The organism is Streptomyces sp. NPDC002088, from assembly GCF_040296605.1.
Classification (GTDB): Bacteria; Actinomycetota; Actinomycetes; order Streptomycetales; family Streptomycetaceae; genus Streptomyces.
Window position 1 is genome coordinate 228,018 of record NZ_JBEOXO010000010.1, and the last position, 55,367, is coordinate 283,384.

The following is a 55,367-nucleotide window of genomic DNA, read 5'->3' on the forward strand; positions in this document are numbered from 1 at the left end:
GGCTCAACCTCGACGTCTGCTCCGGTGGCGAGCTCGCCACCGCTCTCTCCGCCGGTATGCCCGCCGAGCGCATCGCCTTCCACGGCAACAACAAGTCCACCGAGGAGATCCACCGGGCCATCACGGCCGGCGTCGGACGCATCGTGCTCGACTCCTTCCAGGAGATCGTCCGCGTCGCCCACATCGCCCAGTCCCTCGGGAAGCGGCAGCGGGTGCAGATCCGTATCACCGTCGGCGTCGAGGCGCACACCCACGAGTTCATCGCCACCGCGCACGAGGACCAGAAGTTCGGCATCCCGCTCGCCGGTGGCCAGGCCGCCGAAGCCGTTCGCCGTGCCCTCCAGCTCGACGGGCTCGAGCTGATCGGGATTCACTCCCACATCGGCTCCCAGATCTTCGACATGTCGGGCTTCGAGGTCGCCGCCCACCGGGTCGTGTCGCTCCTGAAGGACATTCGCGACGAGCACGGTGTCGAGTTGCCCGAGATCGACCTCGGCGGTGGTCTCGGCATCGCCTACACCAGCAACGACGACCCCCGCGAGCCCCACGAGATCGCCAAGGCGCTGACGGAGATCGTCACCCGTGAGTGCGACGGCGCCAGGCTCCGCACGCCCCGTATCTCCGTCGAGCCGGGGCGCGCCATCGTCGGGCCCACCGCCTTCACGCTCTACGAGGTCGGCACGATCAAGCCCCTCGACGGGCTGCGTACGTACGTCTCCGTCGACGGCGGCATGTCCGACAACATCCGTACTGCGTTGTACGACGCCGAGTACAGCGTCGCCCTCGTCTCCCGGGCGAGCGACGCCGAGCCGATGCTCGCCCGTGTCGTCGGCAAGCACTGCGAGAGTGGGGACATCGTGGTCAAGGACGCGTTCCTGCCGTCCGACCTGGCGCCCGGTGACCTCATCGCCGTACCGGCGACCGGTGCCTACTGCCGCTCCATGGCCAGCAACTACAACCACGTGACCCGCCCGCCCGTCGTCGCCGTGAACGACGGCGAGGCCCGGCTCATCGTCCGCCGCGAGACGGAGGAGGATCTCCTGCGCCTCGACGTCGGGTGAGGCCCATCCCCGAGGCCCCCAGAAAGGCGGGGGCGGAAGATCTCCTGTCTTCCACCCCCGCCAAAATGAAATAGATGTCTCACGATCCGGACCAGGGATAGAAACTCCCGTCCGGTGAGTGAGACTGGTCCAACCGTAGACGGTATGAGGAAACGAGGTCGGATGATGCGTACGCGTCCGCTGAAGGTGGCGCTGCTGGGCTGTGGAGTGGTCGGCTCAGAGGTGGCGCGCATCATGACGACGCACGCCGACGACCTCGCCGCCCGGATCGGGGCGCCCGTGGAACTGGCGGGGGTGGCCGTACGGCGGCCGTCCAAGGTCCGTGAGGGAATCGACCCCGCTCTCGTCACCACCGACGCCACCGCCCTCGTCAAACGGGGCGACATCGACGTCGTGGTCGAGGTCATCGGGGGCATCGAGCCCGCCCGGAGCCTCATCGTCACCGCCTTCGAGCACGGCGCGTCCGTCGTCTCCGCCAACAAGGCCCTCCTCGCCCAGGACGGCGCCGCCCTGCACGCCGCGGCGGACGATCACGACAAGGACCTCTACTACGAGGCCGCCGTCGCCGGTGCCATCCCGCTGATCCGGCCGCTGCGCGAGTCCCTCGCCGGCGACAAGGTCAACCGGGTGCTCGGGATCGTCAACGGCACGACCAACTTCATCCTCGACAAGATGGACTCGACGGGGGCCGGCTACCAGGAGGCCCTCGACGAGGCCACCGCCCTCGGGTACGCGGAGGCCGACCCCACCGCCGACGTCGAGGCCTTCGACGCCGCCGCCAAGGCCGCCATCCTCGCCGGAATCGCCTTCCACACGCGCGTACGTCTCGACGACGTCTACCGCGAGGGCATGACCGAGGTCACCGCCGCCGACTTCGCCGCCGCCAAGCAGATCGGCTGCACCATCAAGCTGCTCGCCATCTGCGAGCGGGCGGCGGACGGCGGGTCCGTCACCGCGCGCGTGCATCCGGCGATGATCCCGCTGAGCCACCCGCTGGCCTCCGTGCGCGGTGCGTACAACGCCGTGTTCGTCGAGTCCGACGCCGCCGGGCAGCTCATGTTCTACGGCCCCGGCGCGGGCGGTGCCCCCACCGCCTCCGCCGTGCTCGGCGACCTCGTCGCCGTCTGCCGCAACCGGCTCAACGGCGCCACCGGGCCCGGCGAGTCGGCGTATGCCGCGCTGCCCGTCTCGCCCATGGGCGACGTCGTCACGCGCTACCACATCAGCCTCGATGTGGCCGACAAACCGGGTGTTCTCGCCCAGGTGGCGACCGTGTTCGCCGAGCACGGCGTGTCGATCGATACCGTTCGGCAGCAGGGACGCCAGGAAGGCGACGGCGAGGCCTCTCTCGTCGTCGTCACCCACCGCGCGTCCGACGCGTCCCTCAGCGGGACCGTCGAGGCGTTGCGCAAGCTCGACACCGTGCGGGGTGTCGCCAGCATCATGCGGGTTGAAGGAGAGTAAGCAGCAATGACCCACCAGTGGCGCGGAATCATCGAGGAGTACCGGGACCGGCTGCCGGTATCCGACACCACGCCGGTCGTGACGCTCCGCGAGGGCGGCACGCCCCTCGTGCCCGCGCAGGTGCTCTCCGAGCGCACGGGCTGCGAGGTCCACCTCAAGGTGGAGGGCGCGAACCCCACCGGGTCCTTCAAGGACCGCGGCATGACCATGGCCATCAGCAAGGCCAAGGAGGAGGGGGCGAAGGCGGTGATCTGCGCCTCCACCGGCAACACGTCCGCCTCCGCCGCCGCGTACGCCGTGCGGGCCGGCATGGTTTCGGCCGTTCTCGTTCCGCAGGGCAAGATCGCGCTCGGCAAGATGGGCCAGGCCCTCATCCACGGCGCGAAGATCCTCCAGGTCGACGGCAACTTCGACGACTGCCTCACCCTTGCCCGGGCCCTGAGCGACAACTACCCCGTGGCGCTGGTCAATTCGGTCAACCCGGTGCGTATCGAGGGGCAGAAGACCGCCGCCTTCGAGATCGTGGACATGCTCGGGGACGCCCCCGACATCCACGTCCTGCCGGTGGGCAACGCGGGCAACATCACCGCGTACTGGAAGGGGTACAGGGAGTACGCCGCCGATGGGATCGCCACGCGGACTCCCCGCATGTGGGGGTTCCAGGCGTCCGGCTCCGCCCCGATCGTGCGCGGCGAGGTCGTCAAGGACCCGTCGACCATCGCGACCGCCATCCGGATCGGCAACCCCGCGTCCTGGAAGTACGCCCTGGCGGCGCGGGACGAGTCCGGCGGCCTCATCGACGAGGTGACGGACCGTGAAATCCTGCGCGCCTACCGGCTGTTGGCCGCGCAGGAGGGTGTCTTCGTGGAGCCCGCGTCCGCCGCGTCCGTGGCCGGTCTGCTGAAGGCGGCCGAGCAGGGCAAGGTCGACCCGGGGCAGACCATCGTGTGCACGGTCACCGGCAACGGCCTCAAGGACCCCGACTGGGCCGTCGCGGGTGCCCCGCAGCCGGTCACCGTCCCGGTCGACGCGGCGACGGCGGCCGAGCGCCTCGGGCTCGCCTGACAGGCTCCACCCGGCTCGCCTGACAGGTTCCACCGACAGGGCGTAACCGGCAGGGGGTAGCCGACACCGGACAACCCCCATCGGGGGTGCACAGGGGGCTTGCAGCACGCATCGTGCGCCTCCTGTGCGCCCTATGTCGCCACAGAACCTTCCTTCGATAGGCTGTACTGAACCCGCCCGCCGCATATGCCTCCGCATATGGCACGGTGTCGCGCCGTCCACATGGCCCGAGGGTTCTCACGTACGTATCGAATGTTCGTATCGAATGCGTTCCATCGAATGTCATTCGACAATCTCGCAGCTCAAGGAGTTCATCGAGCGATGGCCGGTCCAGCGTTCCGCGCCGCCGCCGTCCGGGTGCGCGTCCCCGCCACCAGCGCCAACCTCGGCCCGGGCTTCGACGCCCTCGGCCTCGCGCTGGGGCTGTACGACGACGTGGTCGTCCGGGTGGCCGACTCCGGGCTGCACGTCGACATCGCGGGTGAGGGCAGTGAAACCCTCCCGCGCGACGAGAGTCACCTCCTCGTACGTTCCCTGCGTACCGCGTTCGACCTGCTGGGCGGACAGCCGCGCGGCCTCGAAATCGTCTGCGCCAACCGCATTCCCCATGGTCGCGGCCTCGGCTCCTCCTCGGCGGCCATCTGCGCCGGCATCGTGGCCGCCCGGGCGGTGACCATAGGCGGCGAGGCGAAGCTCGACGACGCAGCGCTGCTCGCGCTCGCCACCGAGATCGAGGGCCACCCCGACAACGTCGCGGCCTGTCTGCTGGGCGGGTTCACGCTCTCCTGGATGGAGACGGGGTCCGCGCGGGCGATCAGGATGGAGCCCGCCGATTCCATCGTTCCGGTGGTTTTCGTGCCCGGAAAGCCGGTGCTGACGGCGACCGCGCGCGGTCTGCTCCCGCGCACCGTGCCGCACGTCGACGCCGCCACCAACGCGGGCCGCGCCGCACTGCTCGTCGAGGCGCTCACCCGGCGCCCCGAGCTGCTGCTGCCCGCCACCGAGGACCGCCTCCACCAGGAGTACCGCGCCCCCGCCATGCCGGAGAGCGCGGCGCTGGTGGAGCGACTGCGTGCCGACGGTATTCCGGCGGTCATCTCCGGCGCCGGACCCACCGTCATGGCGCTGGCCGATGCGGGCACCGCCGACAAGGTCGAGCAGCTGGCCGGCACCGACTGGGCAGCGAACCGGCTGAGCCTCGATCTGCAGGGAGCGAGCGTGCTGCCGCTTGCGACCTGAGACACGGTTGCCGGATTTCGAGAGGGGGAATGTTTGTTGGATCCGGTAGTGTTAACCTCAAGTCTGCACCCGACCCCACCATGGCGAGGTGCTTCGTGTCCCCGTCCGGGACCAACATTCTTCCGGGAGCTCCCCAAGCCGCACTGTGTTCCGTACGTCGTACCTGGGCAGTACGCCGTACGCGGGTGCTGAGCGGTCCGCAGGGCACGCTCCGGAATCGGTGCGACCACGCCGCGTGACACAGACCTTCGGTGCCACGGCTCATGGAAGTGCCATCACCAGAAATTCTCTTCCGCCGCTTTGGCGGACCACCGCCCCGGCACGGTCCACACAGACGGGACCACTGCCGGACAGCACAACCGGTCGCCGAGCCAGACAGGCCGACGTCCGCTCCAGGGAAGGACCCTTCGTGAGCGACACCACCGATCTGATGGGCGCACGTGTCGAGGAGACCGCTGCCGCGCCCGCCACGGACGCCTCCGCGCCTGCCACCGGTGCCGGCTCCCGGCGGCGCCGCGGTACCGGCCTCGACGGCATGGTGCTGGCCGAGCTGCAGCAGGTCGCATCCGGCCTCGGCATCAGGGGCACCGCGCGCATGCGCAAGAGCCAGCTGATCGAGGTCATCAAGGAGGCGCAGGCGGGAGGGGGTGCCCCGGCGAAGAACGCCGAGGCAGCCACCGAGACCAAGCCGAAGCGCCGGGCCACTTCGAAGGCGCGCACGGGCGACGACGCCCCCGCCGAGAAGAAGGCCGAGGCGCCCGCCGACAAGGCCGAGAAGGCCGTTGCCCAGCAGCAGATCGAGATCCCCGGCCAGCCCGCGGCCGACGACGCCCCCGCGGAGCGCCGCCGTCGGCGTGCCACCGCCGACGCGGGCAGCCCGGCGGCGGGCAGCACCGAGACGGTTGCCGCCGAGGCCAAGAGCGAGCCGAAGGCCGAGACTCCCGCACAGCCGCAGGGCGACGCCGGTGACGGCGCCGAGGGCCGCCGCCGCGACCGCGACCGCCGTGAGCGCGGCCGCGACCGCGACCGCCGTGGCAAGGGCGACGACCAGCAGGGTGGCGGCCAGCCGCAGCGTCAGCAGGGCCAGCAGCAGGGCGGCGGCGGTCGGCAGGACCGTCAGGACCGTCAGGACCGTCAGCGTGACAACGGCCCGCAGGACGACGACGACTTCGAGGGCGGCCGCCGTGGCCGTCGCGGCCGTTACCGCGACCGCCGTGGCCGCCGTGGGCGCGACGAGATCGGCGCCGCCGAGCCGCAGCTCGCCGACGACGACGTCCTGATCCCCGTCGCGGGCATCCTGGACATCCTCGACAACTACGCCTTCATCCGGACGTCGGGCTACCTGCCCGGTCCGAACGACGTGTACGTCTCCCTCGCCCAGGTCCGCAAGAACGGCCTGCGCAAGGGCGACCACGTCACGGGCGCGGTCCGTCAGCCGAAGGAGGGCGAGCGCCGCGAGAAGTTCAACGCGCTGGTGCGCCTCGACTCCGTCAACGGCATGGCGCCCGAATCCGGGCGCGGGCGGCCGGAGTTCAACAAGCTGACGCCGCTGTACCCGCAGGACCGGCTCCGTCTGGAGACCGACCCGGGCGTGCTGACGACCCGCATCATCGACCTGGTCGCGCCGATCGGTAAGGGCCAGCGCGGTCTGATCGTGGCCCCGCCGAAGACCGGCAAGACCATGATCATGCAGGCGATCGCCAACGCGATCACGCACAACAACCCCGAGTGCCACCTGATGGTCGTCCTGGTCGACGAGCGTCCGGAAGAGGTCACCGACATGCAGCGGTCGGTCAAGGGCGAGGTCATCTCCTCGACCTTCGACCGTCCGGCCGAGGACCACACCACGGTCGCCGAGCTCGCCATCGAGCGCGCCAAGCGCCTGGTGGAGCTGGGCCACGACGTCGTCGTCCTGCTCGACTCGATCACGCGTCTGGGCCGTGCGTACAACCTCGCCGCCCCGGCCTCCGGCCGCATCCTGTCCGGTGGTGTCGACTCGACCGCGCTGTACCCGCCGAAGCGCTTCTTCGGTGCCGCGCGCAACATCGAGGACGGCGGCTCGCTGACCATCCTGGCCACCGCGCTCGTCGACACCGGCTCGCGCATGGACGAGGTCATCTTCGAGGAGTTCAAGGGCACCGGCAACGCCGAGCTCAAGCTCGACCGCAAGCTCGCCGACAAGCGCATCTTCCCGGCGGTGGACGTCGACGCGTCCGGTACCCGTAAGGAAGAGATCCTGCTCGGCAGCGACGAGCTCGCCATCACCTGGAAGCTGCGCCGCGTGCTGCACGCGCTCGACCAGCAGCAGGCGATCGAGCTGCTCCTCGACAAGATGCGGCAGACGAAGTCGAACGCCGAGTTCCTGCTGCAGATCCAGAAGACGACCCCGATGCCCGGTAACGGCGACTGAGGTCGGCACTGACAGCCACAGAAGGGCCGCTCCCGTCTCGGGGGCGGCCCTTTGTGCTGCCGTGAAGGTGTGGCCTGTGCAGGTGCTGCCGTGCAGGCGCTGCCGTGAAAGCGGGCCGTACGGCGAGATCTTTGCCACAGGGAACGCGGCCGGGGCCGGCTTCCGGCCGAGTCGGTACTGCGGCGGAAATCGCAGGTGAGCGGCGTACGCCCCGGTTTGGTGACTACGCACGGTGCAGGGAATCGCACGCTGCGGACACGGAGCGTTGTGCAACCCTTTCCCGAGTTTCCCCGTCTGACCGGACGGAGTGACGATGGAGCAATGGGGTTTCCCCTGGTCGAGCGAAGCCAAGAGCTGAGGAGCACATGTCTGCCGAGAGCACGCCGGAGCCCGTCATACCGGGTGGCCCCGGCACCAGCGGCCCCCGCCACCGGGCCAAGGGCCGCCGTCGCAAGAGCCGCGGCAAGCGCGGCAGGGGCCTGCTGATAGCGGCCTGGACCGCGGCGGGCATCGTCGTCCTGGGCGGCACCGGCGCCGGCTACCTGTACTTCAAGCTCAACGACAACCTCAAGTCCGTCGACATCAACCAGGCCCTGGGCAGCGACCGGCCGACCAGGACCGACAACGGCTCCGAGAACATCCTGGTCCTCGGCTCGGACAGCCGCTCCGGCTCCAACGAGAAGCTCGGCGGCGGCACCGACGACGGCAGCGCCCGCTCCGACACGGCGATGATCGTGCACGTCTACAAGGGCCACAAGAAGGCCAGCGTGGTCTCCATACCGCGCGACACCCTCATCGACCGCCCCGCGTGCACCGACGCCGGCGGCACCACGCACGCCGCCGCGACCGACGTGATGTTCAACTCCGCCTACTCCACCGGCGGAGCGGCCTGCGCGGTCAAGACGGTCGAGTCCATCAGCGGCGTCCGCATGGACCACTACCTCGAGGTCGACTTCAGCGGCTTCCAGAAGCTCATCAACGAGCTCGGTGGTGTCACGGTCACCACGACCAAGGACATCAACGACTCCGACAGCCATCTGAACCTCAAGGCCGGCACGCACAAGCTCACCGGCGAGCAGGCGCTCGGCCTGGTCCGCACCCGGCACGGCGTCGGCGACGGCTCCGACCTCGGCCGCATCCAACTCCAGCAGGCGTTCATCAAGGCCCTGGTCAACCAGGTCAAGGACATCGGCCTCTTCAGCAGCCCCAAGAAGCTGATCGACCTCGCCGACACCGCCACCAAGGCCGTCACCACCGACTCCGACCTGGGCTCGGTGAACTCCCTGCTCGACTTCGCAGGCGGTCTGAAGGGCATCAGCTCGTCCCATATGAGCATGGTCACGATGCCGGTGCAGTACGACCCCGCGAACCCCAACCGCGTCATCGTCGCCGAGGCCGAGTCGAAGCTGGTCTGGGACGCCCTGAAGAACGACCGGGCGATCCCGAAGGCCGCCACCGAGGGCACCGCGAGCGGCACCGCCAAGGGCGTCGTGACCTCGTCCTGAGCCGCCGGGAGGGGCGCTCGGAGGGGCTCGGGGAATAGATCGGCTCAGCCCCCGGTTTTGGGGGATGCGGCCAGTCCTGGCAGACTGGTACGTCGGCCCCGGTTCACGCTCCCGCATCCCGCGGCTGCGACCCGGCGCCCTCCCGAAACTAGGAGACACCTTGAAGCGCGACATCCACCCCGAGTACGTCGAGACGCAGGTCAGCTGCACCTGTGGCGCGTCGTTCACCACCCGTAGCACCATCGAGTCCGGCACCATCCGGGCCGAGGTCTGCTCCGAGTGCCACCCGTTCTACACGGGCAAGCAGAAGATCCTCGACACCGGTGGCCGTGTGGCCCGCTTCGAGGCCCGCTTCGGCAAGGCTGCTGCCGGCTCCAAGAAGTAGCGAGCCCCATTTCGCCGGTCCACGGCCGCACCCCTTCACCGGGGGCGCCCGGGACCGGCGTTTTTGGTCGCCCGCCTTCCCCCTCATTACGCAGTATCAGGAGCCCAAGATGTTCGAGGCCGTCGAGGAACTCGTCGGTGAGCACGCCGACCTGGAGACGAAGCTCGCCGACCCGTCGGTCCACTCCGACCAGGCCAACGCGCGCAAGCTGAACAAGCGCTACGCCGAGCTCACCCCGATCGTCGCCACGTTCCGCTCCTGGAAGCAGACCGGCGACGACATCGGGACCGCGCGCGAACTGGCCGCCGACGACCCGGAGTTCGCCGCCGAGGTCAAGGAGCTGGAGAAGCAGCGCGAGGAGCTGACGGAGAAGCTGCGGCTCCTCCTCGTCCCGCGCGACCCCAGCGACGACAAGGACGTCATCCTCGAGATCAAGGCGGGCGCGGGCGGCGACGAGTCCGCGCTGTTCGCCGGTGACCTGCTGCGCATGTACCTGCGCTACGCCGAGCGCATCGGCTGGAAGACCGAGATCATCGACGCCACCGAGTCCGAGCTCGGCGGCTACAAGGACGTCCAGGTCGCCGTGAAGACCAAGGGCGGCCAGGGCGCCACCGAGCCCGGCCAGGGCGTCTGGGCGCGGCTGAAGTACGAGGGCGGCGTGCACCGCGTGCAGCGCGTGCCGGCGACCGAGTCCCAGGGCCGTATCCACACCTCGGCGGCCGGTGTGCTGGTCACCCCGGAGGCCGAGGAGGTCGACGTGGAGATCAACCCGAACGACCTGCGCATCGACGTGTACCGGTCGTCCGGCCCCGGCGGCCAGTCCGTCAACACCACCGACTCCGCGGTGCGCATCACGCACCTGCCCACCGGAGTCGTCGCCTCCTGCCAGAACGAGAAGAGCCAGCTGCAGAACAAGGAGCAGGCGATGCGTATCCTGCGCTCCAGGCTGCTCGCGGCGGCGCAGGAGGAGGCGGAGCGGGAGGCCGCCGACGCCCGTCGCAGCCAGGTCCGCACCGTCGACCGCTCCGAGAAGATCCGCACGTACAACTTCCCGGAGAACCGGCTCTCGGACCATCGCGTCGGCTTCAAGGCGTACAACCTGGACCAGGTCCTGGACGGCGACCTCGACGCGGTGATCCAGGCCTGCCTCGACGCGGACTCGGCGGCCAAGCTCGCAGCCGCGTAAGGACGGACGTACGCACATACGAGGACGAGTACGACACGGAGGACTTGCGTGAACCTGCTGCTCGCAGAGGTGGCCCAGGCCACCCAGCGGCTGGCCGACGCCGGCGTGCCCTCGCCGCGCAACGACGCGGAGGAGCTCGCCGCGTTCGTGCACGGCGTGAAGCGGGGCGCGCTGCACTCCGTGAAGGACGCGGACTTCGACGCCCGCTACTGGGAGGTCATCGCGCGCCGTGAGCAGCGCGAGCCGCTCCAGCACATCACCGGCCGCGCCTTCTTCCGGTACCTGGAGCTCCAGGTCGGCCCCGGCGTCTTCGTGCCCCGCCCCGAGACGGAGTCCGTGGTCGGCTGGGCCATAGACGCCGTACGCGCCATGGACGTGGTCGAGCCGCTGATCGTCGACCTGTGCACCGGCTCGGGCGCCATCGCGCTCGCGCTCGCCCAGGAGGTGCCGCGCTCGCGCGTGCACGCCGTGGAGCTGTCCGAGGACGCCCTCCAGTGGACCCGTAAGAACGTGGAGGGGTCCAGGGTCGACCTGCGCCAGGGCAACGCCCTGGATGCCTTCCATGACCTCGACGGCCAGGTCGACCTCGTCATCTCCAACCCGCCGTACATCCCGCTGACCGAATGGGAGTACGTCGCTCCCGAGGCGCGGGACTACGATCCCGAACTCGCCCTGTTCTCCGGCGAGGACGGACTCGAACTCATCCGCGGCCTGGAACGCACGGCGCACCGGCTGCTGCGTCCCGGCGGCGTCGTCGTCGTCGAGCACGCCGACACCCAGGGCGGCCAGGTGCCGTGGATCTTCACCGAGGAGAAGGGCTGGGCCGACGCGGCCGACCACCCCGACCTCAACAACCGGCCGCGGTTCGCCACTGCCCGCAAGGCGCTGCCGTGAGCAGCGCACCCCAGACTTCAGTCCAGCAGTACGTGTACGAGGAGGCCCGCTAAATGGCACGGCGATACGACACCAACGACGCGACCGACCGCGTGACCGGTCTGCGCGAGGCCGCGTCCGCCGTCCGCCGTGGCGAGCTCGTGGTGCTGCCGACGGACACGGTGTACGGCATCGGCGCCGACGCGTTCTCCTCGGAGGCCGTCGCCGACCTCCTCGACGCCAAGGGCCGGGGCCGCAACATGCCCACGCCCGTCCTCATCGGCTCCCCGAACACCCTGCACGGCCTCGTCACGGACTTCTCCGAGCTGGCCTGGGAGCTGGTCGACGCCTTCTGGCCGGGCGCGCTCACGCTCGTCGCCAAGCACCAGCCGTCGCTGCAGTGGGACCTGGGGGACACCCGTGGCACCGTCGCCGTGCGCATGCCGCTGCACCCGGTTGCCATCGAGCTGCTGACGGAGGTCGGCCCGATGGCGGTCTCCTCCGCGAACCTGACCGGCCACCCGGCCCCCGAGAACTGTGACGCCGCGCAGGAGATGCTCGGCGACTCCGTCTCCGTCTACCTGGACGGCGGCCCGACCCCCGGCAACGTGCCGTCCTCGATCGTCGACGTCACCCGCGAGGTGCCGCTGCTGCTGCGCGCGGGCGCCATCTCCGCGGAGGAGCTGCGCAAGGTCGTACCCGACCTCGAGGTGGCGAATTGACGGCCCCTGACGCGGGGCGTGGCATAGGCAACGGGGAAGTGACGGGCACCTTCGGGTTCCCCCGCGACAGCTTCCGCATCCTCCACGTCAGCACCGGCAACGTGTGCCGCTCGCCCATCACCGAGCGGCTGACCCGCCATTTCGTGGTGGACCGGCTCGGCGGCCTGCTGAGCAGCGGGCTCATCGTGGAGAGCGCGGGCACCTGGGGCCACGAGGGCGCGTCCATGGAGGCCAATGCGGAGACCGTGCTGGCCGAATTCGGCGCGGACGCCTCCGGCTTCGTCGGCCGGGAGCTCCTCGACGAGCATGTCATCAGGGCCGACCTGGTCCTGACGGCGACCCGCGACCACCGCGCCCAGGTCATCTCCATGGGTCATTCGGCGGGCCTGCGCACCTTCACGCTGAAGGAGTTCACCCGCCTGGTCCGGGCGATCGACCCCGCTACGCTGCCTCCGCTGGAGGACGGCGTGGTCGACCGTGCGCGCGCCCTGGTGCGGGCGGCCGCCGCGCTACGCGGGTGGCTGCTGGCGCCGACGGCCGAGGCGGACGAGGTGTACGACCCGTACGGGGCGCCGTTGCCGTTCTTCCGGTCGATCGGGGACGAGATACACGAGGCGCTGGATCCGGTGGTGACGGCGCTCACCGGGGTGCCGGCGCGGACGTGACGGCGGCGACGCCAGGCGCCCCTGATCTTCCCGTCCTACATTGGACGTACGTCAGCGTCGACGCGTCCGGAGTTCATCATGGCGGTCACCCATACCCTCGAGGCCGATGTCCTGCGCCGGCAGGACCCCGAGCTGGCGGACATCCTGCTCGGTGAGCGGGAGCGGCAGGCGACCTCGTTGCAGCTGATCGCCGCCGAGAACTTCACCTCGCCCGCCGTGCTGGCCGCGCTCGGGTCGGCGCTCGCGAACAAGTACGCGGAGGGGTATCCGGGGGCCCGGTACCACGGCGGGTGCGAGATCGTCGACGTCGCCGAGCGGATCGCGGTGGACCGGGCGAAGGCGCTGTTCGGGGCGCAGCACGCCAACGTGCAGGCGCATTCCGGATCGTCCGCGGTGCTCGCCGCGTACGCCGTGCTGCTGCGGCCCGGTGACACCGTCCTCGCCCTCGGGCTGCCGTACGGCGGGCACCTCACGCACGGCTCGCCGGCGAACTTCTCCGGGCGCTGGTTCGACTTCGTCGGGTACGGCGTCGACGCCGAGAGCGGGCTCATCGACTACGACCAGGTGCGCACCCTGGCCCGTACGCACCGGCCGAAGGCGATCGTGTGCGGCTCCATCGCCTACCCCCGGCACCTCGACTACGCCCTCTTCCGGGACGTGGCCGACGAGGTCGGCGCCTATCTCATCGCCGACGCCGCCCATCCCATAGGGCTCGTCGCCGGGGGAGCGGCGCCCAGTCCGGTGCCGTACGCCGACATCGTGTGCGCCACCACGCACAAGGTGCTGCGCGGGCCCCGCGGCGGCATGATCCTGTGCGGCTCGGAGCTCGCCGAACGCGTGGACCGGGCGGTCTTCCCGTTCACGCAGGGCGGCGCGCAGATGCACACCATCGCCGCCAAGGCCGTCGCGTTCGGCGAGGCGTCGACTCCGGCCTTCACCGTGTACGCCCATCAGGTGGTCGCCAACGCGAGGGGCCTGGCGGCCGGGCTGGCGGCGGAGGGGATGGTCGTCACCACCGGTGGGACCGACACTCACCTCATCACCGCCGATCCGGCGCCGCTCGGCGTCGACGGACGTACCGCGCGCGGGCGGCTCGCGGCGGCCGGGATGGTCCTGGACTGCTGTGCGCTGCCGCACGGCGACGCCCGTGGCCTGCGCCTCGGCACGGCCGCGGTGACCACGCAGGGCATGGGAGCGGACGAGATGGCGCGGATCGCCAAGCTGCTCGCGGGCGTGCTGCGGGGCGAGATCGAGGGCGGCCGGGCCCGCGAGGAGGTGCGCGAGCTGACCCGGGCATTTCCGCCGTATCGCGACTGAACGGGGGTAGGCGCACATGGGTGCACAGGCACACGTGCAACCATCGTCGGTACCCGGAAGTCCCCACCCATAAGCGTCCCTCGCTAGTGTGTGGGGCTGAGATGGCCAGCGAGACCTGTGGGGAAGCCTGTGCGTGAATACCTGCTGACGCTCTGCATCACGGCCGCGGTGACGTATCTGCTGACAGGGCCGGTACGGAAGTTCGCGATCGTGGCTGGAGCGATGCCGGAGATCCGGGCCCGTGACGTGCACCGGGAACCCACTCCGCGGCTCGGCGGGATCGCCATGTTCTTCGGCCTGTGCGCGGGCCTGCTGGTCGCGGACCACCTCACGAACCTCAACGAGGTCTTCGAGAAGTCGAACGAGCCGCGGGCGCTGCTCTCCGGAGCGGCGCTGATCTGGCTGATCGGTGTCCTGGACGACAAGTTCGAGATCGACGCCCTGATCAAGCTGGGCGGCCAGATGATCGCCGCCGGCGTCATGGTCATGCAGGGTCTGACGATCCTGTGGCTGCCGGTGCCGGGCGTCGGCAACGTGGCGCTGACCCAGTGGCAGGGCACCCTGCTGACGGTGGCGCTCGTCGTCATCACCATCAACGCGGTGAACTTCGCCGACGGCCTCGACGGCCTGGCCTCCGGCATGGTGTGCATCGCGGCCACGGCGTTCTTCCTGTACGCCTACCGGATCTGGTACTCGTACGGCATCGAGGCCGCCGCCCCGGCCACGCTCTTCTCGGCGATCCTGATGGGCATGTGCATCGGCTTCCTGCCGCACAACATGCACCCGGCGCGGATCTTCATGGGCGACTCCGGCTCGATGCTCATCGGCCTGGTGCTGGCGGCGGGCGCGATCTCCATCACGGGACAGGTCGACCCCGACGCGCTGCAGCTGTACGTCCACTCCGAGAAGGCGGCCGTGCACCAGACGGTGCCCGTCTACATCCCGCTGCTGCTGCCGCTGACGATCATCGCGGTGCCGGCCGCCGACCTGGTGCTGGCGATCGTGCGGCGCACCTGGCGCGGACAGTCGCCGTTCGCCGCGGACCGCGGGCATCTGCACCACCGGCTCCTGGAGATCGGGCACTCGCACAGCCGGGCGGTGCTGATCATGTACTTCTGGTCGGCGCTGATCGCGTTCGGCGCACTCGGCTACTCCGTGAACTCGGCGTCCATGTGGATCGTCCTGGGCATCATGATCCTCAGCGCGATCGGCCTCCTGCTGCTTCTGCTGCCCCGCTTCACACCGCGGGCTCCCCGCTGGGCCGAGCACTTCGTGCCGCCGCGCTACCGGCGCCGCAAGGGCCTCGCCGCGGCGCAGGCGGAGCAGGCGGCGGCGTACGACGCGGATGCGTCCGCCGAGGAGGAACAGCGCACCCCGGTCGCGGCCGGAATGTCCGGTATGTCTGGGGTTTCAGGGGTCAACGGGGCGACCGCCATCGGCTCCCGCTCGCGCCTTCGTTGACGCCCCAAGGTAAGAATCTGACTAGAGCATTGCCAAGTCGTGGGAGTGCAAACCGCTCCAATACCAGACAAGTTGGCTGTGTTTTTGCACAAGCGCGCACTGTCACTCTCATGTGTGACAGCAAGCACACCAACCAGGTAAAGACCTCATCAAATAGTTTGTGATACGGTTCACGAGAACCCGGGATAGAGCCGAAGGACCGTAGTACGAGGGTCCATTGGCGTGAGGTCACCGACACTCGGCCCGGGACTACGCTCGTCCATGACGACACCCCTGCCCCCCTTTGAAAGCGGAGTTGCCGCCATGCCGTCCAACGACGTCCGGATCCTGGCTCAGGCTGCCGTGCCCACGGCTGCCGTCGGCGCGATTGCCGCCGTCGTCAGCGGCGTGGTCGCGGGCGGCAAGGGTGCGGTCGGGGCGATCGTCGCGACGCTGATCGTGATCCTCTTCATGGGAATCGGGCTCTACGTTCTGCAGCGCACTGCCAAATCGCTTCCGCACCTGTTCCAGGCGATGGGACTGATGCTCTACGCGGCGCAGATCCTGCTGCTGTTCATCTTCGTCGCCGCTTTCAAGCACACGACGCTGTTCAACCCCAGGGCTTTCGCGCTCACGCTCGTCGCCGGCACCCTCACCTGGATCGCCGCGCAGACGCGTGCCCACATGAAGTCCAAGATCCTCTACGTCGAACCCGATTCGACCTCCTCCTCGACCGGTTCCTCGAAGGGCGACAAGCCCGGAAACTCGGGGCACTCGTCGTGAGGGGTAGGGCCGGGATAAAGCCGCATGAGAGATCCTGCTATCGTCCGGTGCCAACTGCGGCATCGCGGGCGCGGGCATCTGAGCTGACGCCTGCTCAATCGCGAGGCGAGATGCCCCTCAGCCGCCCCCACATCCGTAACACCAGTCCCGTGCCGAACCGCGGCCCTGCGCCGCGCCGACACAACGAGGTTGCCGTACCTATGCGCCACGATGAAGGAGCCCGCGGTGAGTGCTGACCCGACGCAGACGCTCGCTTTCGACACGAGCTGCCACCTGTTCGGTGACGATGGGTGCGGCTTCCCGGCTCCGGGCCTGCACTCGTTCTTGTTCAAGCCGCTCTGGGGCGACACCGACGGCCTGTACTTCAACAAGCCGATGCTGCTGGCCCTGCTGGGCTCCATCATCGTGGTGGGCTTCTTCTGGGCCGCGTTCGCCAAGCCGAAGCTCGTCCCGGGCAAGCTCCAGATGATCGCCGAGGCGGGTTACGACTTCGTCCGCAGCGGCATCGTGTACCAGACGATCGGCAAGCGCGAGGGCGAGAAGTACGTCCCGCTCGCCGTCTCGCTGTTCTTCTTCATCTGGATGATGAACCTCTGGTCGATCGTCCCGGTCGCCTCCTTCCCGGTGACCTCGATCATCGCCTACCCCGCGGTGCTGGCGGCGATCGTCTACATCACTTGGGTCTCCCTGACGTTCAAGCGCCACGGCTTCGTCGGCTTCTTCAAGAACGTCACCGGATACGACAAGTCGCTCGGTGCGGTGCTGCCGCTGTCGATGACCATCGAGTTCTTCTCGAACCTGCTGGTCCGCCCGTTCACGCACGCCGTCCGACTGTTCGCGAACATGTTCGCCGGCCACACCCTGCTGCTGCTCTTCACGATCGCCAGCTGGTACATGCTGAACGGCATCGGTATCGCGTACTCGGCCGTCTCGTTCGTGATGGTCATCGTGATGACCGCCTTCGAGCTCTTCATCCAGGCCGTTCAGGCGTACGTCTTCGTCCTCCTGACCTGCACCTTCATCCAGGGCGCGCTCGCCGAGCACCACTGAGCAGGCCCCTCCCTCACCCAAGAGACAACCGGTGGCCAACCCCCACCGGTCACTGAAAGAGAAGGAAGAACCGGCATGTCCGCTCTCCAGACCCTCGCTGCGGTTGAAGGCAACCTCGGCTCCATCGGTTACGGCCTCGCCGCGATCGGCCCGGGCGTCGGCGTCGGCATCATCTTCGGTAACGGCACCCAGGCTCTCGCCCGCCAGCCCGAGGCGGCCGGCCTGATCCGCGCCAACCAGATCCTCGGCTTCGCGTTCTGTGAGGCGCTGGCCCTCATCGGCCTCGTCATGCCGTTCGTCTACTAAGACGAACGACAGCGACAGCCCCATTCGACGAAAGGCACTGATGTGAACCCCCTGGTTCAGCTGGCGGCCGAGGCGGAGAAGGAGAACCCCCTCATTCCGCCGTGGCCGGAGCTCGTCATCGGCCTGATCGCCTTCGTCATCGTCTTCGGCTTCCTCGCCAAGAAGCTCCTTCCGACCATCAACAAGGTCCTGGAAGAGCGTCGCGAGGCCATCGAGGGCGGTATCGAGAAGGCCGAGGCCGCACAGACCGAGGCCCAGAGCGTCCTTGAGCAGTACAAGGCCCAGCTCGCCGAGGCCCGCCACGAGGCCGCGCGGCTGCGCCAGGAGGCGCAGGAGCAGGGCGCCTCGCTCATCGCCGAGATGCGTGCGGAAGGCCAGCGGCAGCGCGAGGAGATCGTCGTCGCCGGCCACGCCCAGATCGAGGTCGACCGCAAGGCCGCCGCGACCGCGCTGCGACAGGACGTCGGCAAGCTCGCCACCGAACTGGCCGGCAAGCTCGTCGGTGAGTCCCTCGACGACCACGCCCGCCAGAGCCGTGTGATCGACCGCTTCCTCGACGAGCTCGAGGAGAAGGCCGAGGCGGCTCGATGACAGCACACGGAGCGAGCCGCGAGGCGTTCGCAGCTGCCCGTGAGCGTCTCGACGCGCTGACGGACTCCACGTCCGTGGACGCGGCCCAGCTCGCCGACGAGCTGGCCGCCGTCACCGCGCTGCTCGACCGCGAGGCGTCGCTGCGTCGGGTCCTCACCGACCCGGCGCAGGCCGGCGAGGCCAAGGCCGAGCTGGTGCAGCGGCTGCTCGGCGGCCAGGTCAGCGGCACGACCGCCGACCTGGTGGCCGGCACGGTGCGCTCCCGCTGGTCGCAGCCCCGCGACCTGGTGGACGTGCTGGAGGAGCTGGCGAACATCGCCGACCTCACCGCCGCGGAGAAGTCGGGCACGCTCGACGACGTCGAGGACGAGCTGTTCCGGTTCGGCCGGATCGTCTCCTCGAACACCGAGCTGCGCGCCGCACTGACCGACCGCACGGCCGGCCACTCGCCCAAGACCGAGCTGCTGCACCGGCTGCTCGGCGGCCGGGCGAAGCCGACCACCGAGCGTCTGGTGACGCGCCTTGTGACCGCGCCGCGGGGACGTAGCCTGGAAGCGGGACTCGAGTCCCTGTCCAAGCTCGCCGCCGAGCGCCGGGACCGCGCGGTCGCCGTCGTCACCTCGGCGGTACCGCTGAGCGATGCGCAGAAGCAGCGCCTGGGCGCCGCCCTCGCGAAGCTCTACGGCCGCAAGATGCACCTGAACCTCGACGTGGACCCCGAGGTCCTCGGCGGGCTGCGGGTACAGGTCGGCGACGAGGTCATCAACGGCTCTCTCGCGGACCGCATCGAGGACGCCGGCCGCCGACTGGCGAGCTAGCAGCCCCGCCGCAACTCAATACGCAGTACGTAAGCAATTACGGCCCTGGTTGGGCCGTGCAGAGGATTCACCTCTTTCAGGGGGGAGTCCCCATCCCCCCAAAGTGAAACTTCGGGCCCAACAAGGAGAGCAGGGAACCCAGATGGCGGAGCTCACGATCCGGCCGGAGGAGATCCGGGATGCGCTGGAGAACTTCGTCCAGTCGTACAAGCCGGACGCGGCCTCGCGCGAGGAGGTCGGTACGGTCACCGTCGCCGGCGACGGTATCGCCAAGATCGAGGGTCTCCCCTCGGCCATGGCGAACGAGCTGCTGAAGTTCGAGGACGGCACCCTCGGCCTCGCGCTGAACCTGGAAGAGCGCGAGATCGGTGCGGTCGTCCTCGGCGAGTTCAGCGGTATCGAGGAGGGCCAGCCGGTGCAGCGCACCGGTGAGGTGCTCTCCGTGGCTGTCGGCGAGGGCTACCTCGGCCGCGTCGTCGACCCGCTCGGCAACCCGATCGACGGCCTCGGCGAGATCGAGACCAGCGGCCGCCGCGCCCTCGAGCTGCAGGCTCCGGGCGTCATGGTCCGTAAGTCGGTGCACGAGCCGATGGAGACCGGCTACAAGGCCGTCGACGCGATGACCCCGATCGGCCGTGGCCAGCGCCAGCTGATCATCGGTGACCGCCAGACCGGCAAGACCGCCCTGGCCGTCGACACGATCATCAACCAGCGCGACAACTGGCGCACCGGCGACCCGAAGAAGCAGGTCCGCTGCGTCTACGTCGCCATCGGCCAGAAGGGCTCGACCATCGCCTCCGTGCGTGGCGCCCTGGAAGAGGCCGGCGCGCTGGAGTACACGACCATCGTCGCCGCCCCGGCGTCCGACCCGGCCGGCTTCAAGTACCTGGCGCCGTACACCGGCTCGGCCATCGGCCAGCAGTGGATGTACGAGGGCAAGCACGTCCTCATCATCTTCGACGACCTCTCGAAGCAGGCCGACGCCTACCGCGCCGTGTCGCTGCTGCTGCGCCGCCCGCCAGGCCGCGAGGCCTACCCCGGCGACGTCTTCTACCTGCACTCCCGTCTGCTGGAGCGCTGCGCGAAGCTCTCCGACGACATGGGCGCGGGTTCGATGACGGGTCTGCCGATCGTCGAGACCAAGGCGAACGACGTGTCGGCGTTCATCCCGACCAACGTCATCTCCATCACCGACGGCCAGTGCTTCCTGGAGTCCGACCTGTTCAACGCCGGCCAGCGTCCGGCCCTGAACGTCGGTATCTCGGTCTCCCGCGTCGGCGGCTCGGCCCAGCACAAGGCGATGCGCCAGGTGTCCGGCCGACTCCGCCTCGACCTCGCCCAGTACCGTGAGCTGGAGGCGTTCGCCGCCTTCGGTTCCGACCTGGACGCCGCGTCGAAGTCCCAGCTGGAGCGCGGTCAGCGACTGGTCGAGCTGCTCAAGCAGGCTCAGTACCAGCCGATGGCCACCGAGGACCAGGTCGTCTCCATCTGGGGCGGCACCACCGGCAAGATGGACGACGTGCCGGTCGCCGACATCCGTCGCTTCGAGAAGGAGCTCCTGGAGTACCTGCACCGCAAGGAGCAGGGCCTCATGACCTCCATCAAGGAGGGCGCGAAGATGTCGGACGACACGCTCCAGGCTGTGGCCGAGGCGATCGCGGACTTCAAGAAGCAGTTCGAGACCTCCGACGGCAAGCTGCTCGGCGAGGACGTCCCGGCCGCTGCCGCCAAGTGACGTAAGGAAGGGACCTGACTCATGGGAGCCCAGCTCCGGGTCTACAAGCGTCGCATCCGATCCGTCACCGCGACCAAGAAGATCACCAAGGCGATGGAGATGATCGCCGCCTCGCGCGTCGTCAAGGCGCAGCGCAAGGTGGCGGCCTCCACGCCGTACGCGACCGAGCTCACACGCGCGGTCACGGCGGTCGGTACCGGTTCGAACACCAGGCACCCGCTGACCACGGAGGCGGAGTCGGCGACCCGTGCCGCGGTGCTGCTCCTCACGAGCGACCGTGGACTGGCCGGCGCCTTCAACTCCAACGCCATCAAGGCGGCGGAGCAGCTGACCGAGCGTCTTGAGGCCGAGGGCAAGGAGGTCGACACGTACATCGTCGGCCGCCGTGGTCTGGCCCACTACAACTTCCGCGAGCGCAAGGTCGTGGAGTCGTGGTCGGGCTTCACCGACGAGCCCACGTACGCGGACGCCAAGAAGGTCGCGGCTCCGCTGATCGAGGCCATCGAGAAGGAGACGGCGGACGGCGGCGTGGACGAGCTCCACATCGTCTACACCGAGTTCGTCTCGATGATGACGCAGACGGCGGTCGACGGCCGCCTGCTGCCCCTGCGCCTCGAAGAGGTGGCGGAGGAGTCGCACACCAAGGGCGAGATCCTTCCGCTGTTCGACTTCGAGCCGTCGGCGGAGGACGTCCTCGACGCCCTGCTGCCGCGCTACGTCGAGAGCCGTATCTACAACGCGCTGCTCCAGTCGGCTGCCTCCAAGCACGCCGCCACGCGCCGCGCGATGAAGTCGGCCACCGACAACGCGGGCGAGCTGATCAACACGCTCTCCCGCCTTGCCAACGCGGCCCGCCAGGCCGAAATCACCCAGGAAATCAGCGAGATCGTCGGTGGCGCGAGCGCCCTGGCCGACGCGACCGCGGGGAGTGACAGGTAATGACGACGACAGTTGAGACGGCCGTTGCCACGGGCCGCGTCGCCCGGGTCATCGGCCCGGTCGTCGACGTGGAGTTCCCCGTCGACGCGATGCCGGACATCTACAACGCCCTTCACGTCGAGGTGGCCGACCCGGCCAACGTCGGCGAGAAGAAGATCCTGACCCTGGAGGTCGCCCAGCACCTGGGTGACGGCCTGGTTCGCACGATCTCCATGCAGCCGACCGACGGTCTGGTCCGCCAGGCCCCGGTCACCGACACGGGCGCGGGCATCACCGTCCCCGTCGGCGACTTCACCAAGGGCAAGGTGTTCAACACCCTCGGTGACGTGCTGAACTCCGACGAGACCTACGACGGCGAGCGCTGGTCCATCCACCGCAAGGCCCCGCGTTTCGACGAGCTCGAGTCGAAGACCGAGATGTTCGAGACCGGCGTCAAGGTCATCGACCTTCTCACCCCGTACGTCAAGGGTGGAAAGATCGGTCTGTTCGGTGGTGCCGGCGTCGGCAAGACGGTGCTCATCCAGGAGATGATCTACCGCGTCGCCAACAACCACGACGGTGTCTCCGTGTTCGCCGGTGTCGGTGAGCGCACCCGTGAGGGCAACGACCTCATCGAGGAGATGTCGGACTCGGGCGTCATCGACAAGACCGCCCTGGTCTTCGGTCAGATGGACGAGCCGCCGGGCACCCGTCTGCGCGTGGCCCTGGCCGGTCTGACCATGGCGGAGTACTTCCGCGATGTGCAGAAGCAGGACGTGCTGTTCTTCATCGACAACATCTTCCGCTTCACCCAGGCCGGTTCCGAGGTCTCGACCCTGCTCGGCCGTATGCCCTCCGCGGTGGGCTACCAGCCGAACCTGGCCGACGAGATGGGTCTCCTCCAGGAGCGCATCACCTCGACCCGTGGTCACTCGATCACCTCGATGCAGGCGATCTACGTCCCCGCGGACGACCTGACCGACCCGGCCCCGGCCACCACGTTCGCCCACCTCGACGCGACGACGGTTCTCTCCCGTCCGATCTCCGAGAAGGGCATCTACCCGGCCGTGGACCCGCTGGACTCCACGTCCCGCATCCTGGACCCGCGCTACATCGCGGAGGACCACTACAACACCGCGATGCGCGTCAAGACGGTCCTGCAGAAGTACAAGGACCTCCAGGACATCATCGCGATCCTCGGTATCGACGAGCTGGGCGAGGAGGACAAGCTCACCGTCCACCGTGCCCGTCGCGTGGAGCGCTTCCTGTCCCAGAACACCCACGTCGCCAAGCAGTTCACCGGCGTCGACGGGTCGGACGTCCCGCTGGACGAGTCGATCGCGGCCTTCAACGCGATCATCGACGGCGAGTACGACCACTTCCCGGAGCAGGCGTTCTTCCTGTGCGGTGGCATTGAGGACCTCAAGGCCAACGCCAAGGAGCTGGGCGTCTCCTGAGCCTCGCGCTCTTGACGAGGGGGCGGGCACGTCCCGTCCCCTCTGTCACACCCACGCTGCATCGCCTGGGGGGCGACCCCCAGACCCCCGGCAGTGTTCCGGGGCGGGCCTCGGCACCTTGGTGCCCGGCGCCCTACTAGACTTGTTAGTGACACCCGGCGTGAGAGCCGGGTGGTGACCCGAGGAGCCTCCCTTGGCTGCTGAGCTGCACGTCGCGCTGGTCGCGGCCGACCGAGAGGTCTGGTCCGGCGAGGCCACCCTGGTCGTCGCGCGCACCACGTCCGGCGACATCGGCGTCATGCCCGGTCACCAGCCGCTGCTCGGTGTGCTGGAGTCGGGCCCGGTGACCATCCGTACGAGTGATGGTGGAACGGTCGTCGCCGCGGTGCACGGCGGTTTCGTCTCGTTCGCGGACAACAAGCTGTCGCTGCTCGCCGAGATCGCCGAACTGTCGGACGAGATCGACGTCCAGCGCGTGGAGCGGGAGCTCGAGCGCGCGAAGGCGGAGGGCGACGCGTCCGCCGAGCGCCGCGCGGACGTGCGACTGCGTGCGGCGGCGGCGAGCTGACCCAGCTCGCCACGCGATGACGTCACTCAGCCGCGGCTGGGACCGGAGCAATCCGGTGCCGGTCGCGGCTGAGGCAGATATGGATGTTTTTTCCGTTCCGTTATCTAGTTCCGTTATCTAGGAGACGAGGAGGTCGGTGCCGATGGTCCTCGCTCTGACTGTGTGCGGAATTGTCGTCGCCCTTGTGGTGGTGGGGCTGTTCGTCTTCGGACTGCGGCGCAGACTCATCCAGCGCTCGGGCGGCACCTTCGACTGCAGCCTGCGCTGGGACGTCCCCGAGAAACCCGACACCAGCGGCAAGGGCTGGAGCTACGGCGTCGCCCGCTACAACGGCGACCGCATCGAGTGGTACCGGGTCTTCTCCTACGCCCCCCGCCCGCGCCGCATCCTGGAGCGCGCGTCGATCGAGGTGGCCGGCCGTCGGCTGCCGGACGGCGAGGAGGAGCTGGCACTGCTGTCCGACTCGGTGATCCTCACCTGTCTGCACCGGGGCACGCGTCTCGAACTCGCCATGAGCGAAGACGCGCTGACCGGTTTCCTCGCGTGGCTTGAGGCAGCCCCGCCCGGACAACGAGTGAATGTGGCGTAGCCACATTCACTCGTTGGGTGGGGGTCCCCCCGGACGAAGTCTGGGGGAGCGTCAACGTCGCGTAACGTGCCGAGCTGACTTACGACATTCCGCTGTTGATGGCGCTCACCAGCTCGCCGTTGCTGGTGTCACCGCTGAACTCCCAGAAGAACGCCCCGCCCAGGCCCTGGGTCTTGGCCCACGCCATCTTCGTACCGATGGTGGCGGGGGTGTCGTAGGACCACCAGTTGCTGCCGCAGTGCGCGTACGCCGTGCCCGCGATGGTGCCGGTGGCCGGGCAGGACGTCTTGAGCACCTTGTAGTCCTCGATGCCCTGCTCGTAGGTGCCGGCTGCCGGGCCGGTGGCCGTGCCGCCCGGGGCGTCCTGGGTGACGCCGGTCCAGCCGCGCCCGTAGAAGCCGATGCCGATGAGCAGCTTGCTCGCGGGTACGCCCTTCGCCTTGTACTTGGCGATCGCGTCGGCCGTGGTGAAGCCGGGCGTCGGGATGCCGCTGTAGGTGGTGAGCGGGGAGTGCGGGGCGGTCGGGCCGTCGGCGTCGAAGGCGCCGAAGAAGTCGTACGTCATCACGTTGTACCAGTCGACGTACTGGGCCGCGCCCGCGTAGTCGGCCGCGTCGATCTTGCCGCCGGAGGTGCCGTCGGCGGTGGTGGCCGCGGTGACCAGGTTGCCGGTGCCGAACTTGGCGCGCAGGGCCTGCATCAGGTTCTTGTAGGCCGCCGAGCCGCTGGTGTCGCAGCTGAGACCGCAGGCGTTCGGGTACTCCCAGTCGATGTCGATGCCGTCGAAGACGTCGGCCCAGCGCGGGTCCTCGACCAGGTTGTAGCAGGACTCGGCGAAGGCGGTCGGGTTGGCCGCCGCCTGGGCGAAGCCGCCGGACCAGGTCCAGCCGCCGAAGGACCACAGCACCTTGATGTTCGGGTACTTGGCCTTCAGCTCGCGCAGCTGGTTGAAGTTGCCGCGCAGCGGCTGGTCCCAGGTGTCGGCGACGCCGCTGACGGACTGGTCGGCGGTGAACGCCTTGTCGTAGTCGGCGTAGGAGTCGCCGATGGCGCACTGGCCGTTGGTGACGTTGCCGAAGGCGTAGTTGATGTGCGTGATCTTGGCGGCCGAGCCCGACGTCACCAGGTTCTTGACGTTGTAGTTGCGGCCGTAGATACCCCACTCGGTGAAGTAACCGAGCTTGACCTTGCTGCCGGTGGTCGGGGGAGTGGTCGTGCCGCCGGTGGTGTGCACGGCGACCGCGGCGCTCACCGGGCCGGTCTGGTCGGCGGTGTCGCGGGCCTGGACGGTGTACGAGTAGTCGGTGCCTGCGGTCAGGCCGGTGTCGGTGTACGACGTCGTCGTCACCGTCGCGACCTTGGCGCCGTCGCGCAGCACGTCGTAGTTCTTGATGCCCGTGTCGTCGGTGGCCGCGCTCCAGGACAGCTGCACCGAGGTGTCGGTGATGCCGGAGGCGGTCGGGGTGCCCGGCGCGGAGGGGGCGCTGTCGCCGGGGACCGTGGTGCCGCCGTCACAGCTGCCGCCGTTGAGCAGACAGTTGGAGGGCGAGCCGGAGCCGGCGCCGTTGAAGCCGAAGGAGACGGAGGCACCGGCGGCGAGGGTGCCGTTGTAGGACTTGTTCTTGGCGGTCCAGTGGGTGCCGGAGGACGTGACGTCGGCGTCCCAGGCGGAGGTGACGGAGGTGCCGGAAGGGAAGTCCCACTCGATCGTCCAGGAGCTGATGGCGGTGGTGCCGGTGTTCTTCACCGTCCACTTGCCCTCGAAGCCGGTGCCCCAGTCGGAGGTCTTGGTGTAGGTGGCGGTGGCGGTCGTCGCGGCCTGGGCGGGACTCGCGAGGCCCACCAGACCGGCCAGGGGGAGCAGCAGGGTGGCGAATCCTGCCGCGGCTCTGTGTCTGAAGCGCATGCTGCGCCTCCTCTTTTGTTTTTGTGCCTCCGGGGCGCCTCAGCCGGTGTCGTCGCGCCCCTTCGGCAGGGGGTGTCGGGGCGCAACTGAGCCTTCGCGCCCACAGTGCCGCGAGAATAGAAAGGTCTGGACCATAGGTCAATAGGTCTGGACCACTGCCCCCATTTAAACCTCTGGATTCCCAACTCCTGTGCCAGTACGGCCGCTTGGGCCCGGCTGCGCAGCTCCAGCTTCGCCAGGAGTCGGCTGACGTGGGTCTTCACCGTCGCCTACGGCCACTGCACGATCCGCCGGCTCGACGGCCACGCGGCCCACCGCCTGGCGGGGGCGCCGAAACCGGCCCGGCCACCGCGCCACGGACTGGCCCGGGCCCGCCACGAGGGCCGCCTGTGGCTGCGTACGGTCCTCGCGGTCGCCGTCGCCGCCCCGACCTCGTTGTTCTCGGTGCGCGCAAGGAAGCCGAGGCTTCAGGGGGCCGCGACATCAGCGGCTGACGCCGCGGGCCCCCGACCCCGCAGGGGCGGTGTCTTCGTCAGCGTTCGCCGCCGGGCACCCACAAGACATCGCCCTCGGCCTTGTTCGCTGTGCGCGCCAGGATGAAGAGCAGGTCCGACAGACGGTTGAGGTAGGTCGCGGTGAGGGGGTTCATGCTGCCGCTCTTTCCTTCGGCGCCGTGCACCTCCAGGGCCGCCCACGTCGAGCGCTCGGCCCGCCGTACGACCGTGCACGCCTGGTGCAGCAGGGCCGCACCGGGCGTGCCTCCCGGGAGGATGAAGGACCGCAGCTTCTCGAGCTCCGCGTTGAAACGGTCGCAGTCCGCCTCCAGCTTGTCGATGTAGAACTGTTCCACGCGCAGCGGCGGGAACTCCGGGTTCTCCACGACCGGCGTCGACAGGTCAGCGCCCACGTCGAACAGGTCGTTCTGGACACGAGTGAGGACCTTGACGATTTCCTCGTCGAGACCGCCGAGCGCGATCGCCGTGCCGATGGCTGCGTTCGCCTCGTTGGCGTCGGCGTACGCCGAGATCCGCAGGTCCGTCTTGGCGACCCGGCTCATGTCGCCGAGGGCGGTGGTGCCCTTGTCGCCGGTCCTGGTGTAGATGCGCGTCAGATTGACCATGAGGCCAGCGTAGTTACGCTCCGGCCTTCCGGAAGACACGTGTGCCCACTGTCACGGCGAGTGCGGCGAAGCCCAGGGCGACCAGGAGGCCGTACAGCATGGAAGCGGTCGCGTACCGGCCGACGTACGCGTCCCGGATCGCGTCCACCAGATAGCGCAGCGGCATGAAGTGGGACAGTGCGTTCAGCCAGCCGGGGGCGAGGGTCATCGGGAGCATCAGGCCCGACAGCAGCATCGACGGCATGGAGACCGAGTTGACGATCGGGCCGAACTCCGACGGCCTGTCGACCTTCAGCGCCAGCGCGTACGACAGCGAGCCGAGCGAGACGGTCAGCAGCGCGACGAACGCGAACCCGATGAGGAGTCCCGCGAGCGGCGCCCGCAGCCCCATGAGGAGCGCGGTGAGCACCAGCAGCACCGCCTGGAAGACGAACAGGGTGGCATCGCGCAGCACCCGGCCGAGGAGGAGAGCGAGACGGCTGACGGGTGTGACGCGCATCCGCTCCACGACTCCGTGGTTCTTCTCGATGATGATCGAGAAACCGGAGAACAGGGAGCCGAACAGGCCGAGTTGAAGCAGCAGCCCGGGTACGAGCACCTGCCAGGAGCTGCCGCGCGACCCCAGCGGAAGGCCGGTCAGCAGCGGTCCGAAGAGGAGGAGGTAGAGCAGCGGCATCAGCACGCCGAAGAACATCTGGAACTTGGAGCGCAGGGTCTGGCGGGCGTAGCGCCCGTAGATCAGCGCGGTGTCCTGGAAGAGCATCGGGCTCCTAAACGGCCACGGGGGCGGAGTCGGCGGGCGAGGTACCCCGGCCGGTGATGGCGAGAAACGTGTCCTGGAGGGTGGCGTCGATCGAGCCGCCGTGCGCCAGTTTCAGCGCGCTCGGCGTGCCCTCGGCCACCACGACGCCCTGGTCGACGATCACGAGCCGGTCGGAGAGCGCGTCCGCCTCGTCGAGGTAGTGCGTGGTCAGGAAGATCGTGGTGCCGTGCTCGTCGCGCAGCCGCCGGACGAGGTTCCAGAGGTCGGCCCGGCTTCCGGGGTCGAGGCCCGTCGTCGGTTCGTCGAGGAAGAGGACCTCGGGGCGGTGCGTGAGCCCCATCGCGATGTCCAGGCGGCGCCGCTGACCACCGGAGAGCGCCGCCGTCCTGCGGTCCAACAGGTCGACGAGGCCCAGGTCGCGGGCCAGCTCCCCGGCGCGTTCGACCGCCTGGGACTTGGTGAGGCGGTACAGCCGGCCTTGGGTGACCAGTTCCTCCCGCACGCTCACGTTCGGGTCGACGCCACCGGACTGCGCCACGTAACCGACGGCCCGGCGCACTCCGGCGGGGTCGGAGGCCAGGTCGCGGCCGGCCACGGTGGCCGCGCCGCCGGTGGGCGGCAGCAGAGTCGTGAGCATCCGCAGGGTCGTGGTCTTCCCGGCTCCGTTCGGGCCGAGGAAGCCGAGGATCTCGCCCTGCCGCACCGTGAGGTCGATGCCGCGCACCGCCTCGACCGGGCCGCGTTTCGTCTGGAAGGTACGGGCCAGAGCGGCCGTACTGATGATTGCCATGTCTCCCAGAAAAACAGAGTCCCTGAAATTTTGCAATGACACCAAAATTTCAGGGAACCCAGGGAAGCTAGGATTTCGGTCATGGCTGAGGGACTCAGGGAGCGCAAGAAGCGGCAGGCCAGGCAGCACATCTCGGATGTGGCCACGGGACTGTTCCTGGAGCGCGGGTTCGACGCGGTGACGATCGCCGAGGTGGCCGAGGCGGCCGACGTCTCGGTCAACACCGTCTACAACTACTTCCAGGCCAAGGAGGACCTCTTCCTCGACCGGGCCAAGGGCAGCGTCGCGCGCCTGACGCGCTTCGTGCGCGCCCGCGACAAAGGGGAGTCCGCGGCTGCCGCCGTGCTGCGCGAGTTGCGCGACGAGGTGGCGTCGGTCTCGCCCCAGGTCGGCCTCATCGAGGGATACGACCGTTTCATGAAGGTCGTCGAGGCGGCGCCCGGACTTCGCGCCCGCCTGTGGCACATGAACCAGCAGAGCCTCGTCCTCCTGGAGGAGGCCCTGCGCGAGGAGACCGGTGCGGACCCGGGCGACCCGCTGCCCTCGCTGATGGCCGGTCAGATCAACTGGGTGCACACCACGCTTCTGGGGCTTATCGGGCGCGAGATGATGGCCGGCCGTTCGCCCGACGAGGTCTCCCGTGAGGCCCTCGGTCTACTCGACGACATGGAGGACCTTTTGAGTGAGAAGGTCCTCAACTACGCCGTACGGGCAGTGCAATGACCCCTGCCGGTGTGATGTCCGTCATTTGAGACGTGACGCGCATTACTTACCGGTCACACAGCCCCTCACGACCGCTATCGTCCGCCGGAGAGGCAGACATAAACAGCGTGTTAGTCATGGTTGCAGTAGGGGAGTCGCACAGTGGCACGGAAGCTCGCCGTCATCGGAGCCGGCCTCATGGGTTCCGGCATCGCCCAGGTCTCCGCGCAGGCGGGCTGGGACGTCGTCCTGCGTGACGTCACCGACGAGGCGCTGAAGCGCGGCACCGACGGGATCAAGGCCTCGTACGAGAAGTTCGTCAGCAAGGGCAAGCTCGAGGCGCTCGACGCCGACGCTGCCCTCGGCCGGATCACCGCGACCACCGACCTGGACGCCGTCGCCGACGCCGACATCGTCGTCGAGGCCGTCTTCGAGAAGCTCGAGATCAAGCACGAGATCTTCCGTGCGCTCGACAAGATCGTGCGCGACGACACCGTGCTCGCCTCCAACACCTCGGCCATCCCGATCACCAAGATCGCGGCGGCCACCGAGCGCCCCGAGCGGGTCGTCGGTGTGCACTTCTTCTCGCCGGTGCCGATGATGCAGCTCGTCGAACTCGTCCGCGGCTACAAGACCAGCGACGAAACCCTCGCCACCGCACGGGAGTTCGCCGAGTCCGTCGGCAAGACCTGCATCGTCGTCAACCGCGACGTGGCCGGCTTCGTCACGACCCGTCTCATCTCGGCGCTCGTCGTCGAGGCGACAAAGCTGTACGAGTCGGGCGTGGCGACCGCCGAGGACATCGACCTCGCCTGCAAGCTGGGCTTCGGCCACGCGATGGGCCCGCTGGCCACGGCGGACCTCACCGGCGTCGACATCCTGCTGCACGCCACCAGCAACATCTACACCGAGTCCCAGGACGAGAAGTTCGCACCGCCCGAGCTGATGCGCCGGATGGTTGACGCCGGTGACATCGGACGCAAGAGCGGGCAGGGCTTTTACACGTACTGATACACGTACTGAAACTCACGTACGTACAAGCGCCGAAACCGCACAGGCCCCGAGGGGTGTCACCCTCGGGGGTGAATTCGGTATCGGTTCGCTTACAACTAGCAACCGCTCTGCCTCTGAAGCAGTCAGACGTTGCACAACCACCGTCACGGAGTACGCCACCGCACTCTCGGGGAGCGCATATGTACATCAGGGGCGACCACGCCGAGCTGGTCGTCGGGGGCCGCCTCGACGTCCGCAGCGCGGCGGACGCCCGTACGGTCCTGCACTCGGCCGTCGACGACGGAGTCGGCGACCTCGTGCTTGACCTGTCCGAACTGGATTCCTGGGACGCCACCGGACTCGGGGTGATCATGGGTGTCCACCGGCGGGCCGGCCGCATCGGCCGACGCCTGGTGCTGCGCGGCGTACCGCCACAGATGCAGCGCCTGCTGGTGGCGACCCGGCTGCACCGGATCCTGGCGATCGAGGGCGGTATCGGGGTGGAGTCCCTGCCCCGAGTGTGACACCCGGAGCGGGAGTGGCCCAGGCGGGCGGGGGAGACCCGGTCAGCCTGCTGCGAAACGCCCGACGCGCGCAATCCTCACGAGACTGTGACGTCTCGGACGGCGCGGTACCCCGGGCTGTCGGAGATACTGTGCGAAGGTTTAGGGTTCGGCTGCCCGCTGACCTTGCAACCCTCTAGCGGGCCCGGACCAGAAGCGACAGCGCGGTGTGCGGCAAGGCCGGGAGGGGCTTTCGGCACTCGACGCTTTTGGGGGGCTTGAACCTATGGACCCGAACAACCGGGGACCCGAGGAGTACGGCCATGACGGCGACGGCCACGCGCCGCGCCCGCGCCCGTCCAGGGATCCCCTCACACCCGATTTCGGCCAGCACGCGCCGACCCTGGCCCGCACGGTCCAGCTGATCACCGGAGACCTGCTGCTCACGGTCAACCCCGTGGACGGCAGCGAGATCGAGATCTGCGTGCCCGGAGAACGGCCCGGCCGCCCGGAGAAGCTCACGGCCGCCGCACGCGCCGAGACCGAACGCGCGGCCCGGCCGCCCGTCCTGCCTGGCCCCGTGCAGCTCGCACTGCCGCTGCTCGGCCGCCAGGACGAGCGCGAGCGCCTGGTCCGCCTGGTCGCCCGCGGCCGCTCCGTCCGTCTCACCGGCCCCGCCGGCTCCGGTCGCACCAGTCTCCTCGACGTCATCGCCGAGGACTGCGCGGACCTCGCCCCCGACGGCGTGATCCGCCTGAGCGGCTGCAACCGCACGGCTGGCGACCTGCTGTACGACCTCTTCTACGCCGTCCACGACGCGCCCCTGCACCGCCCGGACCGCGACGAGCTGATCGAGTACGTCCGGGAGGTCGGCGCGGTCGTCGTCCTCGACGACGTCGAGTTCGGCGGCGCCGCGCTCGACGAGCTGCTCGACGCCACCCCCGAGTGCGCCTTCGTGATCGCCGCGACCCCGGACGTGCCCGCCCCGTCCGCCGACGCGGCCATCGAGGAGGTCTTCCTCGGCGGCCTCGACCGCGCGGGCGGCGTCGACCTCATCGAGCGCGCCGTCGGCCGCGTCCTCACCGAGGAGGAGGCCAACTGGGCCGGTGACCTCTGGTTCGAGTCCGAGGGCCTGCCGCTGCGCTTCGTCCAGGCCGGCGCCCTGCTGCGGCAGCGCGACCGGCTGCGGTCCGGAGTCGGCGCCGTCGACGAGTTCGGCGTCTTCGAGGACGCGCTGCCTGTCGACGCCCCGTTCGATGCCGACACGGCCCGGGACGTACCGCTGCCCTCGCTCGGCGAGGCGGCCGCGCCCGCCCCGCTGCTGGCCTCCCGGCTGAGCGCCTCGGCCCGCGCCACCCTGCGCTTCGCCGTCGCTCTCGGCGGCGAGGTGCCGCACCAGGCGCATCTGCCCGCACTGGTCGGCGACACCCACGCGGACGCCGCCCTCGGCGAGCTGGCGGCCTGCGGTCTGGTCTCCCCGGTCGGCTCCCGCTATCGGCTCGCCGCCGGCGTCCTGACCCAGCTGGAGGCCGCGGGATACGCCGACGACGTCGAGGCCCGCGCCCTCACCGCCGCCCAGCACTACGCCTGGTGGGCCGGACACCCCTCGGTCACCCCGGAGCGGGTGTGCGCCGAGGCCGACGCCCTGCTCGCCGCCCTCGCCGTCCTGGTGCCGGCGACGACCCGGCCGGGCGAGGGCGAGGAGAGCACCGTCGTGCAGCTGGCCCGCACGGCCGCGCCGGCGTTCGCCGCCGGACTGCAGTGGAGCGCCTGGGAACGGGCGCTGCGCTCCGGCTCCGAGGCCTCCCGGCTCACCGGAGAGGTCGCCGAACAGGCCTACTTCCACCACGAGTTGGGCATCCTCGCGCTCTGTGGCGGACAGTTCGACCGGGCTCGCGCCGAGCTGGAGGCCTCCGTCGGCCTGCGCGGCGCCCTCGCCGACAAGCGCGGTACCACCGCCGGCCGCCGCGCCCTCGCCCTCGTCGCCGACCGTACGGGCGATGTGCCCGGCGTGCGGGCGACTGCGGGCGAGGAGGTGCCCGACGCGCGCTCCGAGGAGTCCGCGTCGCCGCCCGGCGGGGTACCCGCCGCCTACCCGCCGCTCGTCGTGGACACGCCCGCCGTGGTCACCTACCAGGCCTCGCCCCAGGGCGCGCACAAGGGCCGTGGCGGCGTCCGGGGGCTCGCCCGGCGCAACCTCGTCGCGGCCGGCGCGGGCGCGCTGCTCGTCGCCGTGCTGGGCACGGTCGTGACCCTCGGCGCCACCTCCAACAACGACGACGCCAACAACCCGGCCAACCAGGTCGGCGTCAACCCGTCCGCCAGCCAGGGCCTGGACGACGGCAGCCTGGGCGCCGACAAGCCGAAGAGCGACGACGGCAACGGCGACACCGGCGCGACGGCCGCCGCACCGACGGATCCGGGCCCCGACGGCACCTACGGCACGGCCGACGACCCGACGCCTACGGACGGGGCGGAGCCTTCGGACGATCCGAGCGGGACGAAGGGGTCGGGGGGGTCGTCCAGCTCGTCCACCAGGCCGACCTCGCCCACGCCGAAGCCGACCCAGACGACACCGAAGCCGACGTCGCCGACTCCATCCACACCCACGCCCACCGAGACGACGACCCCGCCCACGCCCACGGAGACACCTTCCGAAACCCCGTCCACCCCGTCCACCACGGACACGGCCAGCGGCAGCGCGTCCGCCACCGCCTCCGAGAGCGCCTCGGAGAGCACCGGCGCCGGGACACCCAGCGACGCGGCCCCGGTGATCTGAGGCCGCTCGACGCAGAAGGGCCGGGTCCGACGGACGGACCCGGCCCTTCTGCGTCGTACGCAGCGGTACGCAGGCTGCTCAGAACAGCCGCAGCTTGTCGTCCTCGATGCCCCGCAGCGCGTCGTAGTCCAGGACGTGGCAGCCGATGCCGCGGTCCGTCGCCAGGACGCGGGCCTGGGGCTTGATCTCCTGGGCCGCGAAGACGCCCCGCACCGGAGCCAGGTGGGGGTCGCGGTTCAGCAGCTCCAGATAGCGGGTGAGCTGCTCCACGCCGTCGATCTCGCCGCGCCGCTTGATCTCGATCGCGACGGTCTGGCCCTCGGCGTCCCGGCACAGGATGTCGACCGGGCCGATGGCGGTCATGTACTCACGCCGGATCAGCGTGTACCCCTCGCCCAGGGTGTCGATGCGGTCGGCGAGCAGTTCCTGAAGGTGTGCTTCCACGCCGTCCTTGATCAGGCCGGGATCCACGCCGAGCTCGTGCGTGGAATCGTGGAGCACTTCCTCCATCGTGATGATGAGCTTCTCGCCCGCCTTGTTGATGACGGTCCAGACGCCCTCCTCCTCGCCGCTGCCTTCTTTCAGCGTGCAGGGCGGCGACATCCAGTTCAGGGGCTTGTAGGCCCGGTCGTCCGCATGGATCGAGACGCTGCCGTCCGCCTTCACCAGAATCAGGCGGGGCGCGGAAGGGAGATGGGCGGTGAGCCGGCCCGCGTAGTCGACGGAACACCGGGCGATGACGAGACGCATGGTCGGCAACGCTACTCGACGGGCAGCAGTGCACGCGATTCGCCCTGGAAAACGTGTGTTCGCTCGTGGCCGATTGTGTGCCTACTGGGAGTTCCCTATGTGCGCAATCTCCTGGTGCCGTCACCGGCGGGTGCCTACCGTAGTAAACGGGAGGTCGCACTGCGTGTACTCAGCGTGCTCGATGTTTCGGCAGGGCGAACTCCCATCCCCGTCCGGCAACCCCTGCGCTTCGGGGGTGCGAGAGGAGAACCCATGTCGCTCGACGTCTCACCGGCCCTACTCGAACAGGCCGAGCGAGGCGAGGTCGACGAAGCAGCATTCGTCGACTGCGTCCGGACCTCCCTGCCCTACGCATGGGAGATGATCAGCTCTCTGGTGGCCCAGCTGAAGGTGGACGGCGGTCAGTTCGCCGACAACCAGACGCCCCCGCCGTCCGAGCAGGCACGCGGTCAGCTGCTGCGCGCGCTCGCGAGTGACGCGATACGCGGCGCCCTGCAGCGGCACTTCGGTGTGCGGTTGGCCTTCCAGAACTGCCACCGGGTGGCGGTGTTCCCGCTGGACGCCTCGGTCGACGAGACGCTGGCGCGCTTCACCTCGGTTCGTAGTCAGTTGCTGAATCAGTCCCCCGAGTTCCGGGACTGCTGACGCAGTGAGCCGTCTGCTTGCCGCTCCGTACGCGGGAGGTGCAGTCAGTATCGGAGCGGCAAGCTCCCCGCGCGGCAGGGATGTTCAGCCGAGGTGCGGGAGCACCTCGGCGCCGAGCCGCCGTACGTTCTCCTCGGTTGCCGCCAGGTCTCCCGAGCCCTCGACCAGCAGGGCGAAGCGGTTGATGCCGGTCCGCTCGCTGGTCGCCGCGAGCCGGTCGGCGCACAGCCGCGGGGTGCCCACCGGGTGCAGTCCGCAGAGCAGTTCGGTGTACGCCAGCGGGTCGCGCATCTGCCGGGCGCGGTCGTCCACTGTCACATGGGCGTCGAGGCCCTGCTTCAGCCAGCCCGGCATCGCCTTCGTCAGCGCCTCCACCGCGTCCGTACGCCGGTCCGCGATCTGGCAGACGCCGGCCGAGACATGGGCTGCGCCGAGGATCTCCTCCGCCGGCCGCCCGGCCGCGCGCGCGTGCTGCCGCCACAGGGCCACCATCTCGGCCTTCTCCTCGTCCCCGACGTGCATCCCGAGCAGCATCGGCAGCCCGCGCTCGGCGGCCAGTCGCACACTCGCCGGGGAGGTGCAGGCGACGACGACCTCGGGCCCCTCGCCCTCCGTCAGGGACTCCGACGGCCTGGGTACGACGGGGACTTCGCGGAAGCTGAAACGATTCCCGGCGGCCGCCACGGCCGGTTCGCGCAGCCAGCGCACCAGCAGATCGAGTGATTCCGGGAACCCGCTCTCGTACGCCGCCAGGCCGGAGCCGAACACCTCCAGGTCGACCCAGGGTCCGCCGCGTCCCACGCCCAGCGAGAACCGGCCGCCGCTCGTCACATGCAGCAGCGCGGCCTGCTCGCCGAGGGCCACGGGATGGGCGGTGGGCAGTACGCTGACCGCTGTACCGACCCGGATGCGGCGGGTGCGGCCCAGCAGTAACGCGGCCAGGGTGACCGCCGACGGACAGGTGCCGTACGGCACGAAGTGGTGCTCGGCCAGCCAGACCGTGTCGAGCCCCGCTTCCTCGGCGACCTCGGCGGAGCGGACCGCGCGGTGCAGCGCCTCTCCCTGGCCCTGCCCCGGGAACTGGGCCGCCAACACGAAACTTCCTACGCGCATTGCACTTTCCTGCTTCCTTGGCTCCGACGCGGAGCTCCCCCACCCGGCATAACCGTCTGACACGTGCCGAGGACACGGCCTGGCGAAGAGATTTGCGGATTGTCTGGAGAATGGGTCGCCGAGGAAGGGGACTTGTGGGGTTTGGTTCCCTACGCGTACCCAGGTCCACGCCGCGTAGGCTGGACATGGCCCCTGCTTCCTGTATAGCCCCGTGAGGTGTTCCGTGTCCCCGCGTCGCAACCGTCCCAAGGGCCCCGGCTCCGGCCGGAGCGCCGAGGACGACTCCTCCGGCCGTTACGGCGGCTGGCAGTCCACGGTGAGCTGGCAGGGCGAGGAGTGGAGCGTGCGCCATGTGGCCGGGGCGAGCGCGCAGGGCAAGGCCTACCGGTGCCCCGGTTGCGACCAGATGATTCCCGACGGAGTGCCACATGTCGTGGCCTGGCCCGAGCACTCGGGCGTCGACGAGCGCCGGCACTGGCACAAGGCGTGCTGGAACGCACGGGACCGCCGCACCACGCGGGTGCAGCGGTCCCGTAACGCGCCTAAGTTCTGAGCCCTTCTCGGCTCCTGGCCCTACACGTCCCGCTTCTCCAGCAGCGCGAAGGCGCCGGCGAAGGCGACGGCCGTGATGCCCAGGGCGATCCACAGCGGGTCCCAGCCGGACGGGCCGGACTCGCTGAGCGAGGTCGAGTAGAAGACGCTGAGCTGGTTCGGGATCGAGTACTCGAACAGGGCCTCGCGGACGTCCGCCAGCGACGACGAGAACATGAACAGCGCGATGACCAGCGGGGCCAGCAGGACGCCGATCATGATGGTGATGGCGCCCGCCGAGTGCCGGATGATCGAGCCCACGACCAGCGACAGCAGCCCGAGCAGCGCCACGTAGAGCGAGACGCCGATCGTGGCCTTGAACCACTCCCCGCCCGACGGCTGCCTCGCGCCGCCCAGCATGGCCGCGTCCGCGAGGGCCACGAGGACGGCCGACGCCAGCGTGATCACGAACGCGACCACGAAGAACACCAGTGCCTTCGCCGTCAGCACCCGCCCGCGTGACGGGCACGCGGTCATCGTCGTGCGGATCATGCCGGTGCCGTACTCCGAGGCCGTGGTCAGCACGCCGAGCGTGATGATGCACATGCTGCCGAGGAGCAGCCCGAAGAAGCCGTACGACAGCGGGTTCTCGCCCGACAGGTCCGTGTCGGACGCCTGGCCCGCGACCACCACGGCGGCCAGCAGGCCGATGCCGATGACGAGCAGCACGAACACGCCCAGCGTCCACATCGTGGAGCGCACCGACCTGATCTTCGTCCACTCCGAGGCGATGGCGTGCCCGAGGTGCGTGCGCACGACGGGGATCGGTGACGTGTAGGTGGGGTACGCGGAACCGGCCGCCGCCTGCCAGTCGGGTACGGGTACGGGTGCGGCCTGCGGCATCGGGGGCTGGGGCGTGCTCATCGGGCGTCCTCGGGCTTGGTCAGGGCGTCGGCGGCGGGAGCGGGGATGGCGGGAGCGACCGGAGGCTGGGCCGTGGGCCCCGCGTACGGGTTGGGCACGGCAGGAGCGGGAGCGAGGGCGGGAGTGGCGTCAGCCGCACCGTAGGCGCCGTACGGGCCCGCAGGCGCCTGGCCGGGCCCGGGCTGAGCGAACGGCTGTCCGCCCTGCTGGGGCGGCGGTGGGGCGTACCAGCCCGGCTGGCCCTGCCCCGGCACCGGCATCGGCGGCTGTGCGCCGGGCGGCAGCTGCTGCATCAGCCCCGCCTTCTGGTCGATCGTCGAGCGGTAGTCGACCGCGCCCTGCGTCATCCGCATGTACGCCTCCTCCAGCGAGGCCTGGTGCGGCGACAGCTCCCACAGGCGTACGTCGGTGTCGTGCGCGAGGTCGCTGATGCGCGGCAGCGGCAGTCCCGTCACCCGCAGCGCGCCGTCCTGCTCGGGCAGCACATGCCCGCCCGCCTCGGTCAGCACGGAGGTCAGCTTCTCGCGCAGCTGAGGCTCGGTGTCGGGGGTGCGTACGCGCGCGAAGTCGGCGGAGTTGGCCGAGATGAAGTCCTTCACGCTCATGTCGGCGAGCAGCTGGCCGCGTCCGATGACGATGAGATGGTCGGCGGTCAGCGCCATCTCGCTCATGAGGTGGCTGGAAACGAACACGGTCCGCCCCTCCGCCGCCAGGGACCTCATCAGGTTCCGCACCCAGAGAATGCCCTCGGGGTCGAGGCCGTTGACCGGCTCGTCGAAGAGCAGCACCTGGGGGTCGCCGAGGAGCGCGGCGGCGATGCCGAGCCGCTGCCCCATGCCGAGCGAGAACCCCTTGGACCGCCGCCTCGCCACGTCCTGGAGCCCGACCACACCGAGCACCTCGTCCACGCGCCGCGCCGGGATGCCCGAGAGCTGGGCCAGGCTCAGCAGGTGGTTGCGGGCGTGCCGGCCGCCGTGCACGGCCTTGGCGTCGAGTAGGGCGCCGACCTGGCGCGGGGCGTTCGGCAGCCTGCGGTACGGGTAGCCGCCGATCGTCACCGAGCCCGCGGTGGGGTTGTCCAGGCCGAGGATCATCCGCATGGTCGTCGACTTGCCCGAGCCGTTGGGCCCGAGGAAGCCGGTGACGGCGCCCGGACGTACCTGGAAGGAAAGGTTGTACACGGCGGTCTTGTTGCCGTAACGCTTGGTCAGGCCGACAGCCTCGATCATGCTCCGCACCCATCGAAAGGATCAGGACAGCGGGGCACACGCCCCCGTAAGGGTTAGGAGCTTATCGGGGCGCTGACGGTTCCGCCCAAGGGAAAGCAAAACAACGCCGCAGGTCAGCACTCCCATCACGCTCTCCCACTACGCGTCACGCCGCTTCAGCAGCACGTAACCGCCCGCGAGCGCCGCGATCACCCACAGCACCATGATCCCGAGACCGCCCCAGGGCCCGTACGGGGTGTCGTCGTCGACCCGGGGGACCACCTGCATGATCCTGCTGCCGGCCTGGTCGGGCAGGAACCGGCCGATTTTCTTGGTCGCGTCGACGTTGCCGAGGACGTTGGAGATCAGGAAGAAGAACGGCATCAGGATGCCCAGCGACAGCATCGGCGAGCGGAGCATCGCGGCGACGCCCATCGAGAACATCGCGATGAGGGTCATGTAGAGCCCGCCGCCGATCACCGCCCGCAGCACACCGGAGTCGCTGATCTGCGCCTGGTGCGGGCCGAGCATGGCCTGCCCGAGGAAGAAGGCGGCGAAGCTGGTGGCGAACCCGACGACCAGAGCGAGCCCGGTGGCGACCACGATCTTGCTGAACAGAAACGTGCCGCGCTGCGGTACGGCGGCCAGCGAGGTGCGGATCATGCCGGTGCTGTACTCGTTGGAGACGACCAGCACCCCGAACACGATCATCGCCAGCTGACCGAGGCTCATGCCGGCGAAGCTGATGAACGTGGGGTCGAAGGACAGCTGGGCCCGGATGCCCATCCGGTCGAACTCGCTTCTCGACAGCGCCGAGATCAGCATGCCCAAGGCGATGGTGACCACGACGGCGAGGGAGAGCGTCCACACCGTGGACGCGACGGAGCGGATCTTCGTCCACTCGGACCTGATGACCTGCGTGGCCGCCATGCTCAGCCCTTCTCCCAGGCGTCGCCCCACCGTTGCGGCGAAGGCGTGTCGGAGTGCGCGTGGTACTCCACCGACTCCGCGGTCAGCTGCATGAACGCTTCCTCCAGGGAGGCCTGCTGGGGGCTCAGCTCGTGCAGCACGATCTGGTGCCGCGCGGCCAGCTCCCCGATGTGCTCGGGCTTTCCGCCGTCCACCTCCAGCGCGCCGCTGCCGGTCTCCACGACCGTGATCCCGGCACCGTGCAGCACGTCGAGCAGCCGCTCGCGCTGCGGGGTGCGGATACGGATGTACGAGCGCGAGTTCCGCTGGATGAAGTCGGCCATGGAGGTGTCGGCGAGCAGCCGCCCCTGCCCGATGACGACCAGATGATCGGCGGTCAGCGCCATCTCGCTCATGAGATGGCTCGACACGAACACGGTCCGCCCCTGCGCGGCCAGCGATTTCATGAGGTTGCGGATCCAGTGGATGCCCTCGGGGTCGAGCCCGTTGACCGGCTCGTCGAACATCAGGATCCGCGGGTCGCCGAGCAGCGCCCCCGCGATCCCGAGCCGCTGCCCCATGCCCAGGGAGAACCCCTTGGCCTTCTTGCGCGCGACCGCCGTGAGTCCGACGGTGTCCAGCACTTCGTGCACCCGGTTCTTCGGGATGCCGTTGCTCTGCGCGAGACACAGCAGATGGTTGAAGGCGGTGCGCCCGCCGTGCACGGCCTTCGCGTCCAGCAGGGCGCCGATGTACTTGAGCGGGTCCTTGAGGTGGTCGTAGTGCCTGCCGTCGATACGGACGTCACCGGCCGTCGGCCGGTCGAGGCCGAGCATCATGCGCATGGTCGTCGACTTGCCCGCGCCGTTGGGTCCGAGGAAGCCCGTGACGATGCCCGGTCTGACGGTGAAGGTCAGGTTGTTGACCGCCACCTTCTCGCCGTACCGCTTGGTCAGCCCCTCGAGCTCGATCATGCGGCCCACGCTAGGGCGGGCTTCCGGCGGCTGCCACCCGGGCGGGCAATCAGTGTCCGGCGGCGCGGTGGCGACCGTACGACGGAGGCCCGCACCTCGGGGGAGAGAGTGCGGGCCTCGGCTGTCGCTGCGGACCTACCGGGTCTGCTGGGCCGGAACCCCGCGGGAGATCGGCTCGTCGTCGGCCGGGGTGCCGGCGGCGGCCACCGCGGCGCCCGTGAGGGTGGCGAGCATCTCGCGGACGTTCGTCAGCTGGGCGTTGATCGAGTCGCGGCGGTTCGTCAGCGCCGCCAGCTCGCGCTCGGATTCCGAGCGGATGCGGTCGGCCTTGGCGTTGGCGTCGGCCACGATGTCCTCGGCCTGGCGCTGGGCCGTCTCCACCGTCTGGCGGGCGCGGCGCTCGGCATCCGTGCGCAGCTTCTCGGCCTCCAGGCGCAGCTGCTCGGCGCGGTGCTCGATCTCGGCGAGGCGCTTCTCGGCCTTCTGCTGACGCGACGCCAGGTCGCGCTCGGACTGCTCGCGGCGCTTGGCGAGGTTGGTCTCGAAGTCGGCGGCGGCCTGCGCGGCCTTGGCGCGGGTCTCCTCGAAGAGGGCGTCGGCCTCCTCGCGCTTGGACTGCGCGTCCTTCTGGGCCTCGGCGCGCAGCTGCGAGGCGTCACTCTTGGCCTTCTCGACGATCCGGACGCCCTCGTCCTCGGCCTTGGACTTGCGCTCCGCAGCGAACGATTCTGCGTCGTTGCGGACCTGCTGGGCGGCCGACTCGGCGAGCTCGCGGTGCTGCTCGGCCGCGCGACGGGCCTCCTCGCGCAGGTCCTTGGCCTCCTCCTCGGCGAGGCGGAGGATCTTCTCGACACGCGCGCCGAGACCGGCGTACGACGGCTCGGCGTCGCTCACCTGTGCCTGGGCGTTCTGCGTCTCGAGGTGGAGCTCCTCGATGCGCTTCTCGAGAGCGGTGATGCGGGCCAGAGCGCTGTCACGGTCGGAGACGAGCTTCGAGATGCGTTCGTCCACCTGAGCGCGGTCGTACCCACGCCGCACAAGCTCGAAGCCGTAGGGGGAAGTGTCGCTCATGGGGTTCCTGTCGAATGAGACCGGTGAGGTGATAGGTGGAATCCTAGGGGCCGAAGCGGTGTGTCATCGAGCGGATACGTGTTTGATCTGGAGAATGACACCCCTTTTGAGTGGCTCACCGTTGGACGACTTGCCAAAAACCCGGTCAAAGGCCTCAGACCTTAACGGAACTCTCACGTGCCGCTAGCCCTCTGACGGCTTGCCACCCGAACGAGGTGCACCCACGGTCGCGCCCGCCTTGACCCCGCCGTCCTTTCCGGCTGACGGGGTCTCAAAGGATTCCAACGCTTCCAGGACGTCCTGGACACGGGAGATCTCGGCGTTGATGTCCTCGCGGCGCCGCACCAGGAGCTCCAGCTCGCGCTTGCCCTCCTCGACCGTGCGCCTCGCCTCGCGGATCGCCTCGGCCTTGAGTTCCTCGGCCTCCTTCACGAGCGACGCCTTCTTCTGCTCGGCCTCCTTCAGGAGCAGTTCGGCCTTCTTGACGGCGGCGATACGCACCTTGCCCGCCTCGGAGTTGGCCTCCGAGAGCAGCTCCTTGGCCTTCGTCTGCGCCTTGCCGAGCTGCTCCTCGGCGGCCGTGATGAGCGCGTCGCAGCGGTCGCCGGTCGACTTCATCGTCTCGGCGGCCTCGCGGCGGGCCCGCTCGTGCAGCTCCTCGATCTCGCCCGTGATGCGGTCGCGCAGTTCCTCCGCGCGCTCCCGGATGGCGGTGGCGTCCCGGCGGGCACCGACGAGCAGCTCGTCCGCGTCCGTACGGGCCTTCTCCACCCGTCCGTTGCCCTCGATCGTCGCCTCGGACACGAGCCGCTCGGCCTCGTTGCGGGCCGCGCCGACCATCGTGTCCGCCTGGGACTCCGCGTCCGCAGTGGTCTTCAGCGCCTGCTGCTGGGCCTCGGTGAGCAGCTTGTCGGCCTCGGCCGTGGTCTCCGTGATGAGCGTGTCGACCTGCTCGGCCGCCTCCGAACGCCGCTTGTTGGCCTCCTGGCGGGCCTCGTCGAGGGTCCGCTCGGCCTCCTCGCGCGCCTCGGACACCAGCCGCTCGGCCTGCGCCGCCGCCTTGGCCCGGCCCCGATCGGCCTCGGCGCGCATCCGCTCGGCGTGCTGCTGTGCGGATCCGACGGTGTCGGCGGCCTCGGCGCGCAGCCGCTCCGCGTCCCCGGTGGCATCCCCGATCAGCTTCTCGGCCTTGGCGACCGCCTCGGCCCGTACCCGCTCGGCCTCCGCGATCGTCTCCGACTGCAGCCGCTCCGCCTCGGCCGTGACCTCGGTGATGAGCGTGTCCGCCTGCGTCGCCGCGTCCGACCGGATCCGGTTGGCGTCGTCACGGGCGTCCGCCCGGGTGCGTGCCGCGTCCTGGTCGGCCTGGGCGATGACGTCCGAGGCCTCGGTACGCACGCGCTGGGCGTGCGCGGCCGCGTCCGAACGCAGCCGCTCCGACTCGGCGATCGACTCCGCCATCGTGCGCTCGGCGAGCGCCTTGGCGGCCTCCGACTCCTCGTGCGCCTCGCGCCGGAGCCGGGTCGCGTCCTCGCCGGCCCGCTCCCGCTCGGCGTAGGCGTCGGCGCGGACCCGGTCCGCCTCCTCCTCGGCCTCCCGGCGAGTACTGTCCGCCACGTGCTCGGCGGCACTGCGCAGCCCGGCGATCTCCTCCTGCGCCTGCTCGTGCAGCCCGGCGACGGAGTCCCGTACCTGCTGGGCGTGGAGCTCGGCGGCCGACACCATCTCGGTGGCGCGCCGGTCGGCCTCCTCGACCAGACGTACGGCCTCGGTCTGCGCGTCCTCGACGCGCTTGCGTGCCGACGCCAGCAGTTCCTCGCTCTGCTCGCGGGCCCGCTCGCGCTCCTGGTCGGCCTCCTGGCGGGCGGAGCCGAGGAGTTCCTCGGCCTCGCGGCGGCGCCGGACGGCCTCCTCCTGCGCGGCGGCCAGCGTCTCCGACGCCTCCGTGGCCAGCCGCTCGGCGGCGGCCTGCGCCTCCGCGCGGACCCGGTCGGCGGTGTCCTGGGCCTCCGTCTTCAGCCGCTCGGCCTCGGCCGCGGCCTCCGAACGCAGGCGTACGGCGATGGTCTCGCCCTCGGCGCGGGAGGCGGACGCGTCGGCGGCGGCCTCGTCACGCAGCCGTTCGGCCTCCGTCTCGGCCTGCGCCTGGAGCGTGCGGATGCGCTCGGCTGCCTCGCTGCGCAGCCGGTCGTTCTCCTCGGCGGCCTCGCGGCGGATCCGCGCGGCCTCCTCGCGGGCGTCGGTCAGCGCCTGCTCGGCCGACGCGAGGCGTTCCTCGGCCTCGGTGTGCAGCCGGGTCAGCTCGTCGGCGGCCTCCGCCTGCCTGGCCGCTATGGCGCGCTCGGTGTCCTCGCGCAGCTCGGCCGCGGCCCGCTCGGCGTCCGCCTTGATGCCCTCGGCCTGCTCGACGGCCTCGTCACGGTGCCGCTCGGCCTCGTTGCGGGTGCGCTCCAGGGTCTCCTCGGCCTGCCGGCGCAGCGTGGTGGCGCGCTCGATGGCCTCCGTACGGACCTTCTCGCTGTCCGTGGTGGCGCTCTGGCGCAGCTCGTCCGCGTCCGCCTTCGCCTTGGCGAGCAGCTCCTCGGCGGTCCTGGCCGCCTCCTCGATCTGCTGGACGGCTTCCTTGCGGGCCTCGGCGCGGATCTTCTCGCCCTCGCCGACGGCTTCGGAGCGCAGCTGCTCGGCCTCGCCGCGCAGCCGGCGGGCCTCCTCCTGCAGCTCGACCGTCTTGGCGCGGTACTCCTTGGTGTCGTCCTTCGCCGCGCCCTTGAGCTGCTCGGCGATGTCGTGCGCCTCGGCGCGCAGCCGGTCCGCCTCGGTCTCCGCCTCGGTGCGGATCCGCTCGGCCTCCTCGGCGGCGGCTTTGGTGGTCTGCCGCGCGTCCTCCTGCGCCTTGTTGAGAACGTCCTCGGCGGTGCGTGCGGCCTGGCTGAGCTGGGAAGCGGTCTCCTCGGCGGTGGCGCTGCGGGCCTTCTCGGCGGCCTCGGCGAGGATCTTCTCGGCCTCGGCACGGGCGTCCGCGACGACCTGCTCGGCGTCCGCCTTGGTGGTCTCGGCCTCCTTCGTGGCCTCGCTGACCAGCCGGGCGACCTGCTCCTTCGCGGTGCGGGTGCGCTGCTCGTTCGCCGACTCGGCGCCGGCGAGCGCCTTGGCGGCGGCTTCCTTGGCCTCGGTGAGCAGCTTCTCGGCCTCGGTGCGGGCCTCGCGCAGTGCCGTGTCGGCCTCGGCGATGCGCTGCTCGGCGGCGCGGCTGAGCTCGGTGGCCTGGCGGCGGGCGGCGTCCGACTCGGTCGCCGTGGAACTGCGCAGCGCCTCGGCGTGGTCGGTGGCCTCCTGGGCCTGGGTGGAAGCGGCGTTCAGCAGGCGCTCGGCGTCCGTGCGGGCGCGACGCAGCAGCTGCTCGGCCTCCGCGCGGGCCGCCTCGGCCTCGCTCTGCAGCCGCTGCCGGGCCTCCGCGGTGACCCGCTCGGCCTCCGCGCGGGCGGCGGCCATGGCCTGCTCGGTCTCGGCGCGGGACTCGTCGAGGAGGCGGCGAGCCTGCGACTCGCTGCGGGCGCGCAGCTGCTCCGCCCACGCCACGTTCTCGTTGACGTGCGACTCGACGGTCTGCCGGCGCTCCGCCAGCTCCTGGTCCAGCTGCTGCCGGCGGGCCACGGCCTCCTGGTGCAGCTCGGCCTGGAGCCGGGCGGCCTGCTCGGCGTGCTCCTGGAGGATGCGCTGGGTCTGCGCCCGGGCCTGGCTGAGCTCGCGCTCGGCCTCCTGGCGCAGCTGGTCCGCCTGCATCTGCGCATTACGCAGCAGCTGCTCGGCCTGGTACCCGATATCGCCGCCGTCGAAGGCGGGCCGGGACATGATGGTGCGCCGCGCCTCGTGCAACTTGGCGCGCAGCACCTCGACCTGGTAGCCGAGGTCCTCGGCGTGCTGGATCGCCTTTTCCCGCTCGGTCTTCAGCCGCTTCATCTCGGCCTCGAACCGAGAGAGGTGGTCGACGTCAGCCGCCGGCTCTCGCTCCTGGCTCTCGTAGCCCCGCACTGCGCGGTCCCATCCGTCCCCTGGTCGCAAGCTTCTCCAACGAGCTCCGTCCATCCGCCGAACGGGGCCCCCGGGGAATGGTGTCAGATCAACAACGGAGCATGGGCTGCTGCCCCGACGCTCGTCCCCCGAAACCCGGACCCCGGCATGCGGTCGCCCCGGTACGAGCGACGACCGCCCCCAACCCTACCGGCCCATATGTACGAGGGTCAGTGCTCAGGTGACTCAACAGGCGCCGAAGTGACCAGTTCTGTCAGTACCCCGTGGCAATCCTTTGGATGCAGGAAGGTGATTCGCGACCCCATGGAGCCGCGCCGTGGCTCCTCGTACAGGACGCGTACGCCCTTGTCCTTGATGTCGGCGGCATCCTCGTCCACGTCCGCCGTACCGAAAGCGATGTGGTGAACACCCTCACCGTTCTTGTCGAGCCACTTGGCCACGGTGGAGTCCGGGCGGGTGGGCTCGAGGAGCTGGAGGTACGAGGCCCCGCCGTCGGACGTATCGTTGATCTTGAGCATGGCCTCGCGCACGCCCTGCTCCTCGTTGACCTCGGAGTGGAACACCTCGAAGCCGTATGTCGCACGGTAGAACTCGACGGTCTTGTCGAGGTCGAAACAGGCGATCCCGATGTGGTCGATTCGCGTCAGCATGTTGTTAGTGCAGCGCTCCGGAGGTGGTTACGCAACGTGCGCGCGATCACACCGACAGCCGGATGACGGGTGGACTACCGCTCAGTACATTCAAGTAAACCCTCGTTCACTCCTCGGCTGTGCAGGCCGGTAAGGGGATCGCCGCTCATGTCTTCTGGAACGAACAGCTCTGTGATCGTCGCGGGCGCTCGTACGCCCATGGGGCGGTTGCTGGGCTCGCTGAAGTCCTTCTCGGGAGCCGACCTCGGCGGCTTCGCGATCAAGGCCGCCCTCGACCGTGCGGGTATCGGTGGCGACCAGGTGCAGTACGTGATCATGGGCCAGGTGCTCCAGGCCGGGGCGGGGCAGATCCCGGCCCGCCAGGCCGCGGTCAAGGCCGGCATCCCGATGAGCGTGCCGGCGCTCACGATCAACAAGGTGTGTCTGTCGGGCCTCGACGCGATCGCGCTGGCCGACCAGCTGATCCGCGCGGGCGAGTTCGACATCGTCGTCGCGGGCGGCCAGGAGTCCATGACGAACGCCCCCCACCTCCTCCCGAAGTCCCGGGAGGGCTACAAGTACGGCGCGGTGGAGCTGCTCGACGCGATGGCGTACGACGGTCTGACCGACGCCTTCGAGAACATCGCCATGGGCGAGTCCACGGAGAAGCACAACACGCGCCTGGGCATCGGCCGCGAGGCGCAGGACGAGATCGCGGCCCTGTCCCACCAGCGCGCCGCCGCGGCTCAGAAGAACGGCATCTTCGAGGCCGAGATCACCCCGGTCGAGATCCCGCAGCGCAAGGGCGAGCCGGTCGTCTTCAGCAAGGACGAGGGCATCCGCGGCGACACCACGGCCGAGTCGCTGGGCAAGCTGCGTCCGGCGTTCACCAGGGACGGCACGATCACCGCCGGCACCTCCTCGCAGATCTCGGACGGCGCGGCGGCCGTGGTCGTGATGAGCAAGGCCAAGGCGCAGGAGCTCGGCCTGGAGTGGATCGCGGAGATCGGCGCCCACGGCAACGTGGCGGGCCCGGACAACTCTTTGCAGTCGCAGCCGTCGAACGCGATCCTGCACGCCCTGAAGAAGGAGGGCCTGGAGGTCTCCGATCTCGACCTGATCGAGATCAACGAGGCCTTCGCCGCCGTGGCGGTGCAGTCAATGAAGGACCTCGGGGTTTCCACCGAAAAGGTGAACGTCAACGGCGGAGCGATCGCCCTGGGTCACCCCATCGGCATGTCGGGCGCCCGGCTCGTGCTGCACCTGGCGCTGGAGCTGAAGCGCCGGGGTGGCGGGGTCGGCGCGGCCGCGCTGTGCGGTGGCGGCGGTCAGGGTGACGCGCTGATCGTGCGGGTAGCCAAGGCCTGAGTTCTCCCTCCCTCGTCGAACGGAGCTGTGATGCAGGACGTCTCCTCTCTGGTGGCCCAGGCCAGGGAAGGCCGGCCGCGGGCCGTGGCCCGGCTGATCTCCCTGGTGGAGGGGGCGTCCCCGCAGCTGAGGGAGGTCATGGCGGCGCTGGCCCCGCTCACGGGCAACGCGTACGTCGTCGGTCTGACCGGTTCCCCGGGCGTCGGCAAGTCGACGTCCACCTCGGCGCTGGTGACCGCGTACCGCAAGCAGGGCAAACGGGTCGGCGTCCTGGCCGTCGACCCGTCCTCCCCGTTCTCCGGCGGGGCCCTGCTCGGCGACCGCGTCCGGATGTCGGAGCACTCCTCCGACCCCGGCGTCTACATCCGCTCCATGGCGACGCGCGGCCACCTGGGCGGCCTCGCCTGGTCCGCGCCGCAGGCGATCCGCGTCCTGGACGCGGCCGGCTGCGAGGTGATCCTGGTCGAGACGGTCGGCGTCGGCCAGTCGGAGGTGGAGATCGCCTCCCAGGCGGACACCTCGGTCGTCCTCCTGGCCCCGGGGATGGGCGACGGCATCCAGGCCGCCAAGGCCGGAATCCTCGAGATCGGCGACGTCTATGTCGTCAACAAGGCCGACCGCGACGGCGCCGACGCCACCGCGCGCGAGCTGAACCACATGCTCGGCCTCGGCGAGTCCCGCGGCCCCGGCGACTGGCGCCCCCCGATCGTCAAGACGGTCGCCGCGCGCGCCGAGGGGATCGACGAGGTCGTCGAGGCCCTGGAGAAGCACCGGGCCTGGATGGAGGAGCGGGGCATCCTGGCTGAACGCCGTCGCGCCCGGGCCGCCCGCGAGGTCGAGACCATCGCCGTCACGGCCCTGCGTGAACGCATCGGCGACCTGCACGGCGATCGCCACCTGCGCGCGCTGGCGGAGCGGATCGTGGCGGGGGAACTGGATCCCTACCGGGCGGCGGACGAGCTGGTGGCGGGGCTGACGCGGGGCTGACTCTGGTCAACTCCCGGAGCCTGTCGGTACGTTGCCCGCGCCTTCTTCGCGGCCCTCGTACGCCGCTGTCCTGCGCCTTCCCCACGCCCGCCGCACCTTCGCCCTCGCCCTCGTCCCCCTGGCCCTCCTCCACGCGGGGACCCTCGGCGCTCTCGCGGTGGTCTGCCGGCGCCCGGGCCCATCGGCCGGCCGGCCGGTTCCCGGCGCACCGGCAGGCGGGGCTCTGTTCGAGCCCCGCCTGCCGGTGTTCGCATGAAGCGCCCCGTCAGGGGCGGCCCCGCTGTCCGCGGAGGTGTTGCGCGATGGGCTTCAGGGCCTTGTCGAGTTCCGCCAGGGCCTCGGGGGAGAGGAGGTCGATGAAGTGCCTCCGCACGGACGCCACATGATGGGGCGAGACCTTCTGCATCGTCTCCAGGCCGTGCTCCGTGAGAACCGCGTACAGTCCGCGGCGGTCGGACTCGCAGTTCTCCCGGCGTACCAGGTCGGCGTTCTCCATGCGGGTGATCTGGTGGGAGAGTCGGCTCTTGGACTGGAGGGTGGCGGTGGCGAGGTCGCTCATCCGCATCCGGACGTCCTCCGACTCGGAGAGGTTCACCAGGATCTCGTAGTCGTTCATTGTCAGGCCGAACGGCTGCAGGTCCTTTTCGAGCTGGTAACTCAACAGCCTGTTGACCTCCAGGTGGGTGCGCCAGGCGCACTGCTCCGCATCGGTCAGCCAGCGCGTGGCCGTTTCGGTCTCCATGAATGAAGTCTACCTAAAAGGTTGAAAGGCGAACTAGTGAGGGTGGTGTGACTGTGCGCACGCGTTCGATGTCACACTCCGCAGACTACCGCTCACAGCCCGAAGCGACGCTGGAGGTCCCCCAGCTGTCCGGGAAGGCGCGGTGTGCCCGACGGCTGCCCGTGCCCGCCTGGGACGCCGCCACCGCCGGGCACGCCCGCCTGCTGCGGAACCGCCCCCGTGGCCTGCTCGGCCATGAGGGTCTCGGTCGACTGGAGCAGCACCGTGCCGGCTCCCACGAACTCGAACTGATGCTCCTCTCCGGAGGCCCCACCCAGGCCCGTCATCGCACGTAGACCGCCCATCAGGCCGGTCATGTACCCGTGGTCGTAGTGATGGCACGGCGACGGGCAGTCGGCCCAGCCGACGAGCGCCTGCGGGTCCACCCGGATCGGGGGTTCCATGAACACCACCGGACCGTTAGATGCGGCCACAAACTTTCCGGTTCCGATAAGGGTCAGAAAACCCGGCACGATCGACTGCTTGAGGGCAAGACTTGGCTGAAAAGCGAGCAGGTTGCCCGAGCGAATGGTCAGATTGCCGTCGTCCAGGTCGTACGAGTTGACGTCGAAGGCCCGGTCGGCGAGGAGCATCTTGCCGGAGCCCTCCGCCACGACCCAGTCGGCGGCGTGCAGAGGCGAATGAAAGGACGTACGGACAAGACGGTCCAATCGCCCGTGCCCGACGCCGTTGAAGTCGATCGAGCCGTAGTAGGCGATCATCTTCCCCTTCTGCAGGAACCACTGGCTCCCCTTGAGCTCCACGCAGAAGGTGTAGTTGTTGACGTTGTCGTCGACGGGCAGCGTCATCGGGTCGTGGACCGCCGGGCCGCCCGGAGTTCCGTACGCGCTCACAGCTTCTCCTCCGACGCCTGGACGTACACCGCACCGCTGCCGCTCAGCTCCAGCTGGAACGCCTCCCCGGAGCCGCGGCCCACCATGTCGCGCCAGCCCAGCGCCGTGGACAGCTTGTTGCGTACGTCGCCGTGATGGGCGACGTACGCCTGCGGGTCGACGTGGACCGGCCGCTGCGGAGTGATGGGGATCTCGAAGACGCCCCCGTGGGCCATCACCGCCACCGCGCCCTGTCCCTTCAGGGTGGTCGTGAACAGCCCCTGCCCGGTGACCTGCCCCCGGACCATGCCCATGACGCCGCCCTGCGAGCCCAGGAACATCGTGCCCTGCTGGAGCGTGCCCTCGAAGGCGAGGAGGCGGTCCGCCTCGACGTACAGCGTGTCGCCGGTGAGGTTGATGACCTGGACGTGGTGGCCGCCGTGCCCGAACAGGACCGTGCCGCTGCCCTCGACGGTCATCAGCGGGGTGGCCTCGCCCGCGACCCGGCGCCCGATCATCGACATGATCCCGCCCTGGCCGCCCTGCATGTTGGGCGTGAAGGACACCTCGCCCTGGTAGGCGAGCATCGCGCCGCGCTGGCTGAACAGACGTTGCCCCGGCAGGACGGTCGCCTGGACCATCTTCGAGTTGATCTCACGGAAGGTCATGTCACACGTCCCCCGCGATCGTGTTCCGCTCGCTCGGCTGTATGTACACCAGCCCGTCCCCCTCGAAGCGGATCTGGAAGGCCTCGCCGCCACCCTCCCCGAGGAACGTGCGGAACGTCACACCCGACTGGAAGGACTGCCGGACGTTTCCCTGGTGCGCGATGTACGCGCCCGGGTCGACGGTCAGCGGGTACTGCGGACTGACCCTGAGGACCACGGCCGGCCCGTCCGACGTGATCGCCGCCTGGCCGTGCCCCTCGACGGTCGTCGTGAACAGCCCGTTGCCCTGGGAGGCGCCGCGCAGCCCCGTGAACGTCGTGCCGGTGCGCAGCCCGGCGTCCGTCGCGAGCAGGTTGCTCGACTCCACGTACAGCTTGTCCCCCTGAAGACTGACGAGGTTGATCTCGGAGGCGCGGTCCGCGAACCAGCACGTCCCCTGTCCCCTCACCTCCATCACGGTCATCTGTTCGCCGGTGAGCCGCCGGGTCACCATTCCCCGCAGCCCCTCGCCGCCGCCACTGAGCTTCTTGAAGGCCATTTGCCCGTCGTACGCGACCATCGAGCCGTTCTGCGCCTTCACGGCGTCCCCGGTCATGTCGACGGCGAGCACCTTGCTGCCTTGGAGTCGGAACATCGCCACGCTGCGAAGGTAGCCGCCGCCCGGCCGCGCGGACAGGGCCCACGGGTGGAGACGGCCCCTGACCGCACCCCTAGGGGGCAGCCCGGCCGGGCGGAAGCCACGCCGGGTCGGACCCCCTCCCGGCCGACGCGCACCCGTTTGTCACAATGGACGAACGCTTGTGCGTGCGTTCACAAACCGGACGTCTTCTCTCCCACCGAACCCACCGAAGGTGACCCGTGGACCTCAAGACCGCCACCGCCCTCCGCCGCCTCCGCCTGGTCTCGGCCCCCGAGGCCGTCTCCTTCCTGCTCCTGCTCCTGTGCTCGGTGCTGAAGCGGACCACCGACTTCAACGCGGTGCCCGTGATGGGGTCGGTCCATGGAGTCCTGTTCATCCTGTACGTGATCTTCTGGGCCGACGCCTGGAACCGCACCAAGTGGTCCGCGAAGACCGCCGCGCTCTACTTCGTCCTCTCGGTCCTGCCGACCGGCGGCTTCTTCGCGGAGCGCAAGCTCCGGCGCGAGGCCGAGGACGCGGTGATCGCCTCCCGTGCCCGCAAGGAAGGAATCGTGAACGCATGATCGTCGCCTTTTCCGTGACTCCGCTGGGGGTCGGCGAGGACGTGGGGGAGTACGTCGCCGACGCCGTCCGCGTGGTCCGGGAGTCGGGTCTGCCCAACCGTACGGACGCGATGTTCACCTCGATCGAGGGGGAGTGGGACGAGGTGATGGACGTCGTCAAGCGCGCCGTCGCCGCGGTCGAGGCACGGGCCCCGCGCGTGTCCCTCGTCCTCAAGGCGGACATCCGCCCCGGCGTGACGGACGGCCTCACCTCCAAGGTGGAGACGGTGGAGCGTCACCTCTCCGCTTAGCGCATCGCAGACATCCCCTGAACGGCCCCTCGCGAACACCGCTTCCGCGAGGGGCCGTTGGCGTCCGTATCGCGAAACGCCCGCGTGTAAGCAACTCGGGGCGCCGGTGGCCGCGTTGGAGGAATTCGGGCCGGTCGCCCGGCAGGCGGTGCGGCACCGCCTGTGGTGGACGGAGCCGTCACTGCCCGCTGCGCCCTTTCAGGCTCAGGATTGGGCCATTCGCGCCCCACTTGCCGTAAACAGGTGAGCCATCATGGCGAGTCGGATTTGTGGACCATAACTTCGACTCATGGAGAGAAAACAGATCAGATACCTCGGTTGCGCCGCACTCGTGGTGGCCTCGGGGCTGGCTGGTGTTCCGTCAGCCCATGCCGCGACCGCCCATGCCGCGACTGCCCATGTCGTGTTTCCGGGGGAATCGATCCAGAAAGCGGTCGACGCCGCACAGGCGGGCGACATCATTTTCATCGCGCCCGGCACCTACCATGAGAGCGTCCTCGTCACGAAGTCCGGTCTGAGTATCCGCGGCTCGGGGAAATGGACCGTGCTGAAGCCGGATGCGACCGAGACCGACAGCTGCGCGGCGGCCGGAAACGGTATCTGTGTGCAGGGCACGTCCGCCCGGCCCGTCACCGACACCAGCATCCGGTCGCTCACGCTGACCGGCTACAAGAAGAACGGTCTGTGGGCATCGAACACCGACGGGCTGACCGTGCGGAGGGTGAGCTCCGAGGAGAACGGCAACTGGGGCTTCGCCGAGGAACGGTCCGTCCGGAGTGTGTTCGAGGACAACGCCGCCCGGGACAACGGCGAGTCGGGCCTGTTCCTCTCCAACACGGTCGCCACCGAGGCCGGCGCCACGGACGCGCACGGCACCGTCGCCCGCCGCAACACCCTGACGGGCAACCGCATCGGCATCACGGTCAGGCGCCTGCAGAACGTCACCGTCGAGGACAACTACCTCGCCGGGAACTGCGCGGGGGTATTCGTCGTGGGCGACGAGAACAAGCCGCGCACCGGAGCCATCACCGTTCGGGGCAACAGGGTCCAGGAGAACAACAAGTACTGCCCGAAAACGGCTCGGCTGCCCTTCATCCAGGGCGCCGGAATCGTCCTCACCGGAGTCGAGAACACGGTCGTGGAGTACAACGACGTCCGAGACAACGTGGGGACGTCCCCGTTCTCCGGCGGAGTGGTGCTGTACAAGAGCATGGTGGGCACTCCGAACGATCGCAATGTCATCCGGGACAACGCGCTGACGGGGAATTCGACGGCCGACCTGGCCAACCGGGACACCGGAAAGGGAAACAAGTTCGACCACAACACGTGCCGGCGTTCCGAACCCGCCGGAATGTGCTGACCGGCTGACCCGTGTCTTTGCTGGACCAAGCGAATCGAGACGGTACATGACCACTGTGAGTCCCGCCCCCGAGACGGTTCCGGCCGCGGCTCCGGCCGCCGCCCCGCAGCCCGCTCCGGCCATGCGGCTCAGGGAGCTCGTCTTCGGGGCCGCGTGCGCCGCGGCCGTCCGGGCGGCGGCCAAGCTCGGCGTCGCCGACGTGCTCGGCGAGGAGCCCGCCACCGCGGAGCAGCTCGCGGCCGAGCTGGGCACCGAGCCGCGGCCCTTGCTGCGGCTGCTGCGGGCCCTGTCCTGCTATGGCATCTTCGCGCAGAACGAGGACGGACGGTTCGTCCACACCAGCATGTCCAGGCTGCTGCGCGAGGACGACCCGCACAGCCTCCGGTACATCTCCCTCTGGTGCACCGAACCCTGGACCTGGAACGCCTGGCCGCGGCTCGACGAGGCGGTGCGGTCGGGCGGCAGCGTCTTCCACGAGTTGTACGGCAAGGGGTTCTTCGACTACCTGCACGAGGACGCGCACGACTCCGCCCATGTCTTCAACCAGGCCATGACCACGTCCAGCGAGCAGTCGGCGCGGGACGTCGCAGAACTCCTCGACCTGACCGGCGTCTCGACGGTCGCCGACATCGGAGGCGGCCAGGGGCACGTACTGGCCAGCCTGCTGGAGAAGCACCCGGGCGTCCGGGGAACCCTGCTCGATCTGCCCCGCGTGGTGGAGAAGGCGGACCCCCGGCTGCGTGACGGCGGGTCACTCGCCGCGCGGGCCCGGATCGTCGGCGGGGACTGCCGCGAGGACATTCCGGTCGAGGCCGACCTGTACATCATCAAGAACATCCTGGAATGGGACGACGACAGCACCCGCAGGACCCTGCGGAACGTGCTGGCGAAGGCCCGCCCCGGGGCGAGGGTCGTCGTCATCGAGAACCTCGTCGACGACACCCCTTCGATGAAGTTCACCACCTCCATGGACCTGCTGCTGCTCCTCAACGTCGGCGGAGCCAAGCACACCAAGGAGAGCCTGGTCACCCGTATGACGGAGGCAGGTCTGACCGTCGAGGAGATCCGGCCGGTCAACGCGTATCTGCACGCGTTCGAGAGCGTCGTACCCGCCTGATCCGAGGTGACAAGGGCCCGCCCCCGGCCGGTACCGGGGGCGGGCCCTTGTCACCTCGGGTGTCAGGAACGGCTGTCGCGTTCCCAGCGGTAGAACTCCTGGGCCATCGCGTCCTTGGGGCTGCGCCAGGTCATCGGGTCGTACGCGCTCACGTACGCGGTGAGTCTGTCGCTGATGTCCCGGAAGGCCGGGTGGTCGGCCACCTTGGCGATCGCGGGGCCGAGCGGCCGGTCCGCCTGCACGAGGTGCATGTACACGTCGTCGAACTGGA

General features: G+C 69.7%; 53 protein-coding genes and 1 pseudogene (2 of these 54 cut by a window edge). 35 read left to right on the forward strand and 19 right to left on the reverse strand.

The genetic code is table 11. The annotated features are described in order from the left end of the window. The 23 genes from lysA to ABT114_RS23310 all read left to right on the forward strand — a co-directional run. A protein-coding gene (gene lysA / locus ABT114_RS23200) for a diaminopimelate decarboxylase (RefSeq protein ID WP_351144731.1) crosses the window boundary here: on the forward strand, positions 1 to 1,061 show its 3' portion. The gene continues 331 nt to the left of window position 1, outside the view; the window shows 1,061 of its 1,392 coding nt (coding positions 332–1,392); its start codon lies off the left edge, out of view; it ends in the stop codon at positions 1,059 to 1,061. 165 nt (positions 1,062 to 1,226) lie between these two features. Continuing rightward, complete coding sequence (locus ABT114_RS23205) at positions 1,227 to 2,525, forward strand: homoserine dehydrogenase (RefSeq protein WP_351144823.1); 1,299 nt, start codon at positions 1,227 to 1,229, stop codon at positions 2,523 to 2,525. Positions 2,526 to 2,531: 6 nt separating this feature from the next. Further along, the gene (thrC, locus tag ABT114_RS23210; protein WP_351144732.1) at positions 2,532 to 3,590 is read left to right on the forward strand and encodes a threonine synthase; all 1,059 of its coding nucleotides are present in this window, start codon (positions 2,532 to 2,534) and stop codon (positions 3,588 to 3,590) included. Positions 3,591 to 3,911: 321 nt separating this feature from the next. Then, positions 3,912 to 4,829, forward strand: a complete 918-nt coding sequence (gene thrB / locus ABT114_RS23215) for a homoserine kinase (protein WP_351144733.1) — start codon at positions 3,912 to 3,914, stop codon at positions 4,827 to 4,829. Positions 4,830 to 5,238: 409 nt separating this feature from the next. Further along, positions 5,239 to 7,239, forward strand: coding sequence for a transcription termination factor Rho (rho, locus tag ABT114_RS23220; protein WP_351144734.1), 2,001 nt, complete (start codon positions 5,239 to 5,241; stop codon positions 7,237 to 7,239). Between the two features lie 365 nt (positions 7,240 to 7,604). Further along, positions 7,605 to 8,744: an LCP family protein gene (locus ABT114_RS23225; protein ID WP_351144735.1), complete on the forward strand. Its 1,140-nt coding sequence runs from the start codon at positions 7,605 to 7,607 to the stop codon at positions 8,742 to 8,744. 160 nt (positions 8,745 to 8,904) lie between these two features. Next, the gene (gene rpmE, locus ABT114_RS23230; protein WP_019326867.1) at positions 8,905 to 9,129 is read left to right on the forward strand and encodes a 50S ribosomal protein L31; all 225 of its coding nucleotides are present in this window, start codon (positions 8,905 to 8,907) and stop codon (positions 9,127 to 9,129) included. Between the two features lie 109 nt (positions 9,130 to 9,238). After that, positions 9,239 to 10,315, forward strand: coding sequence for a peptide chain release factor 1 (gene prfA, locus ABT114_RS23235; protein WP_351144736.1), 1,077 nt, complete (start codon positions 9,239 to 9,241; stop codon positions 10,313 to 10,315). Between the two features lie 48 nt (positions 10,316 to 10,363). Then, complete coding sequence (prmC, locus tag ABT114_RS23240; RefSeq protein WP_351144737.1) at positions 10,364 to 11,209, forward strand: peptide chain release factor N(5)-glutamine methyltransferase; 846 nt, start codon at positions 10,364 to 10,366, stop codon at positions 11,207 to 11,209. A 53-nt stretch (positions 11,210 to 11,262) separates the two neighbouring features. Further along, a complete protein-coding gene (locus ABT114_RS23245) occupies positions 11,263 to 11,910 on the forward strand; it encodes an L-threonylcarbamoyladenylate synthase (protein WP_351144738.1) in 648 nt (215 codons plus the stop codon). Further along, the gene (locus tag ABT114_RS23250; RefSeq protein WP_351144739.1) at positions 11,907 to 12,575 is read left to right on the forward strand and encodes an arsenate reductase/protein-tyrosine-phosphatase family protein; all 669 of its coding nucleotides are present in this window, start codon (positions 11,907 to 11,909) and stop codon (positions 12,573 to 12,575) included. Before ABT114_RS23245 ends, ABT114_RS23250 begins: the two co-directional genes overlap by 4 nt. A 78-nt stretch (positions 12,576 to 12,653) precedes the next feature. Continuing rightward, positions 12,654 to 13,892 (forward strand): serine hydroxymethyltransferase, encoded by a 1,239-nt coding sequence (gene glyA / locus ABT114_RS23255; RefSeq protein WP_351144740.1) that lies wholly within the window; start codon positions 12,654 to 12,656, stop codon positions 13,890 to 13,892. Between the two features lie 129 nt (positions 13,893 to 14,021). Next, the gene (locus ABT114_RS23260) at positions 14,022 to 15,353 is read left to right on the forward strand and encodes an MraY family glycosyltransferase (RefSeq protein ID WP_351144741.1); all 1,332 of its coding nucleotides are present in this window, start codon (positions 14,022 to 14,024) and stop codon (positions 15,351 to 15,353) included. 303 nt (positions 15,354 to 15,656) lie between these two features. Next, positions 15,657 to 16,115: a Cg1360 family ATP-synthase-associated protein gene (locus ABT114_RS23265; protein WP_351144742.1), complete on the forward strand. Its 459-nt coding sequence runs from the start codon at positions 15,657 to 15,659 to the stop codon at positions 16,113 to 16,115. A 210-nt stretch (positions 16,116 to 16,325) separates the two neighbouring features. Further along, positions 16,326 to 17,165, forward strand: coding sequence for a F0F1 ATP synthase subunit A (atpB, locus tag ABT114_RS23270; protein ID WP_351144743.1), 840 nt, complete (start codon positions 16,326 to 16,328; stop codon positions 17,163 to 17,165). A 75-nt stretch (positions 17,166 to 17,240) separates the two neighbouring features. After that, entirely contained in the window at positions 17,241 to 17,471 is a 231-nt protein-coding gene (gene atpE / locus ABT114_RS23275; RefSeq protein WP_006381669.1) for an ATP synthase F0 subunit C, read from the forward strand. A 51-nt stretch (positions 17,472 to 17,522) separates the two neighbouring features. Continuing rightward, positions 17,523 to 18,062: a F0F1 ATP synthase subunit B gene (locus ABT114_RS23280; protein WP_502988371.1), complete on the forward strand. Its 540-nt coding sequence runs from the start codon at positions 17,523 to 17,525 to the stop codon at positions 18,060 to 18,062. Next, a complete protein-coding gene (locus tag ABT114_RS23285) occupies positions 18,059 to 18,880 on the forward strand; it encodes a F0F1 ATP synthase subunit delta (protein WP_351144745.1) in 822 nt (273 codons plus the stop codon). Before ABT114_RS23280 ends, ABT114_RS23285 begins: the two co-directional genes overlap by 4 nt. A gap of 142 nt (positions 18,881 to 19,022) precedes the next feature. After that, positions 19,023 to 20,615, forward strand: coding sequence for a F0F1 ATP synthase subunit alpha (atpA, locus tag ABT114_RS23290; protein WP_351144746.1), 1,593 nt, complete (start codon positions 19,023 to 19,025; stop codon positions 20,613 to 20,615). 21 nt (positions 20,616 to 20,636) lie between these two features. After that, the gene (locus ABT114_RS23295; RefSeq protein WP_351144747.1) at positions 20,637 to 21,554 is read left to right on the forward strand and encodes a F0F1 ATP synthase subunit gamma; all 918 of its coding nucleotides are present in this window, start codon (positions 20,637 to 20,639) and stop codon (positions 21,552 to 21,554) included. Continuing rightward, on the forward strand, positions 21,554 to 22,990 hold the full coding sequence (atpD, locus tag ABT114_RS23300) for a F0F1 ATP synthase subunit beta (protein WP_351144748.1): 1,437 nt from the start codon (positions 21,554 to 21,556) through the stop codon (positions 22,988 to 22,990). Before ABT114_RS23295 ends, atpD begins: the two co-directional genes overlap by 1 nt. A 193-nt stretch (positions 22,991 to 23,183) precedes the next feature. Then, positions 23,184 to 23,558, forward strand: a complete 375-nt coding sequence (locus tag ABT114_RS23305) for a F0F1 ATP synthase subunit epsilon (RefSeq protein ID WP_351144749.1) — start codon at positions 23,184 to 23,186, stop codon at positions 23,556 to 23,558. A gap of 142 nt (positions 23,559 to 23,700) precedes the next feature. Beyond that, positions 23,701 to 24,147: a DUF2550 domain-containing protein gene (locus tag ABT114_RS23310; protein ID WP_351144750.1), complete on the forward strand. Its 447-nt coding sequence runs from the start codon at positions 23,701 to 23,703 to the stop codon at positions 24,145 to 24,147. 79 nt (positions 24,148 to 24,226) lie between these two features. Here ABT114_RS23310 and ABT114_RS23315 read toward each other — a convergent pair whose 3' ends face one another. The 5 genes and pseudogenes from ABT114_RS23315 to ABT114_RS23335 all read right to left on the reverse strand — a co-directional run bounded on the left by ABT114_RS23315 (position 24,227) and on the right by ABT114_RS23335 (position 28,726). Next, positions 24,227 to 26,053 carry a glycosyl hydrolase family 18 protein gene (locus tag ABT114_RS23315; protein ID WP_351144751.1) on the reverse strand — a complete coding sequence of 609 codons (1,827 nt, stop codon included), beginning with the start codon at positions 26,051 to 26,053 and terminating at the stop codon, positions 24,227 to 24,229. Between the two features lie 176 nt (positions 26,054 to 26,229). Continuing rightward, positions 26,230 to 26,322: pseudogene (locus ABT114_RS23320) on the reverse strand (LuxR C-terminal-related transcriptional regulator); the annotation flags it as partial. A 263-nt stretch (positions 26,323 to 26,585) separates the two neighbouring features. After that, positions 26,586 to 27,173, reverse strand: coding sequence for a cob(I)yrinic acid a,c-diamide adenosyltransferase (locus ABT114_RS23325; protein WP_351144752.1), 588 nt, complete (start codon positions 27,171 to 27,173; stop codon positions 26,586 to 26,588). A 13-nt stretch (positions 27,174 to 27,186) separates the two neighbouring features. Beyond that, positions 27,187 to 27,936: an ABC transporter permease gene (locus ABT114_RS23330; RefSeq protein WP_351144753.1), complete on the reverse strand. Its 750-nt coding sequence runs from the start codon at positions 27,934 to 27,936 to the stop codon at positions 27,187 to 27,189. A gap of 7 nt (positions 27,937 to 27,943) precedes the next feature. Then, positions 27,944 to 28,726, reverse strand: a complete 783-nt coding sequence (locus ABT114_RS23335; protein ID WP_351144754.1) for an ABC transporter ATP-binding protein — start codon at positions 28,724 to 28,726, stop codon at positions 27,944 to 27,946. Positions 28,727 to 28,807: 81 nt separating this feature from the next. Between ABT114_RS23335 and ABT114_RS23340 the strand changes: the two genes are divergently transcribed. The 4 genes from ABT114_RS23340 to ABT114_RS23355 all read left to right on the forward strand — a co-directional run bounded on the left by ABT114_RS23340 (position 28,808) and on the right by ABT114_RS23355 (position 33,703). Next, entirely contained in the window at positions 28,808 to 29,449 is a 642-nt protein-coding gene (locus tag ABT114_RS23340; RefSeq protein WP_351144755.1) for a TetR/AcrR family transcriptional regulator, read from the forward strand. A 141-nt stretch (positions 29,450 to 29,590) separates the two neighbouring features. After that, positions 29,591 to 30,439 carry a 3-hydroxyacyl-CoA dehydrogenase family protein gene (locus ABT114_RS23345; RefSeq protein ID WP_351144756.1) on the forward strand — a complete coding sequence of 283 codons (849 nt, stop codon included), beginning with the start codon at positions 29,591 to 29,593 and terminating at the stop codon, positions 30,437 to 30,439. Between the two features lie 182 nt (positions 30,440 to 30,621). Next, positions 30,622 to 30,945 carry an STAS domain-containing protein gene (locus tag ABT114_RS23350; RefSeq protein ID WP_351144757.1) on the forward strand — a complete coding sequence of 108 codons (324 nt, stop codon included), beginning with the start codon at positions 30,622 to 30,624 and terminating at the stop codon, positions 30,943 to 30,945. 265 nt (positions 30,946 to 31,210) lie between these two features. Then, positions 31,211 to 33,703: an ATP-binding protein gene (locus ABT114_RS23355; RefSeq protein WP_351144758.1), complete on the forward strand. Its 2,493-nt coding sequence runs from the start codon at positions 31,211 to 31,213 to the stop codon at positions 33,701 to 33,703. Between the two features lie 78 nt (positions 33,704 to 33,781). On the opposite strand, the gene nucS is transcribed toward ABT114_RS23355, so the two are convergent. Continuing rightward, positions 33,782 to 34,453 carry an endonuclease NucS gene (gene nucS, locus ABT114_RS23360; protein WP_351144759.1) on the reverse strand — a complete coding sequence of 224 codons (672 nt, stop codon included), beginning with the start codon at positions 34,451 to 34,453 and terminating at the stop codon, positions 33,782 to 33,784. Between the two features lie 252 nt (positions 34,454 to 34,705). Between nucS and ABT114_RS23365 the strand changes: the two genes are divergently transcribed. Beyond that, the gene (locus ABT114_RS23365; RefSeq protein ID WP_351144760.1) at positions 34,706 to 35,098 is read left to right on the forward strand and encodes an SCO5389 family protein; all 393 of its coding nucleotides are present in this window, start codon (positions 34,706 to 34,708) and stop codon (positions 35,096 to 35,098) included. A gap of 84 nt (positions 35,099 to 35,182) precedes the next feature. On the opposite strand, the gene ABT114_RS23370 is transcribed toward ABT114_RS23365, so the two are convergent. Beyond that, positions 35,183 to 36,211 carry an LLM class flavin-dependent oxidoreductase gene (locus tag ABT114_RS23370; protein ID WP_351144761.1) on the reverse strand — a complete coding sequence of 343 codons (1,029 nt, stop codon included), beginning with the start codon at positions 36,209 to 36,211 and terminating at the stop codon, positions 35,183 to 35,185. Positions 36,212 to 36,434: 223 nt separating this feature from the next. On the opposite strand from ABT114_RS23370, the gene ABT114_RS23375 reads away from it, so the two are divergent. After that, positions 36,435 to 36,764, forward strand: coding sequence for an Rv1322 family protein (locus ABT114_RS23375; RefSeq protein WP_351144762.1), 330 nt, complete (start codon positions 36,435 to 36,437; stop codon positions 36,762 to 36,764). Positions 36,765 to 36,784: 20 nt separating this feature from the next. Here ABT114_RS23375 and ABT114_RS23380 read toward each other — a convergent pair whose 3' ends face one another. The 7 genes from ABT114_RS23380 to mce form a co-directional block, all read right to left on the reverse strand. After that, entirely contained in the window at positions 36,785 to 37,666 is an 882-nt protein-coding gene (locus tag ABT114_RS23380; protein ID WP_351144763.1) for an ABC transporter permease, read from the reverse strand. Further along, entirely contained in the window at positions 37,663 to 38,895 is a 1,233-nt protein-coding gene (locus ABT114_RS23385) for an ABC transporter ATP-binding protein (protein ID WP_351144764.1), read from the reverse strand. Before ABT114_RS23385 ends, ABT114_RS23380 begins: the two co-directional genes overlap by 4 nt. Positions 38,896 to 39,033: 138 nt before the next feature. After that, a complete protein-coding gene (locus tag ABT114_RS23390; protein ID WP_351144765.1) occupies positions 39,034 to 39,804 on the reverse strand; it encodes an ABC transporter permease in 771 nt (256 codons plus the stop codon). Positions 39,805 to 39,806: 2 nt separating this feature from the next. Next, complete coding sequence (locus tag ABT114_RS23395) at positions 39,807 to 40,757, reverse strand: ABC transporter ATP-binding protein (protein WP_351144766.1); 951 nt, start codon at positions 40,755 to 40,757, stop codon at positions 39,807 to 39,809. A 135-nt stretch (positions 40,758 to 40,892) separates the two neighbouring features. Further along, a complete protein-coding gene (locus ABT114_RS23400; RefSeq protein WP_351144767.1) occupies positions 40,893 to 41,828 on the reverse strand; it encodes a coiled-coil domain-containing protein in 936 nt (311 codons plus the stop codon). Between the two features lie 183 nt (positions 41,829 to 42,011). Further along, entirely contained in the window at positions 42,012 to 45,860 is a 3,849-nt protein-coding gene (gene scy, locus ABT114_RS23405; protein ID WP_351144768.1) for a polarized growth protein Scy, read from the reverse strand. A gap of 209 nt (positions 45,861 to 46,069) precedes the next feature. Next, positions 46,070 to 46,510, reverse strand: coding sequence for a methylmalonyl-CoA epimerase (gene mce / locus ABT114_RS23410; RefSeq protein WP_351144769.1), 441 nt, complete (start codon positions 46,508 to 46,510; stop codon positions 46,070 to 46,072). Between the two features lie 147 nt (positions 46,511 to 46,657). Between mce and ABT114_RS23415 the strand changes: the two genes are divergently transcribed. Further along, positions 46,658 to 47,857, forward strand: a complete 1,200-nt coding sequence (locus ABT114_RS23415) for an acetyl-CoA C-acetyltransferase (RefSeq protein ID WP_351144770.1) — start codon at positions 46,658 to 46,660, stop codon at positions 47,855 to 47,857. Positions 47,858 to 47,887: 30 nt separating this feature from the next. Then, positions 47,888 to 48,844, forward strand: coding sequence for a methylmalonyl Co-A mutase-associated GTPase MeaB (meaB, locus tag ABT114_RS23420; RefSeq protein WP_351144771.1), 957 nt, complete (start codon positions 47,888 to 47,890; stop codon positions 48,842 to 48,844). A gap of 265 nt (positions 48,845 to 49,109) precedes the next feature. On the opposite strand, the gene ABT114_RS23425 is transcribed toward meaB, so the two are convergent. The 4 genes from ABT114_RS23425 to ABT114_RS23440 form a co-directional block, all read right to left on the reverse strand. Further along, complete coding sequence (locus ABT114_RS23425) at positions 49,110 to 49,586, reverse strand: MarR family winged helix-turn-helix transcriptional regulator (RefSeq protein WP_351144772.1); 477 nt, start codon at positions 49,584 to 49,586, stop codon at positions 49,110 to 49,112. A gap of 92 nt (positions 49,587 to 49,678) precedes the next feature. After that, positions 49,679 to 50,479 (reverse strand): AIM24 family protein, encoded by an 801-nt coding sequence (locus tag ABT114_RS23430; protein ID WP_351144773.1) that lies wholly within the window; start codon positions 50,477 to 50,479, stop codon positions 49,679 to 49,681. Continuing rightward, on the reverse strand, positions 50,476 to 51,126 hold the full coding sequence (locus ABT114_RS23435; protein WP_351144774.1) for an AIM24 family protein: 651 nt from the start codon (positions 51,124 to 51,126) through the stop codon (positions 50,476 to 50,478). The genes ABT114_RS23430 and ABT114_RS23435 overlap by 4 nt, the downstream gene beginning before the upstream one ends. A gap of 1 nt (position 51,127) precedes the next feature. Next, a complete protein-coding gene (locus ABT114_RS23440; RefSeq protein ID WP_351144824.1) occupies positions 51,128 to 51,760 on the reverse strand; it encodes an AIM24 family protein in 633 nt (210 codons plus the stop codon). A 224-nt stretch (positions 51,761 to 51,984) separates the two neighbouring features. On the opposite strand from ABT114_RS23440, the gene ABT114_RS23445 reads away from it, so the two are divergent. The 4 genes from ABT114_RS23445 (at position 51,985) to ABT114_RS23460 (ending at position 55,096) form a co-directional block, all read left to right on the forward strand. Next, the gene (locus ABT114_RS23445) at positions 51,985 to 52,329 is read left to right on the forward strand and encodes a DUF3817 domain-containing protein (protein ID WP_351144775.1); all 345 of its coding nucleotides are present in this window, start codon (positions 51,985 to 51,987) and stop codon (positions 52,327 to 52,329) included. Further along, positions 52,326 to 52,619 carry an MTH1187 family thiamine-binding protein gene (locus tag ABT114_RS23450; protein WP_030672233.1) on the forward strand — a complete coding sequence of 98 codons (294 nt, stop codon included), beginning with the start codon at positions 52,326 to 52,328 and terminating at the stop codon, positions 52,617 to 52,619. Before ABT114_RS23445 ends, ABT114_RS23450 begins: the two co-directional genes overlap by 4 nt. A 289-nt stretch (positions 52,620 to 52,908) precedes the next feature. Continuing rightward, positions 52,909 to 53,979, forward strand: a complete 1,071-nt coding sequence (locus ABT114_RS23455) for a right-handed parallel beta-helix repeat-containing protein (protein ID WP_351144776.1) — start codon at positions 52,909 to 52,911, stop codon at positions 53,977 to 53,979. Between the two features lie 46 nt (positions 53,980 to 54,025). Then, entirely contained in the window at positions 54,026 to 55,096 is a 1,071-nt protein-coding gene (locus ABT114_RS23460) for a methyltransferase (protein WP_351144777.1), read from the forward strand. A gap of 62 nt (positions 55,097 to 55,158) precedes the next feature. Here the strand turns inward: ABT114_RS23460 and ABT114_RS23465 are convergent, their stop codons facing one another. Then, positions 55,159 to 55,367, reverse strand: partial view of a TcmI family type II polyketide cyclase gene (locus tag ABT114_RS23465; RefSeq protein ID WP_351144778.1) — the 3' portion only. Its footprint extends 124 nt past the window's final position; the window shows 209 of its 333 coding nt (coding positions 125–333); its start codon lies off the right edge, out of view — the gene reads right to left on this strand; it ends in the stop codon at positions 55,159 to 55,161.

What these genes read in the sequence shown, in the direction of transcription:
- ABT114_RS23205 (WP_351144823.1), top strand. Translation starts at nt 1,227, where the DNA reads ATGCGTACGCGTCCGCTGAAGGTGGCGCTGCTGGGCTGTGGAGTGGTC.
- thrC (WP_351144732.1), top strand. Translation starts at nt 2,532, where the DNA reads ATGACCCACCAGTGGCGCGGAATCATCGAGGAGTACCGGGACCGGCTG.
- thrB (WP_351144733.1), top strand. Translation starts at nt 3,912, where the DNA reads ATGGCCGGTCCAGCGTTCCGCGCCGCCGCCGTCCGGGTGCGCGTCCCC.
- ABT114_RS23225 (WP_351144735.1), top strand. Translation starts at nt 7,605, where the DNA reads ATGTCTGCCGAGAGCACGCCGGAGCCCGTCATACCGGGTGGCCCCGGC.
- prfA (WP_351144736.1), top strand. Translation starts at nt 9,239, where the DNA reads ATGTTCGAGGCCGTCGAGGAACTCGTCGGTGAGCACGCCGACCTGGAG.
- ABT114_RS23245 (WP_351144738.1), top strand. Translation starts at nt 11,263, where the DNA reads ATGGCACGGCGATACGACACCAACGACGCGACCGACCGCGTGACCGGT.
- glyA (WP_351144740.1), top strand. Translation starts at nt 12,654, where the DNA reads ATGGCGGTCACCCATACCCTCGAGGCCGATGTCCTGCGCCGGCAGGAC.
- ABT114_RS23265 (WP_351144742.1), top strand. Translation starts at nt 15,657, where the DNA reads ATGCCGTCCAACGACGTCCGGATCCTGGCTCAGGCTGCCGTGCCCACG.
- atpB (WP_351144743.1), top strand. Translation starts at nt 16,326, where the DNA reads ATGAAGGAGCCCGCGGTGAGTGCTGACCCGACGCAGACGCTCGCTTTC.
- atpE (WP_006381669.1), top strand. Translation starts at nt 17,241, where the DNA reads ATGTCCGCTCTCCAGACCCTCGCTGCGGTTGAAGGCAACCTCGGCTCC.
- ABT114_RS23285 (WP_351144745.1), top strand. Translation starts at nt 18,059, where the DNA reads ATGACAGCACACGGAGCGAGCCGCGAGGCGTTCGCAGCTGCCCGTGAG.
- atpA (WP_351144746.1), top strand. Translation starts at nt 19,023, where the DNA reads ATGGCGGAGCTCACGATCCGGCCGGAGGAGATCCGGGATGCGCTGGAG.
- ABT114_RS23295 (WP_351144747.1), top strand. Translation starts at nt 20,637, where the DNA reads ATGGGAGCCCAGCTCCGGGTCTACAAGCGTCGCATCCGATCCGTCACC.
- atpD (WP_351144748.1), top strand. Translation starts at nt 21,554, where the DNA reads ATGACGACGACAGTTGAGACGGCCGTTGCCACGGGCCGCGTCGCCCGG.
- ABT114_RS23310 (WP_351144750.1), top strand. Translation starts at nt 23,701, where the DNA reads ATGGTCCTCGCTCTGACTGTGTGCGGAATTGTCGTCGCCCTTGTGGTG.
- ABT114_RS23315 (WP_351144751.1), bottom strand. Translation starts at nt 26,053, where the DNA reads ATGCGCTTCAGACACAGAGCCGCGGCAGGATTCGCCACCCTGCTGCTC.
- ABT114_RS23325 (WP_351144752.1), bottom strand. Translation starts at nt 27,173, where the DNA reads ATGGTCAATCTGACGCGCATCTACACCAGGACCGGCGACAAGGGCACC.
- ABT114_RS23330 (WP_351144753.1), bottom strand. Translation starts at nt 27,936, where the DNA reads ATGCTCTTCCAGGACACCGCGCTGATCTACGGGCGCTACGCCCGCCAG.
- ABT114_RS23335 (WP_351144754.1), bottom strand. Translation starts at nt 28,726, where the DNA reads ATGGCAATCATCAGTACGGCCGCTCTGGCCCGTACCTTCCAGACGAAA.
- ABT114_RS23340 (WP_351144755.1), top strand. Translation starts at nt 28,808, where the DNA reads ATGGCTGAGGGACTCAGGGAGCGCAAGAAGCGGCAGGCCAGGCAGCAC.
- ABT114_RS23350 (WP_351144757.1), top strand. Translation starts at nt 30,622, where the DNA reads ATGTACATCAGGGGCGACCACGCCGAGCTGGTCGTCGGGGGCCGCCTC.
- ABT114_RS23355 (WP_351144758.1), top strand. Translation starts at nt 31,211, where the DNA reads ATGGACCCGAACAACCGGGGACCCGAGGAGTACGGCCATGACGGCGAC.
- nucS (WP_351144759.1), bottom strand. Translation starts at nt 34,453, where the DNA reads ATGCGTCTCGTCATCGCCCGGTGTTCCGTCGACTACGCGGGCCGGCTC.
- ABT114_RS23365 (WP_351144760.1), top strand. Translation starts at nt 34,706, where the DNA reads ATGTCGCTCGACGTCTCACCGGCCCTACTCGAACAGGCCGAGCGAGGC.
- ABT114_RS23370 (WP_351144761.1), bottom strand. Translation starts at nt 36,211, where the DNA reads ATGCGCGTAGGAAGTTTCGTGTTGGCGGCCCAGTTCCCGGGGCAGGGC.
- ABT114_RS23380 (WP_351144763.1), bottom strand. Translation starts at nt 37,666, where the DNA reads ATGAGCACGCCCCAGCCCCCGATGCCGCAGGCCGCACCCGTACCCGTA.
- ABT114_RS23385 (WP_351144764.1), bottom strand. Translation starts at nt 38,895, where the DNA reads ATGATCGAGGCTGTCGGCCTGACCAAGCGTTACGGCAACAAGACCGCC.
- ABT114_RS23390 (WP_351144765.1), bottom strand. Translation starts at nt 39,804, where the DNA reads ATGGCGGCCACGCAGGTCATCAGGTCCGAGTGGACGAAGATCCGCTCC.
- ABT114_RS23395 (WP_351144766.1), bottom strand. Translation starts at nt 40,757, where the DNA reads ATGATCGAGCTCGAGGGGCTGACCAAGCGGTACGGCGAGAAGGTGGCG.
- ABT114_RS23400 (WP_351144767.1), bottom strand. Translation starts at nt 41,828, where the DNA reads ATGAGCGACACTTCCCCCTACGGCTTCGAGCTTGTGCGGCGTGGGTAC.
- mce (WP_351144769.1), bottom strand. Translation starts at nt 46,510, where the DNA reads ATGCTGACGCGAATCGACCACATCGGGATCGCCTGTTTCGACCTCGAC.
- ABT114_RS23415 (WP_351144770.1), top strand. Translation starts at nt 46,658, where the DNA reads ATGTCTTCTGGAACGAACAGCTCTGTGATCGTCGCGGGCGCTCGTACG.
- meaB (WP_351144771.1), top strand. Translation starts at nt 47,888, where the DNA reads ATGCAGGACGTCTCCTCTCTGGTGGCCCAGGCCAGGGAAGGCCGGCCG.
- ABT114_RS23425 (WP_351144772.1), bottom strand. Translation starts at nt 49,586, where the DNA reads ATGGAGACCGAAACGGCCACGCGCTGGCTGACCGATGCGGAGCAGTGC.
- ABT114_RS23435 (WP_351144774.1), bottom strand. Translation starts at nt 51,126, where the DNA reads ATGACCTTCCGTGAGATCAACTCGAAGATGGTCCAGGCGACCGTCCTG.
- ABT114_RS23440 (WP_351144824.1), bottom strand. Translation starts at nt 51,760, where the DNA reads ATGTTCCGACTCCAAGGCAGCAAGGTGCTCGCCGTCGACATGACCGGG.
- ABT114_RS23450 (WP_030672233.1), top strand. Translation starts at nt 52,326, where the DNA reads ATGATCGTCGCCTTTTCCGTGACTCCGCTGGGGGTCGGCGAGGACGTG.
- ABT114_RS23455 (WP_351144776.1), top strand. Translation starts at nt 52,909, where the DNA reads ATGGAGAGAAAACAGATCAGATACCTCGGTTGCGCCGCACTCGTGGTG.
- ABT114_RS23460 (WP_351144777.1), top strand. Translation starts at nt 54,026, where the DNA reads ATGACCACTGTGAGTCCCGCCCCCGAGACGGTTCCGGCCGCGGCTCCG.